The 57,671-nt window shown below is 51.0% G+C and carries 40 protein-coding genes and 1 tRNA gene (1 of these 41 running past the window's edge); 7 read left to right on the top strand and 34 right to left on the bottom strand.

Features of this window, described 5'->3' with window-relative positions:
• Positions 1–80: 80 nt before the first annotated feature.
• Positions 81–2,426, bottom strand: a complete 2,346-nt coding sequence (locus FYJ73_RS06890; protein WP_154533981.1) for a site-specific DNA-methyltransferase — start codon at positions 2,424–2,426, stop codon at positions 81–83.
• Between the two features lies 1 nt (position 2,427).
• Positions 2,428–2,637, bottom strand: coding sequence for a helix-turn-helix transcriptional regulator (locus FYJ73_RS06895; RefSeq protein ID WP_154533982.1), 210 nt, complete (start codon positions 2,635–2,637; stop codon positions 2,428–2,430).
• 544 nt (positions 2,638–3,181) lie between these two features.
• Here FYJ73_RS06895 and FYJ73_RS06900 point away from each other — a divergent pair.
• Together FYJ73_RS06900 and FYJ73_RS06905 are read left to right on the top strand one after the other, a co-directional pair.
• Positions 3,182–4,603 carry an AAA family ATPase gene (locus tag FYJ73_RS06900; RefSeq protein WP_154533983.1) on the top strand — a complete coding sequence of 474 codons (1,422 nt, stop codon included), beginning with the start codon at positions 3,182–3,184 and terminating at the stop codon, positions 4,601–4,603.
• A 64-nt stretch (positions 4,604–4,667) separates the two neighbouring features.
• Positions 4,668–5,414 (top strand): hypothetical protein, encoded by a 747-nt coding sequence (locus FYJ73_RS06905; RefSeq protein WP_154533984.1) that lies wholly within the window; start codon positions 4,668–4,670, stop codon positions 5,412–5,414.
• 107 nt (positions 5,415–5,521) lie between these two features.
• On the opposite strand, the gene FYJ73_RS06910 is transcribed toward FYJ73_RS06905, so the two are convergent.
• The 20 genes from FYJ73_RS06910 to hemW form a co-directional block, all read right to left on the bottom strand.
• A complete protein-coding gene (locus FYJ73_RS06910) occupies positions 5,522–6,064 on the bottom strand; it encodes a Mov34/MPN/PAD-1 family protein (RefSeq protein WP_206081719.1) in 543 nt (180 codons plus the stop codon).
• Positions 5,968–6,996, bottom strand: a complete 1,029-nt coding sequence (locus tag FYJ73_RS06915; RefSeq protein ID WP_235899273.1) for a ThiF family adenylyltransferase — start codon at positions 6,994–6,996, stop codon at positions 5,968–5,970. Before FYJ73_RS06915 ends, FYJ73_RS06910 begins: the two co-directional genes overlap by 97 nt.
• Positions 6,997–7,395: 399 nt before the next feature.
• A complete protein-coding gene (locus FYJ73_RS06920) occupies positions 7,396–8,682 on the bottom strand; it encodes a histidine-type phosphatase (RefSeq protein ID WP_419471136.1) in 1,287 nt (428 codons plus the stop codon).
• Between the two features lie 100 nt (positions 8,683–8,782).
• A complete protein-coding gene (locus tag FYJ73_RS06925) occupies positions 8,783–12,082 on the bottom strand; it encodes a TldD/PmbA family protein (protein ID WP_154533987.1) in 3,300 nt (1,099 codons plus the stop codon).
• Between the two features lie 1,167 nt (positions 12,083–13,249).
• Complete coding sequence (locus FYJ73_RS06930; protein WP_154533988.1) at positions 13,250–14,824, bottom strand: Rne/Rng family ribonuclease; 1,575 nt, start codon at positions 14,822–14,824, stop codon at positions 13,250–13,252.
• A 237-nt stretch (positions 14,825–15,061) separates the two neighbouring features.
• On the bottom strand, positions 15,062–15,343 hold the full coding sequence (locus FYJ73_RS06935) for an HU family DNA-binding protein (RefSeq protein WP_154533989.1): 282 nt from the start codon (positions 15,341–15,343) through the stop codon (positions 15,062–15,064).
• A gap of 353 nt (positions 15,344–15,696) precedes the next feature.
• The gene (locus FYJ73_RS06940) at positions 15,697–17,019 is read right to left on the bottom strand and encodes an MFS transporter (protein ID WP_154533990.1); all 1,323 of its coding nucleotides are present in this window, start codon (positions 17,017–17,019) and stop codon (positions 15,697–15,699) included.
• Complete coding sequence (locus tag FYJ73_RS06945; protein WP_154533991.1) at positions 17,016–18,452, bottom strand: glycosyltransferase family 2 protein; 1,437 nt, start codon at positions 18,450–18,452, stop codon at positions 17,016–17,018. The genes FYJ73_RS06940 and FYJ73_RS06945 overlap by 4 nt, the downstream gene beginning before the upstream one ends.
• 8 nt (positions 18,453–18,460) lie before the next feature.
• Complete coding sequence (locus tag FYJ73_RS06950) at positions 18,461–19,669, bottom strand: GDP-L-fucose synthase family protein (RefSeq protein ID WP_154533992.1); 1,209 nt, start codon at positions 19,667–19,669, stop codon at positions 18,461–18,463.
• A gap of 64 nt (positions 19,670–19,733) precedes the next feature.
• Positions 19,734–20,828 carry a GDP-mannose 4,6-dehydratase gene (gene gmd, locus FYJ73_RS06955; protein WP_154533993.1) on the bottom strand — a complete coding sequence of 365 codons (1,095 nt, stop codon included), beginning with the start codon at positions 20,826–20,828 and terminating at the stop codon, positions 19,734–19,736.
• 110 nt (positions 20,829–20,938) lie between these two features.
• A complete protein-coding gene (locus tag FYJ73_RS06960; RefSeq protein WP_154533994.1) occupies positions 20,939–21,574 on the bottom strand; it encodes a deoxynucleoside kinase in 636 nt (211 codons plus the stop codon).
• Positions 21,575–21,641: 67 nt separating this feature from the next.
• Positions 21,642–22,265, bottom strand: a complete 624-nt coding sequence (locus FYJ73_RS06965; RefSeq protein ID WP_154533995.1) for a deoxynucleoside kinase — start codon at positions 22,263–22,265, stop codon at positions 21,642–21,644.
• Between the two features lie 3 nt (positions 22,266–22,268).
• A complete protein-coding gene (locus tag FYJ73_RS06970; protein WP_154533996.1) occupies positions 22,269–23,357 on the bottom strand; it encodes an AAA family ATPase in 1,089 nt (362 codons plus the stop codon).
• Between the two features lie 16 nt (positions 23,358–23,373).
• Positions 23,374–23,447: transfer RNA gene (locus FYJ73_RS06975), tRNA-Val, on the bottom strand.
• Between the two features lie 143 nt (positions 23,448–23,590).
• Entirely contained in the window at positions 23,591–24,784 is a 1,194-nt protein-coding gene (locus tag FYJ73_RS06980) for an anaerobic nitric oxide reductase flavorubredoxin (RefSeq protein WP_154533997.1), read from the bottom strand.
• Between the two features lie 107 nt (positions 24,785–24,891).
• A complete protein-coding gene (rd, locus tag FYJ73_RS06985; RefSeq protein ID WP_154533998.1) occupies positions 24,892–25,056 on the bottom strand; it encodes a rubredoxin in 165 nt (54 codons plus the stop codon).
• A 992-nt stretch (positions 25,057–26,048) separates the two neighbouring features.
• Complete coding sequence (gene tamL / locus FYJ73_RS06990) at positions 26,049–28,391, bottom strand: translocation and assembly module lipoprotein TamL (protein ID WP_154533999.1); 2,343 nt, start codon at positions 28,389–28,391, stop codon at positions 26,049–26,051.
• A 27-nt stretch (positions 28,392–28,418) separates the two neighbouring features.
• Entirely contained in the window at positions 28,419–33,005 is a 4,587-nt protein-coding gene (locus tag FYJ73_RS06995; RefSeq protein ID WP_154534000.1) for a translocation/assembly module TamB domain-containing protein, read from the bottom strand.
• A 1,295-nt stretch (positions 33,006–34,300) separates the two neighbouring features.
• Positions 34,301–35,179, bottom strand: a complete 879-nt coding sequence (locus FYJ73_RS07000; RefSeq protein WP_206081720.1) for a DMT family transporter — start codon at positions 35,177–35,179, stop codon at positions 34,301–34,303.
• Between the two features lie 188 nt (positions 35,180–35,367).
• On the bottom strand, positions 35,368–36,498 hold the full coding sequence (gene hemW / locus FYJ73_RS07005; RefSeq protein ID WP_154534002.1) for a radical SAM family heme chaperone HemW: 1,131 nt from the start codon (positions 36,496–36,498) through the stop codon (positions 35,368–35,370).
• A 178-nt stretch (positions 36,499–36,676) separates the two neighbouring features.
• Between hemW and FYJ73_RS07010 the strand changes: the two genes are divergently transcribed.
• On the top strand, positions 36,677–38,836 hold the full coding sequence (locus FYJ73_RS07010) for an elongation factor G (protein ID WP_154534003.1): 2,160 nt from the start codon (positions 36,677–36,679) through the stop codon (positions 38,834–38,836).
• A 117-nt stretch (positions 38,837–38,953) separates the two neighbouring features.
• On the opposite strand, the gene lipA is transcribed toward FYJ73_RS07010, so the two are convergent.
• The 3 genes from lipA to FYJ73_RS07025 all read right to left on the bottom strand — a co-directional run bounded on the left by lipA (position 38,954) and on the right by FYJ73_RS07025 (position 45,543).
• Entirely contained in the window at positions 38,954–40,771 is a 1,818-nt protein-coding gene (lipA, locus tag FYJ73_RS07015) for a bifunctional lipoate--protein ligase/lipoyl synthase (protein ID WP_154534004.1), read from the bottom strand.
• A gap of 26 nt (positions 40,772–40,797) precedes the next feature.
• On the bottom strand, positions 40,798–42,255 hold the full coding sequence (locus tag FYJ73_RS07020; protein ID WP_154534005.1) for a DNA recombination protein RmuC: 1,458 nt from the start codon (positions 42,253–42,255) through the stop codon (positions 40,798–40,800).
• A 123-nt stretch (positions 42,256–42,378) separates the two neighbouring features.
• The gene (locus FYJ73_RS07025; protein ID WP_154534006.1) at positions 42,379–45,543 is read right to left on the bottom strand and encodes a TonB-dependent receptor; all 3,165 of its coding nucleotides are present in this window, start codon (positions 45,541–45,543) and stop codon (positions 42,379–42,381) included.
• Between the two features lie 355 nt (positions 45,544–45,898).
• Between FYJ73_RS07025 and FYJ73_RS07030 the strand changes: the two genes are divergently transcribed.
• From FYJ73_RS07030 to ispE, 3 genes are all read left to right on the top strand, one after another.
• Positions 45,899–46,222: a cupin domain-containing protein gene (locus tag FYJ73_RS07030; protein ID WP_154534007.1), complete on the top strand. Its 324-nt coding sequence runs from the start codon at positions 45,899–45,901 to the stop codon at positions 46,220–46,222.
• Positions 46,223–46,436: 214 nt separating this feature from the next.
• The gene (locus FYJ73_RS07035) at positions 46,437–47,501 is read left to right on the top strand and encodes a mannose-1-phosphate guanylyltransferase (RefSeq protein WP_154534008.1); all 1,065 of its coding nucleotides are present in this window, start codon (positions 46,437–46,439) and stop codon (positions 47,499–47,501) included.
• A 44-nt stretch (positions 47,502–47,545) separates the two neighbouring features.
• Positions 47,546–48,385, top strand: coding sequence for a 4-(cytidine 5'-diphospho)-2-C-methyl-D-erythritol kinase (gene ispE, locus FYJ73_RS07040; RefSeq protein WP_154534009.1), 840 nt, complete (start codon positions 47,546–47,548; stop codon positions 48,383–48,385).
• A gap of 245 nt (positions 48,386–48,630) precedes the next feature.
• Here the strand turns inward: ispE and FYJ73_RS07045 are convergent, their stop codons facing one another.
• Entirely contained in the window at positions 48,631–49,149 is a 519-nt protein-coding gene (locus tag FYJ73_RS07045; protein ID WP_154534010.1) for an NUDIX hydrolase, read from the bottom strand.
• Between the two features lie 99 nt (positions 49,150–49,248).
• Between FYJ73_RS07045 and FYJ73_RS07050 the strand changes: the two genes are divergently transcribed.
• Positions 49,249–49,884 carry an HD domain-containing protein gene (locus FYJ73_RS07050; RefSeq protein WP_154534011.1) on the top strand — a complete coding sequence of 212 codons (636 nt, stop codon included), beginning with the start codon at positions 49,249–49,251 and terminating at the stop codon, positions 49,882–49,884.
• On the opposite strand, the gene FYJ73_RS07055 is transcribed toward FYJ73_RS07050, so the two are convergent.
• From FYJ73_RS07055 to FYJ73_RS07090, 8 genes are all read right to left on the bottom strand, one after another.
• The gene (locus tag FYJ73_RS07055; protein ID WP_154534012.1) at positions 49,844–50,884 is read right to left on the bottom strand and encodes a glycosyltransferase family 2 protein; all 1,041 of its coding nucleotides are present in this window, start codon (positions 50,882–50,884) and stop codon (positions 49,844–49,846) included. The genes FYJ73_RS07050 and FYJ73_RS07055 overlap by 41 nt on opposite strands.
• A 12-nt stretch (positions 50,885–50,896) precedes the next feature.
• On the bottom strand, positions 50,897–52,249 hold the full coding sequence (mtaB, locus tag FYJ73_RS07060; protein WP_154534013.1) for a tRNA (N(6)-L-threonylcarbamoyladenosine(37)-C(2))-methylthiotransferase MtaB: 1,353 nt from the start codon (positions 52,247–52,249) through the stop codon (positions 50,897–50,899).
• A 676-nt stretch (positions 52,250–52,925) separates the two neighbouring features.
• On the bottom strand, positions 52,926–54,311 hold the full coding sequence (gene glmM / locus FYJ73_RS07065) for a phosphoglucosamine mutase (protein WP_154534014.1): 1,386 nt from the start codon (positions 54,309–54,311) through the stop codon (positions 52,926–52,928).
• Positions 54,312–54,343: 32 nt separating this feature from the next.
• Complete coding sequence (locus FYJ73_RS07070) at positions 54,344–54,985, bottom strand: BamK family beta-barrel-assembly machinery protein (RefSeq protein ID WP_154534015.1); 642 nt, start codon at positions 54,983–54,985, stop codon at positions 54,344–54,346.
• Positions 54,986–55,079: 94 nt separating this feature from the next.
• Complete coding sequence (locus FYJ73_RS07075; protein ID WP_154534016.1) at positions 55,080–56,120, bottom strand: DHH family phosphoesterase; 1,041 nt, start codon at positions 56,118–56,120, stop codon at positions 55,080–55,082.
• A 114-nt stretch (positions 56,121–56,234) separates the two neighbouring features.
• A complete protein-coding gene (locus tag FYJ73_RS07080) occupies positions 56,235–56,615 on the bottom strand; it encodes a hypothetical protein (protein WP_154534017.1) in 381 nt (126 codons plus the stop codon).
• Between the two features lie 27 nt (positions 56,616–56,642).
• On the bottom strand, positions 56,643–57,119 hold the full coding sequence (ribH, locus tag FYJ73_RS07085; RefSeq protein WP_154534018.1) for a 6,7-dimethyl-8-ribityllumazine synthase: 477 nt from the start codon (positions 57,117–57,119) through the stop codon (positions 56,643–56,645).
• A gap of 45 nt (positions 57,120–57,164) precedes the next feature.
• Positions 57,165–57,671: the 3' portion of a tetratricopeptide repeat protein gene (locus tag FYJ73_RS07090; protein WP_154534019.1), read on the bottom strand. 186 nt of this gene lie beyond the right edge of the window; only the last 507 of its 693 coding nucleotides appear in the window; the start codon falls outside the window, past its right edge; its stop codon occupies positions 57,165–57,167.

Here is a 57,671-nt window from a genome sequence, read left to right on the forward strand (position 1 = left end):
GTTTGATACATATTTTGATTTGCAACACTAAGATAGGTGAAAAATCTGACATGGCAAAATCCTGAGCAACTTTTTGTTGCTCAGGTACTTATAAATAAAGTTAAATCAAAGTGTTGCGGAATTAAGGTTTCAATATCTGGATGCTGTTCGATTTCTTCTTTCAGTTCATCAAAACCATACTCGTCAATAAGTATCGCCATCCTGTTCTCTGGAAATATTGCATATTCTCCTTCAACATGAGTAGGGCAGATACCATGTGCGCCAGCTTTCATCCATAGTATAGATAACAACTTGTCAAGTTGCGTACCTAATGAAACAGCCTCTTTGTCCAAAAATGTAAGTTTATAGAAAACAGCATTAGCCTTAAATCCTTCAGACATCGGGAATGTAACAGGGACTGTCTTTTTCCTTTCTGGCAATTCATCAAGTTCCCGTTTTGCCGCTTTAAATGCTTTGTTGTTTGTCGTTACAACGTAAATTGTCTCTATATCTTCATGGATTTCATCGAAGAAATCGTCAAAACTATTTATGTCAAACAATATCGCTGTAGAAGCATCCTCTTTTACAATATAAGGACATTCTACTGTAACTGAATTCTGCGGCATTTTCTTGTCGTTTATAAGAGCCACTATTTGCTTCTTGGCATTTATGCCTTGCCTACCGTCAGGAATTTCAAAAGATAATTGTTTAATTGCTCGCTTCTGGGTGATTTCCTTAGTGTTTGAAGTAATGTATTCGCCATTGATAGGTTGTCCATTAACATCTACACCTTTAATTGAGCATTTTGTTCTTGGCCAATTTACATAGCGTGCAATACCAAATTTCTCCCAATCTTCATCACCCTTATGCAGGCCTCTGGCTCTAAAAGTTGTTTCCTCGTCTGCACTCACCTCGTTGTTTGTCACCATAATGCACCGGCGATGACCTCCATCTTCTTTATTTAAGAGATTGATAGCGTGAAGAGTTGTTCCACTTCCCGCAAAAAAATCCACGACTAATGCATTAGGCTTGTCTGCGATAAAGAACCGAAGAGCATCGTGTTCTGCATAGACTGATTTAGGAAAATCAAAACGCTTGCCCTTAAAGATGTTAAGCAATAAACTAGAACCGTAATCACCAGCACTATGGGATTGTTGATTCCATATTGTTACAGGCATTACAGGCTTGTAGGATAAGCCTGTAATTATTGTCCCATCTTTGTCTTTACCTAATATTTCTATTTCACCTTCTCGTACTGACTTTTCGGTTCCTTTTGCCAAATAACTAATAGAACGGAAAGGACTACCTTTCTTCCAAGGACCAAATTTTATGTAGCCCTTATTTAGTTTTTCAGTAAAGGTAGTCTGTTGTAATGTCCAAGTTGCATCCTCTCCATTGTTCTTTGTTGGCCATACAACAAAGCAGTCATTGGGTATTTGAATATTGTTTTTATCTTCTGCTAATGAAAGAGAACATCCTACACTATTAAAACTCCCATCTGATTTGTTGAAGAAGATAGGATAATACAAATTCGGCCTTGCAAATCGAGCGCTATTGTTTCCACTCCTCAACAAACTTGCCCATCGAACTTTTTTTCCAACAACAGGAGGATGAAGCATGTCATTATATCCTGGTATGACAGATGCTTCCCCATTAAAGATATAGAAGATGTATTCATCTACACGTGAAAATTCTCGTTTGGTAGCCACTCCTTTAGGATTAATCACACTACTTACCATCTGAATATTTGACTCAGGAAATAATTCTTCCAGTAAGCATCCCAAATGTAAATATTCCTTTTCATCAATTGTGACAATAAGAACGGAACTCTTTGGATTGAGCAATTTTTTTGCAAGTAGCAAACGACTTTCCATCATAGCGAGCCATTTGCTATGACGATAACCATCATTTTCATCCACATAGTTGTTGTTGTATTTCCAATCAGTTGCGCCACTATTATATGGAGGGTCAATATATATACAATCCACCATACCAGGATAAAGATAAGCAAGAAGCTGAAGAGCATGATAGTTATCTGCCTCTATAAGAGTATGCCACAAATCACTATCAGGTGCATTTTGAACCGAGTCAACAAACTTTAAACAAGGATAAATAGGCTCGCCATTTTTGGCCACACAAATAAGCTCAGAAATATCAAAAGTCTGTTCCTCATTCGTAACAGTATGTACACAAGTAGCCTTTCCCTTGTTTATTTTCATTACCATCCAAAGAATATCCTCTGAGAGCTTCTTGTCATCATCTGACTTGCAAATCACTTTACATCCACGACTAATAGGATAGTCATAGAGTAAAGTCATTTCTGGTATATGGTTCTCAAATACAAGACCAAATTTCTTTTGTTTAGTCAAATCCTTTACCTCCTTCTCTATTCGAATACGAAGTTCAGGATCCTGAATTCGAGCAATCAAGTCATTTATCGCAGCCATATTATTTATCTTTTTCGGTATCGTTTAAAAGTTCTTTGACATTAACATCAAGCATCTTGGCAATTTTATCCAAAGTTTGCAAATCTGGCTGTGTTGTATTACTACACCATTTGCTAACAGTACATGTTGACTTCCCTAATTGATCTGCCAACCACTTACCGCTCTTCTCTTTTTCGACGAGCACTACTTTTAAGCGATTTAACTTAGCCATAGTTCTTGACTTCGTTTAATTTTGACGCAAAGTTATATAAATTTATTGGATTACGAGCAGAAACATTGTGAAAACCGTTGTTATTTTACGATTTTATATAAATCTGGCACGGAATCGGGTAAATTGGAACAAATCTATCAAATTAACTAGAGTAAGTCTATGAGTTGATTCTATACTTTTTTCTTTGTCATTGCTTGACCGCTCTGTCATATCTTGGGCGGAAATATGCATTTTTTTTTGCATTTTCCGCCCGTATTCAATGATTAAATCCCTGTGCTATTGATTATTTTCAAAAGCTAATAATAAGTCATAAGTACGTGACCTTTGAATTATTACTTAATATTCAAAGGTATATAAGATGATGAAAGCAATATAAATGCTACTTTTGAGGTCTTATTTCGGGCGGAAACATTAAAAAATCTCAAGTTTCCGCCCGAAATATTTTTGATTCCAATTATTATTTGTATCTTTGTAACAGCAAATTAGGCATGATGTGAATTTTTCTATCATTCCTGCCTAGATATAATAACTTGAGTTGAAGCAGATGGAAAAGATTATTGGAAGAGAAGCGGAATTTGGTAAACTCACTGACTATATGGAGTCGGGGAAGAGTGAATTTATTGCATTGTATGGTCGCCGCCGTGTAGGCAAGACCTTTCTAATCCGAAGTTTCTTTAAGGATCGGTTTGACTTTTATGCTACTGGGGTCATTGACGGTTCGCGCGAAACGGAAATGGAGGCCTTCCACAATGCGTTGGTGCGATATGGTCACAAAGGAAATAAGGCAACTTCGTGGATTGAGGCTTTTACTCAACTTGCAGAGTTGTTAGAACGCAAGAACAGGAATCGCAAACGTCGGTTGGTCGTGTTCATAGACGAACTGCCGTGTTTTGACACTCATCGCTCAGGATTTCTGCAAGCATTAGACTTGTTCTGGAATAGCCGTGCGTCATGGATTGACAACATATATTTTGTTGTATGCGGCTCTGCTACATCATGGATGATGCGTAATATTGTTAATAATAAAGCAGGACTCCATAAACGTGCTACTCACACCATGCATCTCCGTCCGTTCTCTCTTGGGCAAACAGAAGAATATCTCAAAAGCAGAAAATTCCGCTGGCCAAGAATTGCAGTGTTGCAAGCGTACATGGTCCTTGGTGGTGTTCCTTATTATTTGAGTTTGCTTGACCCAAAGAAGAATGTTCCAGACAACATAGATACGCTTTTCTTTTCCGCTGAGCCAGAATTGGAAAATGAATATCAAAGGCTCTTCAACTCTTTGTTTAAGAATGCTGAGTCTTACATGGAAATTGTTCGCTTGCTCAGTACACATCGTGACGGATACACTCGAACAGAAATAGCAAATGAATTGAAGATTCCAGATAATGGTCATCTTAGTGATATGTTGGACGACCTGGAACATTGTGACTTTGTACGCAGATACAACAATGGCACATTACAAAAAAATGGCATCTATCAGCTGGTAGATTTCTTTTCTCTATTCCACTATCGATTTGGCACTCGCAGAGTGACAGATGAACATTTTTGGCGCAACACACTCGGTACTCCAGAGCAAAACAATTGGTATGGACTGACTTTTGAACGTGTATGTCTGTGGCATGTAAGGCAGATTGTACATGGTTTACGTCTTGATGCTATTAGGCATGAATACTATGCATGGCGCAGTCAGAAAAGCCAACCTGCCGTTCAGATTGACTTGGTTATAGATCGTGCTGATGGTATCGTAACCATCTGTGAAATGAAATACTCCAAGGACGATTATACTCTTGATGAGAAAGAGTATAGAAACATTGTCCGTCGAATGGAAACCTTCCAGAAGGAGACAGGGCATAAAGGTGGTGTGCAAGTAAGCCTTGTTACAACGTACGGACTCCATGAGAATATGTATTCAGAAATATCACCGATACCGATTACCATGGAGGAACTGTTTATATATGAATAGTATTTATAATATATCTACAAATAATGCGTGTAGATTTTTAAAGTTTTCTTAATAACAAATTATTATGGCTATCAATGACTATTTCAAGATGCAACGTGTTATAAATGGTTTAGATCTGAGTAGACCTGTTTATAAATATATACCGTTGAAGTATGTAATTACCATGCTTAAGACCCAAAAACTATATGTGGGAAAAGTGAAAAAATGGGAAGATACGTATGAAAATTTCCTGTTAAAACAGGACTTCGTGTATGATAACAGACATTTGAGTGCAGACAATTTGATGGATCAAATATATGGTCAGTGTTGGACTTTACTAAGTGAATCTGATGCAATGTGGAGAATTTATTCAAACCTCAGTAAAATGAATGATATTGCCATTAGAATAAAAACAACTGCCCAAAGACTATTTGATGCTGTATATACTTCAGATGATTGTATGGCAACAACATCTATTGGTTCAGTAGAATATGTTTATAAAAAAGAAATTTTGCAGTGGATAAAAGAACTACATATGCATACAGCTCAGGATATCGGTAATAATATTGTTCCATCGTTATATAAAAAACGTAAGCCTTTCTCACATGAAAGTGAAGTTCGTATTATTATCATGCATGATCAAGACATGGGAGAAGGCTTATCTTATGATATAACACCAGCGACGATGTTTGACGATTTTGTCATTGACCCAAGACTAGATACTAGTACAGTCAATAAGATTGCTAAAAAACTTATTAATCTTGGTATAAATGTGAACAAAATTAAACAATCTCAACTTTATACTTTTACACCATCATTAATCAAATTGTAGTCTAAAAAGGGTTAATAACATTAAATATTCATCTTCTGTATTCAATTGTTGGATTAAGTAAAAACCGTGTTATTATTTTTATTGTTTTATCAAAATATTTTGTTTAATCACACCAGCTCTGGTTCTACTTTTATAAACTTATCGCCATCATATATGCTTATATGGAAAGATTTTGTTCCTACTATAATCATAAGCAAAAATGGCACCACAAGTGACGCTGTTTGATAATTGTCTTTAATAGAGCTATAGTCGATTGCCGATGGTGTGGGATTATCTTCAGGATGGGTATGCCACTCTCCAATATAGAAACGCGTATGCTCGGACTGATTGTAGTCTTTTTCAATAAATTGATTCGCCATCGCAGCATCTCGCTCACAGCCACAACGGGTGTGGCTTCTAACACATGGTGGCGAAATCTTACTTATTCTATAGTAGTTATGACCAACCTGTGACCCCATCAGTACTCCACAAAGCTCATTGCCTTCACACTGAGCATTGCTTATCAATTCATTGACTACTTCTTGTTTTATTTCGAAGTGATAATCGTCAACATTTACACTGGCAGTTCTTGCAAAGTATTTTTTGACACCCCCAACGATGACACAAGGTTTACGCCTTTTTCCATTGCTATATTTGTGTTTCCTACCCATCGGTAACATTTTGATTCTGACGGCTTTTCTAATAATTTGTCTATAATATGGAACATTGAAGAGAGAAACATGGACACATCATTGGCAGAATACAGCGAATAACTGCCGTTGCACCCAGCATCATGCTTCGTAAGTCTCTCTCCATCTTCATATTCTTCTCGCTTTACCATGCAATAACTCATAAAGTTGTCATTGGCTTTTTCTCTCAATCGCTTAACAGACTCTTCATCTTCTGGATTAACATATATCATGATGCCAGATATTCCGTAAGGTTCCAGCCAAAGTATAAAAGCTGGTTTTCTTATATTTCCTTCAGCCATTTGGCTAAACAGCCATTTCTCTGACATAATATCGCCAGTACAAACAAATATAGCACTGGCTTTGTTGATTTCTTCTTCCTTCAGTTCCTGTAGGTTCTTTAGTAATGCTTGTACTTTCCTATCTGGTCTGTATTGCTGTAGGTGGCGTGCAACGGCATGCGACTTGTACTGGCCAATGTACTCAAAGCCGAGTAGATGGCGTCCAATATTATCAACTGTTAGCCAATCTCTGTCTGTCAGGGCAAATGTAGCATTATTGTAACCGTTAAGAAAGTAGCATAGGTTACTGCCTATGCTGCCAAGCCCGGCTACAATAAAACGCTTCTCCATCATTATTCCTCCAGCAGTCCGTTCGGCAATACGTTGACTAGAATATACCGAAGCATATAGCCTGTCAAGTTTCTTATTTTTGTTTTCAAAAGATGTCAGTACCTTAAATGATGTCAGTGTTCCTTTCCGATAGCCGTTTCTGTTCACTTTCAAGTCGTGTATACAGATACCACCTATGGCATAATTTAATCCTATTGGAAAGAGTACATTCACATTCTTAACGTGGTTGAGGTATTTTTTGAATGTCTTTCGGTCTTCATCATCACTTATCCTATCTATCATTTCTTGGCCCGTCATGCAAAATGGAGGCACATCGGGTATTTGTAAAGACGCAATATATAGAACAGAAATGTCTTTTGTATTATGATGCAGCTTGAGACTTGCTAATGTCTTATCGTCCTCATCAAATGCAACAACATTCTTTACATACTTACTGCCATCATTTATTTTTCATATAATGACATCAACGGATTCTTTACTTTCCATTTAATAAAGGTTAAATATATTAAGTCTTCGTCTTTTTCATTCTTCATTAAATCCACGCAATCATTTTTCTGCCGTTTTAATCAAAACGAATTGGTACACAATAAGTTGCAAATACTGCAATTAAAAAGGAGGCGTAGCCTATTTCTTTTCTTATGGGTTACGCCTCCGTTGCGGGTATAATATATTTGTTGCAGCCTATTTCAGCTGTTTCAGTCGCTGAAGGAGGTAGGCGCGCACGTCTTTCCAGTGGTAATACGGTGCCTTGTCAGTGGTGACGGGCAGGGTAGCCTCGTTCTCGTTGAGGAGCACCTTGACGAGGATGTCGGCCTTGCTGAGGTCCGTGGCGGTGTTGGGTTTGTAGAAGATCAGCTGCACGTTGCAGGCCATGGGGTAGATGTCGTAGTTGTTCCATCCGCGGTCGTCGAGTTGCTCAAGGTCGTCGATGGTCTCGCCGTAGTGGTTGAGGTTGAGCAGACACACCAGCGGCATGACATCCGACTCATGGGCAAAGCGCATGGTAGCTCCCGGATGCTGGAGGAGCAGGCAGCTGTCCGCCGTAGCGATGATGTTGTTCAGCAGGTTGGCCTGTGTCAGCAGTCCATAGCTGCGGGCCTGGCGCGAAGGGCCGTAGTACATATACCACATAGCGTTTTTGCGCTGCCAAGAGTCATAGAGCTCTTTGTCGGTGAAGATCGGCCAGAGGCTGAACTTATGTCTGAGCTCCGTGCTTTGGATGTTGGCAGCGAGGTCGAAGAGCCGCTCACCGAGTTTGTTGCCGTTGATAGCGTGTGCGTAGGCAGTGTCGTTGAAGAGCAGTCCCATCAGATGGCTGTAGTCTTCGTGCTGTTTGTTGAAGTCAGCGAGTGCCTGCCGAGCCTCCGGCGTGTTGCGCAGCTTGTTGTATTTGCCGTGCTCATCGTTCATGTAGTACATGTCGTGTGCGCTGGCATCGCTGGTGATGACGAGCCGCGGGTTGAGACGTGCCAGTTCCATGAGTTCATTCTCCATGGAGAGGATGCATCGGATGACGACGGTAGAGCGGGCATCGACATGCACGTTGCCGTTGAAGACCTGCGGGAAGCGCATATACATACGGTGGGCGATGCCGCGGTGTTGTTCCGCGCCTAAGGGAGTGAGCTCGCCCAAGCGTCCCTGCGCCTCGGCGGCAAGCATTCTGACCTTGTTCAGCACGTCGTGGCCGCGTGGTGAGAGCTTGCCAAGACTGTCGGCTTTGGCAAGGATGTCCACCGCGTCGCTGTATTGAGCCGGGTTGATGAGATAGCGGGAACCGTGGCGGCCGTAGTGGCTGATATAATAAGGAGAGTAGCCTTCCGGAGCCTTGGTAAGTTTCGCTTTGGGGCCGGGATAGGCCAGATAGTTACTTGCCGCGAGATTGCGGTCGGCTTTGATTTCCTCCTTTGCCTTTTGTGCCATGGCCGGCATGGTGAGCACGAGCAGCATGGCAATGAAAATCTTTCTCATCTGCATATTATATGATTTCATTTTAGCTCTATTCTACATTTACAATTCAACACTCAACACTGAACACTGAACATTGCATCCGTTCATCATTCGACACTCATCATTCGCTAACCGGGTACGGGATCTCGAACTCTTTCTGCACCTCCATGGTAGCCTTGTTGAGCTCGATCTCGTTGAGCAGGAAACTGTGTGGATAGATGATGGTGAACGTATAAGGATTGATGACGTTGAAGAGATCCTCCTTGTTCGAAACGGCGAGGATATTCATCAGCTCATCGTCTGATGTTGTCATGTTCTGGTCTGTCTTCATCAGTTTCATGGCTCCCGTCTTCACGTCGACCTGGTAGAGTCGTGTGGCAGACTGACGGAGCGGCATCTCCACGATGTAGGCGAAGGGCAGGTTCCGTTTCTTTGCCTGTTTGATGAGCAGTTTCAACATGTCTTTCTCCGGTGTGGTCGATGTAGCCTGCACCTGCATGGTGTTGAAGCCCGTGCCGATGCTTGGCTTGTCGGGATCGTTGAAGAAACGTGCACTGCCCGTGGTGGCGGGAGCGAACAGCGTAGGTGCGGCACCGTTGAGTTTCGCCTTCAGCACGCCGTGGTCGATAAGAATCTGCTGTGGAGCCGGTGTCACGCCGTCGGCATCTGCCGTCGTGTGGCCATAGACCGGCTGATCCTCGTAGGTCTTCAGGTCGTTGCGGTTGACGATAGAGATCATGTTGCTGATGAAGGGCTCACCGATCTTCTGTCCGATGTCGTCGCCATCTTCTTCGTAGGAAGGCTCTGAGATCAGTCGGTTGTCGACGAGAGAGTTCATGGCGGCACCGTCGACATAGAGGGCCGGACCCTTGTAGTATTTCGGCATGGTGGGAGCTTGGCACAGCGTCATGCAGCTGTCGGCAAAGGCGCGCACCTGAGCCTCCAGCACGTCGTCGGCAGGAATCTCAGCTGTACTCTCGTAGGCGAAGGTGTAGTCATCGCTTTGCTCCACCTGGTCGGCATCGCGGAAGTAGGCTTCGGCAGTGATGATGACACGGTGATGGGGCTGCTTGATCTTCACGTTTTCAGATGTCAGGCGGTAAGAGACCATCTGCTCTCCGCTGATCTTCACCGAGGTGTGATAGAGCTTGGGATAGTGCTCAAAGACGGCAGAGAGGCGCTTGGCGGTCTGCTCCAACCTTGGCATGTCGATGTCGAAGCCGGAGGTGTCGTCGACGATCTGCGTGGACGGCTTCATCGGTTGCAGGTTGGGGAGCTTTGACAGATCGAGCGAAGGCGGATTCTGTTTCAGGTAGGACATCTTCTGTGCCTGCAATACCACAGCCTGCTTATAGGCGGCGTCGTTGAGTTGCCAGAAGGAGCGGCGGATGTCGTTGTAGTCGACTTGTTCGCCATTGTTGAGTCCGAGCACGTTCTCTTGTCCCGGCAGTTCGTTGGTACTCTTATAGTTGCCGAGAAGCAGATGGGTGGACAGATAGGTGTGCCACGGTGTCTGGTCGCTCAAGGAGATGCCACCCAATTCGCCGGTGATGTCGAAACCACGTGAGCGTGTAGCCATCATGTCGAGATAAAACGGCTTGGGCGATCCTTCGAGTTGCAGGCTGTCCATCGACCGTTTCATGTCGTCGCTCATGGCGGTGAAGATCACGTTGTCGACATCCTTGCCGATAGCATTGGTGAGCGGTTGGTACTCATTATTATATATAGGTGCCTGGAGGATCGGCGGTACGAAGTCGGTCTTCTGTGCACGTTGGGTCTCTATCTGACTGACAAAGACGGCGGGGGCGCAGGCTGTCACGGGCACCCAACCCGACTCAGCGCCACAGCTGCCGGTGAACACGGCGGGACGGTCGCCTGCTGCCTGAATATGGGAGAACATCGAGAGCGGTGTGCCGATGAGGCTCACACCACGCACGAGCTCGTCGGGCTTGCCGTTGACAAAGACACGGTAGACCTCCACGGGCGTGACGTTGAACGAGTTGATGCTTCCGCCTTCGCCCGTCATCGTGTAGCCGCTCGTCACCGTACGGAAGAAATAGCCGTAGGGCTTGCCCTGCCGCTTGGCCTCGCGGATGAGCATGTCGCGCAGCTGGGCATCTGTATAGGACTTGGTGGTCTCCACGATCAGGTTGGACTGTCGGCTGACGGGATCGCTTTTCAGGTCAGCGCGGCCGTGTCCGTTGCTCTCGGGGAAGCCGTCGATGGGCTTGCGGCTCATGAGGAAGGAGCGCAGCACGCCGTTTACGACATTGTCGACGCGACGGGCTTTCACGCCTTCGTCGTCGTAGCGGTAGCTGCCGTTCATGTCCACGCCGGCATAGTGGCGCAGCGTAGGATCGCAATAGACGTTGAAGGTGGTGGGCAGCACTTGCTTGCCGACCATATTCTTAAAGGTCTCGCCGCCTTTCTTGAGGCGGTGGCCTTCGAGACGGTGACCGAAGATCTCATGGAAGAAGACGCCGGCAGCCGGACCCGAGAGGATGGCCGGACCGGTATAGGGGTTGGCGACGGGAGCAGCCTTCAGGGCTTGTACACGTTTGAGCAGGTCTTGTGCTGCGGCGACGAGACGCTCCTCAGAGGGCAGCGAGTCGGGGTTGAAGGCAAAGAAGTCCTGCAACACAGGCAGCATCATGCCGTCGTCGGCCATGGCCTGGGCGATGATGATGACACGCGCCGTGCGCCGGTTCTGCACCACCTCGGTGCCGTCGGTGTTGACGAGATAGGAGCGGTTGACCTCATAGATCAGTGCCGCTGTGCCGTTCTGAAGGGTTGGATCAGCCTTGAACACGGCACTCACGGTGTTGAGCCGTTTGACCCATTGCTGGTCGTCGAGCTTGACAGCGGCGGCGTTGAGCGGCTCTTCGTAGAATTGCTCCGCCGGGGCTTTGGAGAAGCAAGGTGCCTTGTCCTCGTCGGCGGCCGACGTGGCGGCCTTGCTCTTGGCGTCCTCATAGGCCTCTACAGCACCGTCGTAAGCGGCCATCGTGGCTTGCCAGAAGTTGGTGGTGATGCCGTCGGTGGCATTGTCGTCAAAGGGCAGTGTCGCTCCTTGCTGGCGTCCGCCACTATTGTCGTTCTTGTAGTTGTCAAGTGCCATGGAACCCACGCGCACCTGCGGGATAAACGAGCGCACGTGGCTGTCGTTGTTGCCGTTGAGCACGCCAAAGGTACTGGTGATCGTGCGCGTGTCGTTGTCCTCGACACGATAGCTCATGAAATAGGGCTTCACCGTCTGCTTCTGCAGTTGGGAGAAGTTGTATTTCAGCCGGTCACGGAGCAGCGTGAGCAACTTGTCGTGTTGTTGGGCGGAGGCTGTCAGCGGATAGAAGCAGAGCAACAGCAGTGCCCTGACTAAATGTCGGCAGACGGTTGCCTTGTTGAAAAGAAGGTGTTGCTTCATGGTGATTTGGTTTTATTTATGGCAAACTTACATAAAATATTTGGAATATCCGCCGTTTGTAGCGATAAAATGCGAATATTCGTCTTTTATGCCAATGTGAGTATCCTGCAATTGTTGATAAAACTGACATTTTTCCGCCTGCGAGAATCGATTTTTTTCGACGAAGACATATCTTGCTCTGATTTTTGCGAAAATACGTATATTTTTGTAAGTCGTTAGCAGCCAGCGGATTATAAACGTGCAGCTTTTGTAATGCGGCAAAAATACCTCGCTCTCGCAAAATTCTCTAGAGAATTTGCTGTCATCTCAGTTGTTTGACTTGGTCATCTCGGTTGTTTGACCCGGTCATCTCAGTTGTTTGACCCGGTCATCTCAGTTATTTGACAACATCAAAACAGTGTTTTGACTTCATGAGACAGCAAAAAAGTACGACTCATCCCTCTTTTTTCTTATTTTCGGGGCTCCCTGCTCTCTAGATTGCAGCTCCGCGGTGATGCAGTTTTGTAAAAATTCATCCTTTAAGAAAAGATGACTTCCTGTGAAACACGTGTAACTATTCTCCGAATACAGGCCGAAAGGTCGAAAAAAAGGATCGTGCAGCAAAAGTCTACTTCTAACGAAGATCTACTTAATAACTTGTCCAGCGGTAGTGGCATCCTCCGCCGTAGGGACGGGGTTTATCCCCGTCCTAACCTTGCAAAAGATATACAAACATGTGGCACGGGGGTGGAATGATTACCGTCAAGAGGGTTAGGGCGGGGATAACCCCGCAAAAAAATATAAAAGACATGCGGCACCGTTAGCAGGGTAATACTACCAAAACGAAGAGGACGCCAATCGCCGAAATGAATTCGCTTCTATATGACTAACCCAGTTATATCAACAACTTGTTATCGCAAAAGGACGATATGGCAGCTGAATAGTTACTTTGCGTCCTGATTTCAATTATAAGTGCCATCAATAAGCATCCGCAGAATGGCATAGACACATGCTTGTTCGGCATGGGCTTGCCACATCTGTGACAAAACACAGAGATGATAACATGAAAAGCCGTTTTGACTTTGCAACGGACCTGGTATTGCAAGAATAAAGAAGAGGGGGTGTCAACGCAGCGTTGACACCCCCTCTTGTAGGGTCATGCGGCTTAGCCCGTGTTGCGGGCTGCCGTTACTTGGTTTCAATCTCTTCCTTCATGTCGAGATACTCACCCTTTGCGTCATAGAACTCATATTGCAGGAAGGCAAGTTTCTGGGAAGGAATGATGTGCACACCGAATCCGTATTTCATCTGCCACTTGCGTTTGAGGCTCATGATGCCCTGATTGATGTAGGCAGCGACATAGGGATGAACGTGGAGATAGAACTTCTTGATGCCTATCTTGTTGACCAGGCGGTCGATTTTCCCTTCGAGCTGGTCGGTGAAGAGAATGCTTGACTTGATCTTTCCGGTACCGTTGCAGGTGGGACACGTCTCTTCCACGTTGACGTCCATTGCCGGACGCACGCGCTGACGGGTGATCTGCATCAGTCCGAATTTGCTCAGTGGCAGAATGTTGTGGCGGGCGCGGTCCTTCTGCATGTTCTTGCACATGCGCTCATAGAGCAGTTGCCGGTCCTCAGCCAGGTTCATGTCGATGAAGTCGACCACGATGATTCCTCCCATATCACGCAGTCGGAGTTGGCGCGCCAACTCGTCGGCAGCTCCGAGGTTGGTGTCGAGAGCCGTGCCTTCCTGGCCTTTTTCGTTCTTTGATCTGTTGCCACTGTTGACATCCACAACGTGCATGGCTTCGGTGTGCTCAATGATGAGGTAAGCACCGTGGGCATAGTTCACGGTCTTGCCGAAGCTGGCTTTAATCTGTTTGGTGACGTTGAAATTGTCGAAGATGGGCACCTTTCCGGTATAGCGCTTGACGATACCTGCCTTTTCAGGGGCGATGAGTGCCACATAATCCTTCACTTCATGGAACACGTTGTCGTCGTTGACAAAAATATTCTCGTAGCTGGGGTTGAACAAATCGCGCAGCAAGGCAACGGCCCTGCTGGTCTCTTCATAGACGAGTTGCGGGCGCTGCTGGGTCTTTTGCACCTTGGTGATGGCATCCATCCATCGCTTGTACAGGATCTTCAGCTCGCCGTCGAGCTCGGCTACGCGCTTGCCTTCAGCTACGGTTCTGACGATGACACCGCAGTTCTTGGGTTTGATGCTGTGGATGAGTTGCTTGAGTCTTGCTCTTTCTTCACCGCTTTTGATCTTGGAGGATACAGAGACCTTGTCGCCAAAGGGCAGCAAGACGAGATAGCGGCCGGCAAAGCTCAGCTCGCCCGTCAGGCGCGGACCCTTGGTGGAGATAGGCTCCTTGACAATCTGCACGAGCACTTCCTGTCCCTGTTTGAGCGTCTGCTGCACGCTGCCGTCCTTTTGTAGGTCGGGCAGGCGCGTGGCTTTGTCAAAGGGGAAGAGGCGCCGGCGGTCGCTCTGTATCTGCTTGAGATACTTAGCGTAGGAATTAAACTGACTACCTAAGTCAAGATAATGCAAGAAAGCGTCACGCTCATACCCTACGTCGACAAAACTGGCGTTGAGGCCCGGCATGAGCTTCTTCACCTTTGCGACGTAGATGTTGCCCACAGAGAAGTTGGCCGAGCGGGGCTCGTTCTGGTATTCTACCAGTCGTTTGTCCTCGAGCAGGGCGATGGAGATCTCTTTTGGCTTGACGTCAATGATTACTTCGCTTGTCATCTCTTGGTGTTTTAGTAGGGTTAAAAAGCAAGGGGCACACCACGAAAGGCGTGCCCCCTCTCAAGAACAGTCGCCTGAGCTTACTTGCTCTTGTGGCGGTTCTTACGTAATCTCTTTTTACGCTTATGCGTAGCCATCTTGTGGCCTTTCTTCTTTTTTCCGTTTGGCATGGTAAAATGTTTTAAAAGTTGTGTATAATACAGTTTTGTTTGTCTTTCTCAGTGTAGTGTGATGGGCTTACTCGCCTTTCATCTCTTCTACGAAAGCCTTGGCGGGCTTGAAGCTCGGCAGGTCGTGGGCGGCAATGGTGATCGTGGTGTTCTTGCCAATGTCGCGGGCTGTCTTGGCAGCGCGATGCTTGATGATGAAGCTGCCGAAACCGCGGAGATATACGTTCTCTTTCTTGTCGAGCATGCAACGCTTTACGCACTCCATGAAGCTCTCCACTACTGCGGCCACTTCTTTCTTTTGCAATCCTGTCTGCTCAGTAATCTCACTGATGATATCTGCTTTTGTCATGGTGTTGATATACTTTTCTTTTATTATATGAATGTCAACGTGTTAGCCCTTTTTCTTAGGGTATGCAAAGTTACAAGTTTTTCGTGTGATACGGAAATTTATTGCAATGTTTTTTTCTTCTTGCGGCGTTTTTGTGCGCTTGAAGTGTTTCATTTTCAAACGTTTAACACTCTTTAATCACACTTGCTCCTTGTGCTTTGCCTTTTGCCGGTTGTAATTAGGAGCCTCACCCCCTTCACTAGCCTCACCCCCTTCCCCCTCTCCAAAGGAGAGGGGAGTAATTACCTTCAAGGGTATTAAGAGGGTATTGCAATTCCCTCCCCTTGGGGAGGGTTAGGGAAGGGCTCCATTCCTTAATGCTTCTTGCCATACTCCGGCTCGATCTTGCGGCGAACGAGCATGGTCATCACCACAGTGGCGAGGCAGCAGGCCATCACCATCCAGAAAAAGTCGCGGTAGCCGATGGCCTCCTCGATGTAGCCGGCAACGAGACCGGGGAGCATCATGCTCAGGGCCATGAACGCTGTGCAGATGGCGTAGTGGGCGGTGACATACTTGCCTTCGGAGAAGTGCATCATGTAGAGCATGTAGGCTGTGAAGCCGAAGCCGTAGCCAAACTGCTCTACGGCGACGCACGTGCTGATGACTACAAGGTCGTGGGGCAGGCAGATGCTCAGATAGACAAATGTGGCGCAGGGCAGTGTCATGCTGGCGGCCATGGGCCATAAGGCTTTCTTCAGTCCCCAGCGCGAGGCTGCGATACCGCCGATGATGCCGCCTACGGTGAGCGCGATGACGCCGATGGTGCCATAGACGATGCCTACGGTGTCGGTGTCGAGGGCTAAACCGCCCGTCGCCGTCGTGCCGAGCAGAAAGGGATTGACCATCTTCAGCAGGAAGGCCTCGGGCAGACGGTAGAGCAACATGAACACGATGGCAAGCCATACACCGGGCTTGTGGAAGTAGGTGTAGAAAGTATGACCGAACTCACTCAGCACTTCTCCGAAGGTCTGTGGCTTGCCATCTGCCGTGCGCTGCGCGTCTCTCCCCGGCTTGGGAAGCGCAAAGGTGTGGTAGAGGGAGATGGCGGTGAACAGTGCGGCGGTGATGCCCATGGTCACTTGCCATGACAGGGGGATGTTGCCGCTACTCTTTTCCAGGCTTCCGGCGATGTACACGAGGACTCCTTGACCGAAGATCGACGAGAGCCGATAGAACGTGGAGCGGATGCCAACAAAGAAACTCTGCTTGTCCTCGCTCAGCGCGAGCATGTAGAAACCGTCGGCCGCTATGTCGTGCGTGGCAGAGGCGAAAGCGGTGATGATGAAGAGCAACAGCGTGATGGTGAACAGGTTGATGGGCGTGTGCCCTGAGGCGATGACAGCTGCAGAGGGGTGGGGGATGGTCAGCGTCAGCAGAACGAATGCGGCACTCATCAGTAGCTGCATGGCAAGAATCCACCACCGCTTGGTCTTGATGATGTCGACAAACGGGCTCCACAGGGGCTTGATGGTCCACGGCAGATAGAGCAGACTGGTGAAGAGTGCCATCTCGCCGTTGGGCACGCCCATCTTGGTGAACATCGTCACGCTGATGTTGTTCACGATGAAATAGGGTATGCCTTCAGCGAAGTAGAGCGTGGGCACCCACCACCAAGGTGATTGTGGGTGCTTCATTCGTCTTTCTCCTGCTTGTTCTGTGCGATGCGTGCCAAGAGCTCCCAGGTACGTATGCGATCCTTATAGGTGTTGTTGCGGTTTTCCTTCTCGATGCTCAGGTCGCCGTCGGAGTTGTCGTCCCAGCGGCGGCAGTCGTAGACGACATCATAGATGCGTCCGATGCGGTAGCGACGGCTGATGGCAAGGCCGAGTGCATAGTCCTCGCCATAGAGCACGTTGGGAAGATTGATGGCACGGGCCACGGGCGTGAAGAAGGCGCGGGGTGCTCCGAGTCCGTTGATACGCAGGGCGTTGTTGCGTCCGTTCTCCAATGTCCACTCGCGATGATCGATGGTTCCGGGTGGCAGCGTGTTGAGATGGATGTCGGTCAGACGGTAGGCACCGATGACCATAGCGCACTGTTGCGGGCGGAAAGCGTCGACGAGCTTTTGCAGACTGTCCGGTCCGGAATAAACATCATCGGAGTCGAGCTGTACGATGAAACGTCCGCAGAGCGGATGGTGCAGTGCCATGTTCCATGCTCCACCCACGCCAATGTCGTTGCGGTCGGGTACGATATGCACGAGACGGTCGTCGTCGATGGCGTCGATAGCCTCTGTAGTACCGTCGGTGGAGTGACATTCGGGTCCGTTCTCCACGACGAACACATTATATTTAAAGGTGGTCTGCTGGCTGAGCGCACTCTTCAGCGCGTCGCGGATTGTGCGGATGCGGTTGCGTACGGGAATCATGATGCTTGCCTCTACTGGGAAGTCGCCCTCGTCGAGGTTGACATCGTGGAACTGTGGAGCCAAGTAGGCACCCACGGCCTTGAGGTGTTCGGTGCAGGCCTGCTCCATCTCTATCTGTGAGGCTCGGTTCTTCGGGTCGACGTAGTCGAAGAGCTTCTCGCCTGTCTTGCGCGTGTCGAGTTCCACTTCAGAGTAGAGCGGTTCGTTGATATGCTCGATACGGTATTTCTCCGAGAGCTTCAGACGCAGGTCGTAAAAGCCGGCGGCCCGGTAGTCAGCGGTCATGCGGGCGGCAGCGTCCTTCAGTGCGTCGGTGCGGAAGAGCACGACGGAGCCGAAGTTGAAGTCGTCGCGCAGACTGCCCTGCTGGTAGTCGATGACGGGTGCGTCCTTGCGTTTGCCGTCGGCGCTGACCTGATAGTGATCGGCGTAGACCATGCCGGCACCGGTGATGTCGGCAATCTGCACCATACGCTCCAGAGCGAGATAGCCCATGCGTATGTAGCTGTTCTTCAGAAAGACGAGCGTATAGGGGGTACGGGCCTCGTCGGCAATGCGGTGAACTGTCTTGGTGTCGCGGACATCGCCGTCGATGACGGTCACCTCGCCTACGAGGTCGAGGCTGCCGAGAGCCTCCACGTTGCGTTTGGTTTCCTCTTCGATACCTTTGGGCACGAAGCAATTGATGAGGGTATTCATGTTTTACGTTATTTCAGAGTGCTTTGGTACCAGTCATAGAGTTTCTTCACACCGTCCTCGATCTCTACCTTATGGTGCCAGCCGAGGGAGTGGAGTTTGCTCACGTCGATGAGCTTGCGCGGTGTGCCGTTGGGTTTTGTTGTATCCCAGACGATCTCGCCTTCGAAGCCGACGGTGTTCTTCACGAGGCAGGCCAGCGCTTTGATGGTGAGCTCCTTGCCCGTACCCACGTTGATGTGGCAGTTGCGGATCTCGCCAAGAGAAGGGATGGCGCCGCCACGGCCTTCCGAGTTGTTGCGGTTCACCTCACCGTCAGTCTTCACGCCGTAGAACACAGAAGAGTACTTCTCAATGCCGATGATGTCACTGAAGTCTACGTTGAGCAGCACATGTACTGATGCGTCGGCCATGTCCTCACTCCAGAGGAACTCACGCAGCGGAGAGCCGTCGCCCCAAAGCGTCACCTTGTTGTTGTCAATGCCATAGAAGTCGAGAGCTTTCAGAATCCGCTCTTTCGGCTCGTTGCCGTCGACATTCTCTTTGCCTATGAGGTCGGCGAGCTTTGCAGGCGGGTTGATGGGCCGTTTGTTCATGTCCGTGCGGATTGCATCCCAGTTGTCGTCGTGGATGAGCTTGGCCAAATAGATCTTGCGCATCATGGCCGGCATGACGTGGGAGTTCTCCAAGTGGAAGTTGTCGTTGGGGCCATAGAGGTTTGTCGGCATCACGGCGATATAGTTTGTGCCATATTGCAGGTTGTAGCTCTCACACATCTTCAGTCCTGCAATCTTCGCAATGGCATACTCCTCATTGGTGTATTCCAAGGGTGAGGTGAGCAGTGCGTCTTCTTTCATCGGCTGTGGCGCATTCTTAGGATAGATACACGTAGAGCCGAGGAAGAGCAGTTTCTTCACATGATGCTTATAGGCCTGCTCGATGACATTGCACTGCATCTTCATGTTCTGCATGATGAAGTCAGCGCGATAGAGCGAGTTGGCCATGATGCCGCCCACGAAGGCAGCGGCAAGCACCACCGCGTCGGGCTGCTCCTGGTCAAAGAAGTTCTTTACGGCGAGCTGGTCGGTGAGATCCAGCTCTTTGTGTGTGCGGCCAACAAGATTGTTGTATCCGCGTTGTTTCAAGTTGTTCCAGATGGCCGAGCCCACCAAGCCGTGGTGGCCGGCAACAAATATTTTATCCGATTTCTTTAAAGTCATATCACATTGCTCTCTTTGCGTTCTTAGAGCCTTAGCTTGTAAGATTGAAATAAGTTTTCCTCTTCTATTTCACTATACCTTTTTCGAGATATTCTTCGAGGTTGACGCGGACGCGGGCAGCAGCATCGTCGGCAGCTACCTTCTTCATGTCGCTGTCCACCATGAGCTTGACAAGGTCTTCGAAGGATGTGCGGGTAGGATTCCAGTTCAGTTCTGCCTTGGCCTTAGTGGGATCGCCCCAAAGGTTGACCACATCGGTGGGACGGTAGAAGTCCGGTGACACTTCGATGAGCACCTTGCCGGTAGCCTGGTCAATACCCTTCTCGTCAGCACCCTCGCCTTCCCAGCGCAGTTCGATGCCCACGTGATGGAAAGCCAGCGTGGCAAACTCACGTACGGTGTGCTGCTTACCTGTGGCGATGACGAAGTCCTCCGGTGTCTTGTGCTGCAGGATCAGCCACATGCACTCGACATAGTCCTTGGCGTAGCCCCAGTCACGACGGCTGGAGAGGTTGCCGAGATAGAGCTTGTCCTGCTTGCCCTGCTTGATGCGGGCGGCAGCCAGCGTGATCTTACGTGTCACGAAGGTCTCACCGCGACGCTCGCTCTCATGGTTGAAGAGGATGCCGTTGCAGGCGAACATGTTATAAGCATCGCGGTACTCTTTCACGATCCAGAAGCCATACTGCTTGGCCACGGCATAGGGAGAATAGGGATGGAAAGGCGTGTTCTCGTTCTGCGGCACCTCTTCCACCTTGCCATAGAGCTCGGAAGTGGAAGCCTGATAGATGCGGCAGCTGTCCGTGAGACCTAACTGACGCACAGCCTCCAAGATGCGGAGCACACCGACGGCATCCACGTCGGCGGTATACTCCGGAGAGTCGAAGCTTACCTGCACATGGCTCTGTGCGGCGAGGTTATAGATCTCAGTAGGGCGTACCTTGCCGATGACGCCTAGCACACTCATCGAGTCGCTCAAGTCGGCATAGTGAAGATGGAAATGCGGCGCACCCTCAAGGTGGGCGATGCGTGGACGGAAGTCCACGGAAGAGCGGCGGATGACACCATGCACGTCATAACCTTTGTCCAACAGAAACTCGGCAAGATAGGAACCGTCTTGTCCCGTAATGCCTGTGATCAATGCTACTTTTCTTTCCATTTGTTCTGAAGTATGATGCTATATTGAATGTTTGTTGTTATATATATAATAAGGTGTGTCCAACATGCCTATGCATGTTAGAACAGTCACATCTTAGTTTTCCCACAGTTTTATTTGTCGGTGAGCCTGTCGTCTCGAAACAGTCCGAAGAGTTCGGCGTCGATCATGTCGGTGACCTTCCGGAAGTCGGCAGGCGTATCCTCAAAGCTGAGTTTGTCGCCGTCGATGATGATCAGCGGTCCCTGATACGAGGCCACCCAATCCTCATAACGCTTCTGCAGTCCGGCAAGATAGTCGATGCGTATGCTCTTCTCAAACGAGCGGCCACGCTTCTCAATGTGCTTGACGAGCGTGGGGATACTCGAACGGATGTAGATCATCAGTTGTGGAAGCTTGACCAGTGACATCATCAAGTCGAAGAGATCGCTGTAGTTTTGGAAGTCGCGGTCACTCATGTATCCCTGGTCGTGGAGGTTCGGCGCAAAAATGCGTGCATCCTCAAAGATCGTTCTGTCCTGGATGATGGTGTCGTGGCTGTTGGCAATCTCCACGACCTCTTTGAAACGTTTGTTGAGGAAGTAGATCTGAAGGTTGAAAGACCAGCGCTTCATGTCGCCGTAGAAGTCATCGAGATAAGGGTTGTTGTCTACAGGCTCAAAGCGTGGTGTCCAGTGATATTTTTTGGCAAGCATCTTGGTCAGCGTGGTCTTTCCACTTCCGATGTTGCCGGCGATAGCGATATGCATGTTTGAATGATGAGTGTTGTATGTTGAGTGAAGAATGGAGTAAGCCTACAAGGGTCGTGCATCAAGATTACAGCAGAGTGGGGTGGGGTGAGAGCTGTTCGTCAATGCGGCCGATGATATATTCAAAATCTTCGCGACGGTTGACAAAGTCGAGGTTGTCGACATCGATGGTGATGGCGCGCCCGTGATATTGCTCTGTCATGAAGCGATTGTAGCGGTCGTTGAGTTGTTTGAGATAGCTGAGCTGCATGTCCTGCTCGTAGGCACGTCCTCGTTTCTGAATGTTGCCCACGAGATGTGGAACGGAAGCACGTAGGTAGACCATCAGGTCAGGTTCACGCGCCACCATCATCATAGAGTTGAAGAGTCCCATGTATGTTTCGAAGTCACGGTCGCTCATATTTCCCAAGTCGTGGTTGTTGGCGGCGAAGATATACACACCCTCGTAGATGGATCGGTCTTGTACGATGGTGCGCTTGCTGCGGTTGATGGTGAGCAAGTCGCGGAAGCGTTCTTTGAGGAAGAACACTTCCAGGTTGAGTGCCCACCGCCGCATGTCCTTGTAATAGTCTTCGAGGTATGGGTTGTGTGTCACGCTTTCCATTCGTGCGCGCCAGCCGTAGTGCCGTGCGAGCAACTGAGTGAGCGTGGTTTTCCCGCTGCCGATGTTTCCTGCAATGACGATATGCATGAGTTAATGTCTGAGCGCAAGGTTATAGTTATAGTAATTGGCATCGCCGGTGATGTCTTTCACCACTTTGAGGAAGGGAGGGAAGTTGACGCTTTCGGTGTCGGTGATGCCTTTTGTCTCAAGGATGACAAGTCCCTGGAGCTGTCGTTGATAGGTGTCGAGCTCGAAGTATTGTCCTTTCCAGATAAAGCTCTTGCGCTTCTTGTATATCGTGTGGCGATAAGGATCGGCTTGCGAGAGCAGCGACTCGTAGAGAGCGTTGCTTACCTGCCGTTCGGTCTCGACCTGCTGGTTGGGTCCGACAGTTTTCTTCATGGTGTGCACGTTGACGCGCTTGCCGCCGGGCCAGATGCGTCGACGCAGTCTGACCTCGCTGTCCGGGTCAGCCACGAGATACGTCTGCACGATGTCGCTGTCGATGGTCTGTGGCATGTCACCGACAACCTCCACGATGTATTTCCGCTCCTCGGTGATAGGTTGCGGCAATCCGAGCACGGCGGAGATCTCCTTGAGCACGCGGTTGATCTTTGTGTCGAAGTCGACGTGGTTGTTGATAACGCGCAGATGGGGATGACCGCTCCATGCGTTGATGACGCGCTTGTCGACGATGCGAGCCTTTTCCAGTCCTTCCGACCGTTCCTTGTTATTAGCTACTGTGTAGAACTCTTCGGCACCGTCAGCAGCGGAGACGAGGTGAAGCACGGCATCGTAGCGTCCGAGCAGTTCCGGCGTGGAAGTACCTACGCGCCCGGTGATGTCGTTCCACATGTCGGTGTTCATATACGCCGAGATGTCCATGGCACCCCGGTCACAGACGATCACCGCCGGTTCCTTCACCGTCTGGGCAATCTGTATGAACTTGTCTTCCAGCCCGAGTTGCTCCTGCAGCGTAGCGATCTCGCCTTGATAAAAGAATTCGTGATTGGTAGTCAGGTAGTCCATTCCTGCTTGGGCAAACATGGTGGGTACTTCTGGAATGGTGAAGACCTTAAAGCCCAAACTTGAGAAATGGTCGATGACCTTTACAAGAGCTGTCGTTTTGCCTGCACAAGGGCCACCTGTGAGGACAATCTTTTTGAGTTGATAATCCATTTGGAGTTGTATTTCGTGTCGACACTTGGATTCGAACCAAGGACCCCCACCATGTCAAGGTGATACTCTAACCAACTGAGCTATGCCGACAAACGAATATATTTATAATGCAAAACGTCTGCTCTTGTTTTGCGGGTGCAAAGTTACAAAGTTTTTTTGAAACAGACGAAGGATTTGCATCTTTTTTTTCAAATTAATTGTCGCGACCGGTTTTGTCCGGCCGCGACAGTCATTTATGCTTCTACTTTCTTGCAGAACTGCTCTCCGTAGTCGCGGCACTCGTCGATGGCCTTGTTGTCGGGCACCCACAAGCATTTGATGCCGTCGTCGACAACGTCGAATCCTGCTTCCTGCAGATGTTTTGTGATGAGCTTCGGTGCGTCGCCGCTCCAGCCGTAAGAGCCGAAGGCAGCAGCTTTCTTGCCCTTGAACTTCAGTCCGCGTGCCATCTCGAGGATGCCTGCGATGGCAAAGGAGTAGCCGTAGTTGATGGTTGGTGAGCCCACGAGCACCGCTTTAGAGCGGAACATCTGCGTGAGCACGTCGTTCTTGTCCTCTTTGGCTACGTTGTAGAGTTTCACCTCCACCGACGGATCGGCGCGGCGGATGCCTTCGGCGATGGCCTCACCCATGAGTCGTGTGCTCTGCCACATGGTATCGTAGACGATGGTGATCTGATTTTCCTGATATGGTGTCGACCACTTCTGATAGTTCTCGATGATCTGTTGGATGTACTTTGTCCAGATGACGCCATGCGAAGGAGCGATCATCTTGATGGGCAGGTTCATGCCGAGCACCTCCTTCACCTTGCGTGCCACCATCGGGCTGTAGAGGTTGAGGATGTTGGTGTAGTATTTCTCTGCCTCATACATCACGTCGTTGACGTTGGCTGCTGTGTCGAAGAGCGACTCGGTAGCATAATGCTGTCCGAAGGCATCGTTGGAGAACAGAATGTCGTCGCCGGACATATAGGTGAACATCGTGTCGGGCCAGTGGAGCATCGGCGCCTCGATGAAGGTCAGCGTGTGCTTGCCGATGTTGAGCGTGTCGCCCGTCTTGACGTTGACATAGTTCCAGTCCTGATGATAGTGACCACGCAGGATGGCCTCTCCTTTCTTTGTGCAGTAGATGGGCGTGCCGGGGATCTCACGGAGCAGCTCAGGCAGCGCACCGCTATGGTCTATCTCGTTGTGGTTCATCACGATGTAGTCGATGTCCTTCAGGTCGATGACCTCTTTGAGCCGCTTGACAAACTCGCGGTCGTAAGGGCGCCACACCGTATCGATGAGCACATTCTTTTCGTCTTTAATCAAATAGGCATTGTAGCTGGAGCCATGAAAAGTGGACAGCTCGTCGCCATGGAAATGGACCAAGTCCCAGTCCACCTTGCCTACCCATGTGACGTTGTCGGTAATCTTCTTTCCCATATCTGTTGTTATTCCTCTTTCATTCTGTCCTGATTCAAAATGGATGGTGACGGCACCTTGATATTAAGGAGCCGTCATCATCTGCCTGTCTGTCTTGGTATTTACTGTTATTCCTCCACGGGGCTGAAATCTTCCTTGCCTACGCCGCAGGTGGGGCATACCCAGTCCTCGGGCAGATCCTCGAAAGCCGTTCCGGGTTGTATACCATTATCAGGGTCTCCTTTAGCGGGGTCATAGACGTAGCCGCATACATTGCATTCGTACTTTTTCATGTTGTGTTATGTTTTAAATGAATACTTGGCAGCAATGCCAGACAAAGCTGCCATGAAAGTTTTCTTTTCTATGCGCAAAGATACGAAAGATAAATCAGAATCCCATCATAATCGCGAATTATTTCTTAGAGGGTCAATGTTGTTAACATTTTAAGTGTAACCCTGCCACCATTGGTTAACAACTGTTGTTATCGCACACACCAATCACAGAAAAGGTTAAAAGACTCCCCTATAATTTGGAGGTTTGGTAAATTCCACGTATCTTTGCAATGGTTTTAAAATAGACAGATTCGAAAAGGTTTTTAGGTTTTAAGAAAAGGTTTTAGTTATTATTTAGGTAGATTACAAGGTTGTTTAATTCAACAATTCAACAGGTTGTTAGTCAGGGAAAGAAAGATTGATTTTATTTTCAGAGTAACAATCATGCTGGAGTTTGTCTTACGCCGTGAGGCGTGAGCCTACTACCAAGCACGATTTTTTTTGTTTTATATCTCACCTCTTCTTAAGCTTACATTCCTCTCCATAGTTTTTCCAAAACACCATCACGCTTACAGCAAGTCCGGTCATGTTCTTGTTCCATGCCTCTTACCCGATAGAGCAGATGATCGTTTCGTGCTGGCAATATCGTGTCAGCTTGAGGGCATTTACAGAATAGGGGCTGGTACAACAAAGGCGCTTAAATTTCGGGGGAATGACTATTCCCGGCCAATTAAATTTCGGGGGGATGACGATTTTGACCCTTTAGAATTTTGGGGGAGCCACAAAATTTAGTATATTCTCACTTGAGAATCAACTGATGTACAAAAGATTATGGAAGGTCATTCGGCTATAGGTCACATGCCTCCTTGGATGCTTTCTGCAAGAAATTCTCGAGCCGAGTCAAAGATCCCATCCTCGTGTACACAAAGGATCTGGGCAAGGATGGCGACACGATCCTGCTTCCCGTCTATATGGTACCCTTCTTATAACGATTGGCTGTCTTTTATCAATATTTAGAACGGATATCCGATGGCGAAGTGGAGGCTTTGGCTGTCACGGAACGAGCCGACGTTGTAGAAGCCGCTCTTGTAGGGTACATGCAGTCCTACGCCCCAGTCCACGCGGATGACCAAGAAGTCCATGTCGTAGCGCAGACCGACGCCCGTGCCGAGCGCTATCTCCTTGAGGAGGTTCTTCGGTTCGAAATGTCCGCCGCTGCGGTCGTCCTTGTGCAGCGACCACACGTTGCCTGCATCAAGAAACATCGCACCATAGAGGTTGCCGAACAGCCGCGGACGGTATTCCAGGTTGCCCAACAGCTTCAAGTCGCCCGTCTGGTCGAGATAGTTATTCGTTGCCGACTCAGCGTTGTGGTAGCTTCCCGGTCCTATGCTGCGCACGGTGAAGGCACGGATGCTGTTGGCACCGCCAACATAAAACTGCTCGCTGTAGGGCGCCTCGCCCGAGTTGCCGTAAGCCCACAGCATACCCAAGTCGCCGTGCGCCACGAGACTGCTGTGCTCCGTCAGTTGCCACGTCTTGACCAGTTCAGTTTCCAATTTGAAGAACTGGGCATAGGGATTCTTAAACAGCTCTTTGTTTTTCTGGCTCCATTTGTTTCCTGCCGCCATCTCGCCCAATGACAGGATGTTGCCGCTTTCGCTGACCGTTGTCTGCCACCACAGCGGATTGCGGAATGTCTTCGGACTCGTGTAGGTATAGACATACTGCATCTTCGGGATGAACTGGTCGCGCATGGTGTAGGCCAGATAAGGATTGGCAGTGAGCACGGAGTCGAAGGCCGCCGTGCGCCGCTTCATATATTCATACGAGAACGACAGTGGGGTGAACTGATGTTTGCTCGTCGGTGAGGTCTGTAGGTCGTAGGTCCACTCTCCCGACACGATGCGTCGCTTGAAGAATCCGGCACGGTTGAGGATGTCGGTAGAGAACTTCAGCGTTGTGGACGGCGTGGAGAAAAAGCCGATGCGGCGAAAATGGTTGATGAGTTTCTTGCGGAAAAACGATGCGTAGGGGACGACTAGACGCGGCAGTTGCAGTGAGGCATCGATGCCATACTCATAGCTGTTGAACTTCGACGAGCTGCCTTCGCCGTGGTGTGCCGTCTGCCATTCATAGTTGCCCTTGACTTTCAGGTCAAGGAGCTCTCCGCCTCGGAATGCGTTGCGGCGTGTGACACCGAGCACAGCGCCCGGTCCGAAGCGGTTGTTGGTTTTGCCAGTGACGTTGCCTTCGAAGTAGATGTCGTAAGGCTTGTCAAAGACCAGGTTCATGTGCATGTCGAGCGTGTCGGCAAGTCCGGTGGTGTCGCGTGGCGAGAAGTTGACGTCGACGGTGCTGAACAGTCCTGTTGACGAGAGATTGCTGATGCCAGCCTGGTATTCAGCGTAGCTGTAGGGGTGTCCGGGGAAGAGCCGGTTACTGCTGAGGATCACGGGCACGCGCAGGGGCGAGTGTTTGCCGTTGTAGTGCATGGTGATGTCGCGCCGTGTCTCGCTGTTGGTGAGGCTGTCGCCATAGCTTTTGTGCAAGTCGATGTTGATCTTTCCGATGGTCCATTTGCGCTCCGCCACACTTGGCGTCTGCTCGGCGAGTTGCAGCCGCAGCAGCACTTTTCCCGGTCGCGAGATGCTATCGATGAGCCACGAGGCATAGGAGGGCTGATAATAGAAGAAGCCGTTGTTGCGCAGCAGTGTGCTCACGCGGCGGCGCTCAGCGTCGAGGGTGTTGACGTCAAAGGCGTCGCCCCGGCGAATCTTGGCGTCGCCCATGGCCGAGACCATGAGGCTGTCGGCCTGGGGTGGAAAGCCCAGATAACTCAGCGAGTCCACCGTCCACAGTGGTCCCATGTCTACGGTGTATTTGATCTTGGCCTTCTTGGGGTTGTGCTGTTGGAGGATGTCATAGCTTACCTTGCCGTGGAAGTAGCCGTGGGCACGCAGTACCTCCTGAGCCACCGAGGCGCGCAGGGCGGGATTGACCCAGCTCAGCAGCACAGGACGCGAACCGAAGGAGGAGAGCATCCATTTCGAAAAGGCGTCATCACTGCCCACAAAGGCATTCCAGACCCACAGACCTACCTGAAAGGGAGATCTGACCGAACTGCTGCCAAAGAGCGCACCGTTGGGGGCTGTGGCGAGGGCAGCGTCGATTTCCGCTTGCGTGCTGGTGAAATGCGTGTCGTGCACGGACGCGATATAGTCGGTTTTGGCCAGTCCCGTGAAGAGCTGGTCACCGTCGGGGATGCTTTTAGTCGTTGAGCAGGCGGTGATAAGCAGCGTGATCAGAGCCAGTACCAGCGTTTTTGCGGATCGAAGGATATGCGTGTATGTCATAGAGTGAAATGGCTATAATATATGGTGTCAGTTGTCGAGCGAGTCTTTTTTCTCTTTGCCAAACAGGTCGCTGAGGCTGCTGAACTTTCTCTTCCACAGGAAGCCGCCGCCAAACTTGCTCACGTTGCCCTCCAGCCAGTCATAGCTGTCGCGGATGTAGAACAGGTTGAGGTATTTGTTCGACGTGGGGCTGAGACGGTATTCAAAGGTCACATTGTCGAAGAATGTCTGATCCTGCTGTGCCGACAACTCCGCGCCGGTCGACAGCTTGCCGCCGATGGAGACGCTCAGCCGGTTGTTCCAGAAGCGCTTGGCAAACTTAAACGAGTAGTCGGTATGGAGGGCACCCTGTGAGTTGAACGAGTTTTCCACGCCCACGCTGACATCGAGGGAGCGCAGGGCTTTGCCTGAGATCTGGTTGATCTGGCTGTTGAGGAAGGCACTCAGTGCCGAGTTCATGGTGAAGTTGCTCATGTTGCCGTCGGCGAGATACATGCCGGTGGTGAGCATTGTCACGGCGAGCTTGCCGCGCTCTTCTTTCGACATGGATTGGAGCTGGTTGTGGATGGTCATGTCTTCCGGTGCGTCGATGGTGAACTCCAGTCCCATATCCTGAAGGGTCTTCGTGACCACGACGCCACAGTTGAAGGTGACGGTACGTCCGTTGCCGGAATCGCTGCCCACGGCCGCTTTGGTCTGCTCGGTAGCTGTGATGTTGAGTGTCGGGTTCATCGGGTCACCGGTGAAGGCGATGTAGCTGCCGTCCTGGATGGTGAAGGTCTTCAGTGGGATGACGGGGAGTGAGTATTTCATCTCTCCCGAGCCGATGGTGTAGCGTCCGCGGAGGATGACGCCATCGGCGATGTTGTATTGCATGCGCATGTCGCCGCCGCCGATGACGTCGACATAGTTGGAGTGGTCGGCATTGAGATAGGCGTCGACGTGCGCCCCGTCGTCGATGTGTATGTTCATGTCCACGTTCAGACCCGTGAGCGGCGGGCGGCTGACCTCGTCTCTGATGGTGTCGCTGAAGTTGGTGAACTGCGCGAGTCCGTCGAGTTGGTTATCGGTGGAGAGCGGTGTGTCCTTCAGATTGTATTTCAGGTCGGTGGTGCCGAGCACGTCGGTGCGTCCGCGAACTTTGAGATTGTCGAGCAGTCCCGTCATCGTGCCATAGAAGTTGACGTAGGCCTTGCCGTAGACTTCGGAGCGGCTGGTCTCCTTGGCGTCTACGAGCAGCAGGTTGGTGCCGCGCATCTGTACGTTGAGGCGCATGGCGTCGAGGTCACTGAAGTCAAAGGAGCCCTTGACGTTGAGCGGCTGGTCGTTGTGGGCGAAGACCTCGAAATTCTCAAAGAGCAGCTTGCTGTCCTTGAACGTCACGGGGTCTGAGGCGAAGGCAAGTTCCACGCCGTAGGGCTCAGAGAACATGCTGGCCGAGTCGAGGAAGAGTTCGCCGTTGACGACAGGCTTGGTGAGCGAGCCTTTGATGGTCAGGTTGCCGTCGGCGGTACCTTTGAATCCTACTATCTTCTGCGGTATGAATCCGTTGAGCATTGCCAGTGGCAGCCGGTCGGTATTGACCTTTGCGTCGAGGTATCCGTGCCCGGCTGCGTTATAGGTACCCGTCAGCGTACCCACCTCGTCGCCGTCGTGGGTGAGGATGCCGTCGACATAGTGGGTGCCGTCGGGCTTGGGCATGTAGGTAAACTCCGATCCTACGTCGCCCATCTCACAGCCTTCGTAGACCATGTCCTTGACGTCGACCGCCGAGGACACCGAGAGCTGTTCCGGGGTCTGGATGAGGTGGAAGTCACCGTTGAGGATTCCCGACATATCAGGCATGTAGGGGATGATGGACAGCGCCTCGCCGAGGTTGAGCTGATGCGTGGAGACGGTGATGTCCTGCAGGGCTTCCGTGTTGCTGTCGTCAGTGTAGACCTGCAGTCCCATGCCGTCGGCAGCCTTCATCTTCACGTTGGCACTGACACGCCGGTTGCCGTTGAGAAAGACATAGTTGCTGTCGTTGACGGTAAACTCTTTGTAGGCCAATATTGGATTGTCGCCCGCAATGTGGATGTTGATGCCGTGGTTCTGCATGGCGGCTTCGAGACTGAGGCGCAGTCCGAGCTTGTCCTTGGCGTCGTAGAGTCGTGTGGTGAGTGTCGTGCCGCTGCCCTTCAGGGTGCCGTCGAGGAGTGCGTTGAACACATACTTGGGATTTTTCTTGCCATTGTGCAGTTGCAGAGTGTAGGCTACGTTGTCGAGTCCCGACTTGATGGTGAGCCTCATGGTGTCCACCTCCATGCTGTCGTAGACCACAGAGTCGGCTTGCATCGTGCCGTTGAGGCCGAGCAGCGGCGAGGAACTCATGTCCATCTGCAGGTTGTGGAGGTCGTAGCCAAAATGCTTCAATACGCGGTAGACGATGTTCTCGCTGCCCGCCGAGAGCTGGATGCGCAGATCGGGGAGCAGCCGGCGCAGACGTGCCTCGTCGATATACTTGTTGGAGATCTGCCGCTGCAGTTCTGTCACGAGGGCATTGCCGTGCTTGATGAGTCGTTCATAGCTGCCTCTGCCATCCATGTTGAGGTGGAAGTCGCCGCAGTCCACGATGGCGTGGGTGGTGTCGCGTGTGGTGAGTATGTCGAGTATGACTTCCTGTGGGCGATAGTGGCGGTTGCCCTCGCTGAGTGTGATGTCGCTGAACATGCCCTCAATGTCGTGGTGCTGTTTCAGATCCGAGCGCACGTCGACATGTCCGCAGAGCCCAAGGGTGATCGGCTTGTCAGCGAGATGCAGGGCGTAGAGGTCGGCGTTGGCGAGATCGCAGGCGATGGTACCGATAAACGCGTGGCGGTTGAGCTGCGCGTTGATGCCTATGAGTCCCTTAAACAGCGGGTTGACGCTGTTGACATGAGCTTCTACACGTCCGCGGCGTATGTTGGCGGTGGCCTTGATGCCGCTGAGGTTATAGCCAGAGTAAGCAAACTGCTGGCTGTGGATTTCTGCCTTTATGTGGGTACGCGGCGAGAAGAGGTCGGTGCCCGAGCCGTCGGCAGCCAGCGTGCCGGTGAAGGGATGCAGACCCTGGCGGGGGAGGAAGTGGTTGAGGGGGAAGCGGCGTGCGCGCAGATGGGCTTTATAGGCCAGTGCGCCACGGGTGTCTACGGCCGCCTGACCGCTGAGCGTACCGCCACCTTGCGTGGCGATGAATGTCGAGGCATAGCGCGGTCCGTTGACCTTGACGCGTCCGCGGAAGCCAATGCCATTGGGCAGGTCAACCGTCTTGGGCAGCGTGTTGCCCAAGAGCCGCTTCACGGGTCGCAGATTATAGGCGTGGGCTTTTACGTTGAGATCAGCCGTGAGTCGTTTCGGATCGGTCAGACGGCTCAGGAAACCGTCGGCGGAGAGACGCAGCAGGGTGGGGACAGCGAGACTGAGCCTGTCGAGATGTAGCCGTTGGAGGTTGCCGCCGAGGCTGCCGTTGACGATCAGTGGCTGTCGGGGCAGGTTGTTGAGCAGCTGACGTGGCATGTATGGTCCGGCGAGGAGCCTGATGTCGCTCATGCCCACGTGGCCGTGGACGGTGGCGCGGAGACTTCCCGGCAGGCTGTCGGCAAAGGCGTTCATGTCCATGGCAAAGGCCAGACGCAGCTGTGAGCCCGGTGTCTCAAGGCTCAGCCCAGGCAGTTCGAGCCGTGTGCTGTCCATGCGGAAGGGCCCTCGCAGCTTGTCAACGGTCAGACCGCTCTTTTCGTGGAAGGCAGCCTGACGGATGATGAGGTTGAGCTTTGAGTCGCAATAATAAAAGGAGTCGGCCTTGAGGTTAAGTTCAGAGAGCGCGAGATGGTTGAAGTCCAGTCCCTTTGTCTTCTTGACAAAGTTCTGGTCCATGGCCAGTGCGCCTGCCTGCCAGTCGAGGTGTCCGACGGAATAGAGACTCTTGAACAGGTCGAGATAGGCTTGGCGTGCTTCGAGATTGCCCATGAGGGCGTGGATGGCGAGCGTGTCGCCTGGCATGTGCAGGGCAAAGGCAGTGTTGCGGGCTTTGAGCCGGCTGATGGCGATCTTCCAGTAGTTGGTGCTGGGAGTGGTGTCGGGCGGTACGGTGTCGCTGAGCGCGATGTCGATATTGGCGTTGTCGAGCAGACAGTGGTTGACGTTGACATGCTCTTTGCCGAGGTCGATGCCATGGGCTTTGAGCGTCAGCGTACCCACCTTGCCCTTGATGCGGCATTTGGGAATGAAGTGGGTGGTGTTGACCTGCATGTCGCGGAAGGAGAGCTCGTCGACCATGACCTGCTTTCTCAGCAGAGGCCAGAGCTGCACGTCGGCGACGGTGCGATGGATATGTGCCACGGTGTCCGTCACGCCGCGCAGCGAGTCGTTGGGCTCAAGCACCTTCACCTCGTCGAGGGCGAGATCCAACGGCCATGCCAAGCGCACGTGTCCCACGCTGATCTGCATCTTCATCTTGTCCGACGCATAGCGTGTGACCTGCCCCACCGCCCAGTTCTGAAAGGGCGGAAAGTAGAAGAGCAAGCAGAGTATGATGATCAGTGCTACGGGGATGCCTACGGCGAAGCCCGCCCACTTAAGGTATTTCTTCATGCTATATATTCCAAATGTCTTCTATACTTTGCAAAGTAACGAAAAAATAGTGAGACAAGCAAATCTATCAGCTAATTTCTATCTATGGTTTTTTTCTGCTGTGTAAGCATCTTGTTTTCACTATTTGGACTTAAGCAGAAGCATCCCTGATTTTGATGTGAAATTCAGATTGAGATAGAGAAAAATGAAACTAATTGACAAAACGACTGCTTCGCGGAGTTGCAATCTAGACGAAAGGTGGGGAGAAACAAACGTGAAAAGTACGGTGGAAGTTAGAAAAAAGTACAGTGCTGATGAGAAAACAGTGAGATGACCTCCTCATCTCGGTTGTTTGTGCAGGTCATCTAACTGAGATGATGAGGTCATCTCAGTTAGATGACAGCATAAAAACAGTGAGATGATGCCTCTATTCTTTGGAAAGTGTCTCTAAAAAGTTGGTGAAAGAAGGCCTTTTTATTGGGAGAAGTTTGTATGTGCCTGATTGACAACAAATTACAGAAAACGGCTTATTTTTGCCGTTTTTTGGGCTGATGTGCTCTCTGTTTCTAAAAATCGCCGCTACAAGGGCGGAAAAATGTCAGTTTATTCAACAATAATATATAACCGGATCTTCAGAGACTTCATTTGCTGTCTTTATCGCTTTAAAACTCTCTGCAACTTGTCGTTAACGAAAATACCCCAAGGAGCACTTGCGTGATCCTTGGGGTATCTTATGTTCACTCATAGCTTCGCATCATTTTAGTGGTGTGAAGCCCGAGAGGCTTTCTCCTTTTTTGCTGTGGAGATCCTTGTTTATGCGCAGCCATAGGATCCACCCTTCATCAGGGCCTCTCCATAAGCGTTCATGCACTCCAAGTAATTCTCCCAAACTTTCTTCAAAGTCATCTTAATGTTATCCATAAACTTTTTCATCTTTTTTTCCTTTCTACTTTAAAAGGTTACACAATCTGTTAACTAACTCTCATGTCGGGAGCCTCACGGTTCCCGTTTTTCAATGTTGTTATCCTGTATCTTAATACCTGACTGATACCTACGTTATCCTGTATCTTGATACCTTGTTTATCTTAAACCTTTATATTGTTTTCATCTTTTGACACTGCAAAGTTACGACCATTTCCCCATACTGGCAACTTAAAAGTGTAAAAAATCACTTTTTGTAGGCGCATTTTGACGTGGGTCAAAAGTTGTCAGTCGATTGCTTGATACAAGTCAAATGTTGTCAGCACGCTCTTTGCTGTATTGACGAGATTTGTTCTGTTTGTAACATAAATGCAATAAAAGTTTATCTGTTTTTCCTATTTCTCTATTTTCTCTTCTCTTGAGAGCACCAGGAGAATGACTGCGGAGAGGATGAGGACAATGCCGACGGCAAGGCGCAGCGTGAAGCTTTCACCAAAGATGAACACGCCGATGCACACGGCGGTGACGGGCTCTACGGCTCCCATGATGGCGGTCGGTGTGCTGCCAATATGTTCGATGGCAATGTTGATGAAGTAGAGACTCAGTACGGTGGGCAGCAAGGCAAGCTGTAAGGCCGATGCCCATTCCAGCGGGGTACGCAGAGGCTCAAGAGGCTCTCCTGCAAAGAAGGTGTAGACGAGTAGGGCGATGAGTCCGAAGAAGACGATCCAGAAGGTGAACTTCACGGGCGAGAGCTTGGTGTGGGTTTGGTTGACGCCGATGATGTAGAAGGCGTAGAGCAGTGAGGAGAGGATGACGAGAGATACGCCGACGGTGCTGAGCGTCACGCCGCCTTTGCCGTGATAGAGTAGGGCAATGCCGCTGACCGCCATGAGGATGCACAGTGTGGTGCTCCACGTCAGGTGCTCGTGGTAGAAGACAACCATCAGCACAGCCACCATGATCGGATAGCTGAAGAGAATCGTGCTTGCCACACCGGCATCCATGTAGCGAAAGCTCAGGTAGAGCGAGGCGGAAGACATCGACATCAGCGTGCCGAGGATAGCCAGGCGGATGGCTGTGCCCCAACTGATGGTCAGCGATTCACGCTTGGCTGCCATCCAGATGAGGAACATCAGGGTGGCGAAAGCATAGCGGTAGACAAGTACCGACGACGGATTCATGCCGTCGGCATAGAGTTGCAGGGTGCCCAGGGGGTTGGTACCGTAGAAGATGGCGGCTAAGAGAGCTGCCGCAAAGCCTTTTAGTTTCATTGTTGAATGATGAAAGATGAATAGAGAGGGCAACACAGTGGGGGGACAAGGCACTGCGAGAGGGCCGCTGCACAACAGCGGCATATCGAACCGAGCGAACTCGACGAAACAAGGGATGAACGCCCTATGACCCCTTGAAGCATTTTGCTCTCCCTCTCCTTGGGAGAGGGGTCGGGGGGTTGAGGCCTCTATACGTGCATCAGGTCGCTCATGATCGTGTTGCTCAGCAGGATGCCTTGGCGGGTGAGGTGGAGATGATGACCGGTGATGGCCAGCATATTCTTGTCGAGGTAAGGCTGGGCTTGGGCGAGGAGATAGGAGCTATAGGGAGGCGAGAGCCTGTCGATGTCGAGGCCTTCCCGTGTGCGCAAGGCCGTGGTGATGAGGTCGTCGTAGTGGGTGCTCTCGTCGATGGGCTCCTCGGTGTAGGGCAATTGGCCAGACTCGATGCGCGTGATGTACTGTTTGAGATCGGCAACCGCCCAGTGACGAGAATGGCCGTCGTAGCTATGGGCCGCCGCGCCGAGTCCTATGTATGGGATGTCGTGCCAGTAACTGCTGTTGTGGCGGCTACGAAAAGACGAGGGACGATGGAGGACTTTGTCGTCGACTGACAGTTTGGCAAAGTTGCTAATCTCGTAGTGCTCGTAACCAGCCTTGGAGAGTCGGTCGATAAGCGTGTCGTACATGCTGATGCTCAGTTCTTCGTCGATCTCACTGACCTTGCCTTGCTCCAACATACGGTAGAGCGGTGTGCCCTCCTCGTACATCAGTCCATAGGCAGAGATATGCTCAGGCTGTAGTCGCAGGGCATGTTCGATGTCGTGTTGCCAGTCGTCCATGGTCTCATTCGGGAAGCCAAACATCAGGTCGAGGCTGATGTTGCGGATGCCGTCGGCGCGCAGGATGTCGAACGCGCGGTTTACCTCCTCTGCGGTATGGCGGCGGTGGAGCAGTCGCAGACGGTTTTCGTCGAAGGTCTGGGCACCCATGCTCACGCGGTTGACAGGCAGATCGCGGAACATCGAGGGGGAGATGTCATCGGGATTGCACTCCATCGTCACCTCCGCGTCAGTGGCAACGGGGTACACCTTATATATATAGGTGAACAGCCGCAGCAGGTCGTCGTGGCTCAGCTGACTGGGTGTGCCGCCACCGAGATAGATCGTCTCAATGGGCGGATGGGTCTTTTGCAAGCTCATCTCCCGGCATAGCGCATCGACATAGCGCGACCTCAGCTCCAGCAGTGTCGTGGAGTAGAAGCCGCAGTAGATGCAACGCGAGGCACAAAAAGGAATGTGAACGTATAGTCCCGCCATGATACACTCTTGGTTATTTACGACTGCAAAATTACTAATAAGTTTTAAAAAACAGCCCTTAAATGGTATTTTGATTTGCAACCTATTGTTTTTTTTCCTATCTTTAACCACGAATTAGCGGGCACAACCCGTTTACCTTGACCGAGACATTTATCTAACAACTTTAAACCCTTTTGATATGAGAGTATATCAGACAGACGAAATCAAGAACATTGCCCTGCTGGGCAGTGCGGGAAGCGGCAAGACCACCCTTGCCGAGAGTATGCTTTATGAAGCCGGCGTCATCAAGCGGCGTGGTACAGTGGAAGGGAAGAACACTGTGAGCGATTACTTCCCTGTAGAGCTTGAGTATGGTTACTCCGTCTTCCCCACCGTGTTTCATGTGGAATGGAACAATAAGAAACTCAATATCATCGACTGCCCGGGTAGTGACGACTTCATCGGCGGAGCCATCACTTCGCTCAATGTCACTGACCAGGCCGTGATCCTCATCAACGGACAGTTTGGTCCAGAGGTGGGCACACAAAACAACTTCCGTTATACCGAAAAGCTGAAGAAGCCCGTCATCTTCCTGATTAACCAGCTCGACTCAGACAAGTGCGACTATGACAACATCATCGAGCAGATGAAGGACATCTACGGCGGCAAGTGCGTGGAGATCCAGTATCCATTGGAGACGGGTCCAAACTTCCACAGCCTGATCGATGTACTCATCATGAAGAAACTCTCTTGGGGTCCCGATGGCGGTGAGCCCAAGCGTGAGGAGATTCCTGCTGAGGAAATGGATAAGGCCATGGAACTGCACAAAGCTCTCGTCGAGGCCGCGGCCGAGAACGACGACCAGCTCATGGAGAAGTTTTTCGATACGGAGTCGCTTACCGAGGACGAGATGCGTGAGGGTATTCGTAAGGGACTCGTCACGCGCAGCATCTTCCCCGTGTTCTGTGTCGATGCACATAAAGATATGGGCGTACAACGACTGATGGAGTTCTTGGGCAATGTGGTGCCGTTTGTCAGCGAGATGCCTAAGGTGCGCAACACGCGCGGCGAAGAGGTGACGCCCGACAGCAATGGTCCGGAGAGCCTCTACTTCTTCAAGAGCGGCATAGAGCCGCATATCGGCGAGGTGTCTTACTTCAAGGTGATGAGTGGAAGTGTCAAGCCGGGCGATGATCTCTTCAATGCCGACCGTGGATCCAAGGAGCGTATGGGACAGATCTATGTCTGTGCCGGTGCCAACCGCATCCCCGTGGATCAGCTCAACGCCGGTGACATCGGCTGTACCGTGAAGCTGAAAGATGTGAAGACGGGCAACACGCTTGATGGTAAGGGAACAGAGGAACGTTTTGACTTTATCAAGTATCCTAACCCGAAGTACAGCCGTGCTGTCAAAGCCAACAACCCGCAAGATACCGAGAAGATGATGGCTGCATTGCTGAAGATGCGCCAGGAAGACCCGACATGGGTGGTGGAGCAGAGCAAAGAACTCCGGCAGACCATCGTGCATGGACAGGGTGAGTTCCACCTGCGCACGCTGAAATGGCGCTTGGAGAACAATGAGAAGATACCCGTGACCTTCGAAGAGCCGAAGATTCCGTATCGTGAGACGATCACCAAGAAGGCTAAGGCTGAATACCGCCATAAGAAACAGAGCGGTGGCGCCGGACAGTTCGGTGAGGTGCATCTCATCGTGGAGCCTTATGCTGAGGGTATGCCTGATCCTGTGAGCTATAACTTTGGCGGCCAGGAGTTCAAGATGAATATTAAGCAGAAGGAAGAGCGCGACCTGCCATGGGGCGGAAAGCTGGTATTTATCAACTCCGTTGTCGGTGGTGCCATCGACTTGCGTTTCATGCCTGCTATCCTCAAAGGTGTGATGGATTGCATGGAACACGGACCATTGACCGGCAGCTATGCGCGCGACGTGCGTGTGGTGGTCTACGATGGTAAGATGCATCCGGTCGACTCCAATGAGCTCAGCTTCACATTGGCTGCGCGTCATGCGTTCTCTATGGCTTTCAAGGAGGCCGGTCCAAAGATTTTGGAGCCGATCTATGATCTCGAGGTTTATGTGCCGAGCGACTACATGGGTGATGTGATGAGTGACCTGCAAGGGCGCCGTGCCATCATCATGGGCATGGACGCAGAGGCAGGCTATCAGAAGCTCAGCGCTAAGATTCCTTTGAAGGAATTGTCCAACTATAGCGTAGCACTCAGTTCTCTGACTGGTGGCCGCGCCAGCTTCACTACGAAGTTCGCCAGCTACGAGCTCGTGCCTAATGACATCCAGCAGAAACTTATCGCCGCTCATGAAGCAGAAGCTGCTGCTGAGGAATAGTCTACTTTTTCCATTTGAAGTTAATATACAAGAGAGAGGGTCCCAAGCCGTTGATGGCCTGGGGCCTTTTTAATGTGCGAAGAGTTTAGTCAGACATTCTTCCGATGGTCTTTATCTCTACCCGATGCTGGCCTTGTAGGACGAGCGGACGAGGGGACCACAGACGGCAGAACGGAAGCCCATCTGCAAGGCCTGCTCGTGATACCACTGGAATTTCGCGGGTGTGATATAGTCTTCGACGGCCAGGTGCTGGGCTGTGGGCTGGAGATATTGCCCGATTGTCACGCGCTCAACACCGCAGTCACGTAAGTCTCGCAAGGTTTGGAGCACTTCTTCCTCCGTTTCTCCAAGTCCGAGCATAAGTCCGCTCTTTGTGACGAATCCGTTGTCGTGGATATGCTTAAGCACATGGAGGCTGCCATCGTAGGTGGCTACGCTGCGTACAGAGGGCGTCAGCCGTCTCACCGTCTCAATGTTATGTGCCACCACGTCGGGATGGCTTTGCAGTACGATGTCCAACAGATCGTCACGACCTTGGAAGTCAGGTAGGAGCACTTCAATCTTTACTTGGCTCTTCCGCCGTACGGCTTCCACTGTCCGGCGCCAGTGTTCTGCACCCATGTCGGGCAAGTCGTCGCGGTCTACCGAGGTGAGCACAACATATCTCAGGTTCATCTCTCTTACAGACTCAGCCACGCGCAGCGGTTCGTCGGGGTCGAGTGGGAGAGGACGCCCGCTCAGCGTGTTGCAGAAACGGCAGTGACGTGTACAGATGTCACCGCCAATCATCAGTGTGGCAGTGCCCAGTCGCCAACATTCGGCACGGTTGGGACAAAGTCCGCTCTCGCAGATCGTGTGCAGACGGTTGCTATGGATAATCTCAGAGGTGTTCTCGCTCTGCTTGTCAGAACTGAGGTCTATCTTCAACCACTCAGGTTTCATTACGTGAGGCTTGCGACCGAATAGCACACGCAGGAGGCCTTCGATGGTCAGTCCGCGGATGATATTGCCTAAATCAAGTCCCTGCAATGCCTTCTCCACAGCTTCACGTGTGAAAGCGACGTCGCGCAGACGTGGCAAGAGCTCCTCGTCGAGGTCGCCGGTGAGAAAGTAGTCACCGAAGAGGTCAATGTCGTGGATGCGGTTATCCTTAATTTCAAGACAGGCTTCGATAGTTCCTACGCTCGGGAGGCGGTGCTTCTTTGTGAGTTTGAAGAGCGGCTGTTTGCCATAGATGAAGTCGTCGGCGGCAAAGGTCTTTTGCAGTTCTCTGATTTCCGGCATCATCTCCTCAGTGATCGTGATGGCCTTGTCGCCGCACATCGCCTGACGGAAGGATGCTTTCAGCTCCGGCAGCGACATCGTCGTGTATTGGCTGATGTTGCCCACATGCTGTCGTACACTTTGCACGCCCTTGCTTTGCAGCTTTGCTTTGTCGGGTGTGATGACACGTTCCAACATGCTGAGGTCTGAGTTGACGAGCAGGGTGTTGTGCATGATACTGCGGTCGCCGGTACGATAGAAGGCAGCGCCAGAGACCTTCTTACCGTCAAGCAGGATGTCGTTGCGCCCCGAGATTGTTACGGGAACACCGATGCGATGCAGTGCGTCGGCGGCGAGGTGCATGCAGTTGGCAAACATCTTTTGTACGTTCGGCTCACGGCTGATGAAGGAGAACATGATGTTACCTTCATCGGAGTAGACACAGCCGCCACCGCTCTTGCGGCGTGAGATGAACACGTCGTGCTCGCGGCAGTAGTCTACGTTGACTTCGTTTTGCAGCAGTTGGTTGCGGCCAAGGATCACGGTGGGCTTGGTCTGCCAAATAAAGAAGTAGTCGTCGTCACGGAAGTGACGGGCCACATACGCCTCGACGGCAAAGTCGTAGGTGATGGGGGGCAGCTCCTGCTGCTCGGGTAGAACTACGTAAGTCATGTGTTTTTCAGTTTAGTATCAGAGGGTCAGTCTTCTTTGTCTTCAAGGCTTTCTGTGCTATTCTTTGGCAAGCGTACCTTGCGCTTGGGATTTTCCTGTGCGCCATATTTCAGGAGTTTGTTGGCTGCTGTGGCAATGCCCATACCGGTGGGTGCTGTCGTTGTCTTCACGTCGTCGAAGGCTTTGCGCGTGCGGTCGAGCAACTGGTCGGCTGTTTGGAAGCGCTCATAGAAGAGTTGTACGCGGTTGATGATTTCGTCGGCGGCTTTGAGCATGGCATCCTGGTTCTCGGCCTGGCGCACTTGCCGCCACGTCATCTCCAGCACACGCAGCATCATATAGAGGTTTTGCGAGCCAGAGATGATCACACCTTGGTCATAGGCGTCTTTCCACAGTGCCGGGTCGTGGGTGAGTGCTAGTTGCAGGGCACTCTCGCTGTAGACGTACATCACCACGAAGTCGAGCTGTACCTTGCCGTTGGCAGCATATTTAGCGTATTTCTTCCGTGTGAGCTCTTTGACATGACTGCGCACCGAGGTGAGATGACGCTGCAAAGCCTCGTCCCGTTCTGCGTCTGTCGTGGCATTGTGATAGTCCTCAAAAGCCTTGAGCGACATTTTTGCGTCGATGATCACATCGCGTTTGTCGGGGAAGTGGAGGATAACGTCGGGAATCATCTTGTGTCCGTCCTCTTCATGAACTGTACGTCCCTGCTCGTCTTTGAGTGTTACTTGCTCTTCGAACTGTACGCCCTCTTCGAGTCCCATCTGTTCCAGTAGCGTACGCAACCGCAGCTCACCGAAGTTGCCTTGTGTCTTGTTTTCGCCGGTGAGTGCTTCTGCCAGTTTGTCTGCGCGTTGTCCCACCTCATGAGCCTGTTTTAAGTTCTCTTGAATGCTGGCATCGAGTCGCGACATCAGCACGGTCTGGTCATGGTCGCTCTTCTCCACAGCCTCTTTCATCAGCTTCAGATTCTCATGGAGCGGGTTGAGCAGTGCCGACATCTGTTGCTGGTTGACACTGTTGAGGTCAGCGGCCCGACGTTTGAGGATCTCTTCCGATGCCGTGTTGATCTGCTCTTTAAGGAGAGAGGACTGCTGTTGCAGCTGGTCGGCCTGTTGCTGCCGCATGGTTTGCAGTTGTTCCGCCTGCTGTTGCTTCAAGGATTGCAGCTGTTCGCTCTGCTGCTGTCGTAATGACTGCAACTGCTCAGCCTGTTGCTGTCTAAGTGTTTGCAGCTGTTCCGTCTGCTGCTCCCGCAATGTTTGTTGCTGCTCAGCTTGTTGCTGTCTCTGATCCTGCAACTGCCGCTGGTAGTTGGCTTGCAATTCTTCCTTCTGCTTGTTTATGTCTTCTTCCAGTTTCGCGATTTGTTGTGTTAGCATCGCTGCGCGTGTCTCCGCTGCCGCATTCTTGCTGTGCGCGAAGAGATATCCGATGACAATACCAGCCAACAAACCAATGATGATGCCAAGAATATTCATTTCTCTCGTGTTATGATTATCGTTGCAAAGATAGTAAAAACATTCGAAAGGGACAAATAAAAAAGGAGTATGGGAACCCCATACTCCTTAATATATATATGTGTTAAACTTATGTCTACATCATTAGAACTCGAGGCGGAAGCCAATCTGTGCGTGCCAACGGCTGCCAGTATCGCTTGCCACGGGCTTGCTGTTGGTGTTGAACTGGTAGACACCGGCACCGTCCTTAATAGTTGTCAGCGTCAACGGGCTGAGGTTATAAGCATTGCCGTAGTGAGCGCCCCAGTGTTTGTTGAGCATGTTGGCGAAGTTCATCACGTCGAAAGTAATCTGGAACTTGCCGATACCCTTGATGTTGTAGATGTTCTGAGCAACGTGGAGGTCAACCTCGTTTTCCCAAGGAGAGAGGTTGGAGTTACGCTTAGCATACTCACCACGATGGTTCTTGGCATAGTCGTCTTCCTCAATCCACTTTTCGAAAGCCTCACGGCTCTGCTCGGCAGTCATGTTCTTTGTGCTGGTGAAGTTCATCTTGGCCAGCTCATCCTTTGTCGGGATGTAGAGCAGGTTGTTGCCTTTGAAGCCATCATTGTTGAAGTCGGCCTTCTCGTTCATCGTCAAAGAGTAGCGTCCACCGCTGAAACCATTGTAGTTGATGGCCACCTCGGTGTTCATCCAACCGTTCCAGTATTTAGGAGAGTTGTAAGAAACCTGAATGCGTACCTGGTGAGGAATGTCGAACTTCGACCAGCTCATCTCGTTCTTGTCGTTGGTGTTGCGGCTGTAGTTGTACTTCCAGTTAGAGTAAGCTACAGAAGACGTACCGTCGTTGACACTGTAAGAGTGACCGAAGATATAGCTTGCCATTACATCCAGACCGAAGTCGAAGGACTTCTCTGCCTTGACAGACACATTATAAGAATAACCCTTATTGGTATTTCTCAGGTTGATGATGCTGTAGTAAGGAAGCTTATTTTCAATCTTGCTATAAGAAGTGACGGCAGAAGCCTCTACACCAGGAACAGCATAGACCTTTTCGCCATTATCCTTATAAGCGAGGTTCTCGAAGAACACATTGTTGAGGTTCTTAGAGTACAAGCCCTCGAGGGTCATCTTCACGTCACCTGGGAGCATCTGCTCCAAGGCGAGGTTGGCACGGAGCACTTGCGGGAAGCGGAAGTTCTTGGCCACGGTAACGATGTCAGGAGACAGACCTGCCTTAGAGGTCTTAGCTGCTGCCATGGGATCCTTGGCATACTTGCCGAGAGAAGGAGCAGTGTTGTTATTAGTGTTGATGGTTGTGCCCTTGGCCTCAATGCCGTTGTTGACGAAAGCGTTGGAGAGCCATACATAAGGAGCGCGGCCAGAGAAGATACCCACACCGCCACGGAGCAGTGTGCGATGGCTGGCATCGGTATACCAGTTGAAGCCTACACGAGGAGAAACGAGGAGCTTGGCACTTGGCATCTTGCCCACCTCTACACCGAGGTTATGCTCAGAAGCGAAGGTGTTGAAGGCATCGTTGGAAGTGGGAGAGTTCAATGTGGCATTGAGATCGAAGCGCACGCCATAGGTAACATTGAACAGCGGAGTGATATCCCACTTGTCCTGTGCATACAGACCAAAGAGTCCGAACTTCATGGTAGGAGCCCACTTGGTGTCACCGCCGGTCAGTTCAGGATCAGTGTACTTATATGTGAACTTGTAAGGAGTATCAGCGAGGAAGGTCTCGAGATCATTGTAGTACCACGAACCGTTTGCACCCTGGATGAAGAGGTTCTTCATCTTATAGAACTCATTATGTGTACCGAAGGTGATAGTGTGGTTGCCTTTGTACCAAGAGAGGTTGTCCTCTGCTGTCCAAATATCCTGATTGAGGTAGTTGGCAGCACTGCTGAATTCAGTACCGATGTTGACAGTGTTCATGGAAGTACCGTCACCACCGGCAACGCTACCGATCTGCACACATGGACCCATGTAGGGCACATCGCGGTTGTCACGGATGAAGCTTGCAGAGACACGGGCTTCGTTATAGAGTACGGGACTGATATGAGAGTTCAACTCAGCTACGAACGAGTTGGTCTTGTTGTTCATGCGATAGCTGGAGTTGCTGAAAGTATAAGTTTTGCTGTTCAGTCCGTCCTTGTCATCGTAAGAGTCGTTGTGCTGATAGCGGAAAGCCAAGTGGTTGTTCACGTCGATGTTCCAGTCCAAACGGGCCAAGAGACCGAACGACTTAGTGCCGAGCTCACCTTTGCCATAAGATTCCTGAATACCGGTCAAGTCGTAGTATTTATCAGCGATTTGTTTCAGCGTAGCCTCAGTGACATATTTGTTGATATATCCTGGATAGATAGTAGCAGGAGCCTCTGTCTTCTTATATTCTGCACTGGCGAAGAAGAAGAGCTTATCCTTCACGATCGGGCCACCGAAGGTAGCACCGTAGGTCTTGGTAGAACGCTGTGAGAGTTTGTCCTCAGCATAGTCTTGCAGGCGGTTGTACTTGCTGTACATGTCCTGATTGGTGTAGTACATGTAAGCACTGCCGTGGAATTGGTTGGTACCGCTCTTGGTGATGGCATTAATGGCACCGCCTGTGAAACCGCTCTGACGGACATCAAACGGAGCGACGCTTACCTGCAGCTCCTGAATAGCGTCCATGGAGATAGGGTTGGCACCTGTCTGACCACCGTTGGTACCGCTGCCGGCAAGTCCGAAGACATCGTTGCTCACCGTACCGTCAATCTGGAAAGAGTTGTAACGGTTGTTGATACCAGAGATGGAAACACCGCCAAGACGTGAATTGGACACCAATGGAGACAACTTAGCCACATCGTAGATATCGCGGCTGATGGTTGGAGTGTTCTCAATGCGCTGCTGGTTGAAGTTGGCAGCAGCGCCACCACTGTTACGTCCGCTCTTGCCGAGTACGGTGACCTCACCGATTTGCTGCGCATCCTCCTTTAGGTCGATGTTCAGCGTACGAGGCTGTCCCAAGGACAGCTGGATGTTGTCGATGACCTCATCCTTGTAGCCGATGTAGTTGACGGTGACCTTGTAGGGTCCGCCGACACGCATACCCTGGATGGTAAAGCGCCCGCTTTCATTGGTGACAGCGTTGTAGCGTGTACCTGAAGGTTCGTGGATGGCGGTGATCGTAGCACCGATGACGTTTTCACCACCAGCCGCCACCTTACCGTTTAGGCCAGAAGTGGTGACCTGTGCCATCATGGTTGATGAAATCATCAACAGAAGCATGATGAGCATAAAATGCAATCTTCTTTGCATACCTTTAATAATGAATAATTAATACCTTAGGGTTAACCCCCTGCTTAACGAATTCACTGCAAAATTAAGCAAAAATTTCCATAATACTGTTGCAAAGCCACTACAATTTTCTATTTTTCTCGTAAAAATATCAATATAAGGTATAATTTAGGTTATAGGTAAGGAATAACGAGCTCTACAGCCGCCGTTACACAACGCCATATCAGGGTTGAAGATGATATGGAACATGTGCAATGCGACCGTTACACAGTAGTTTTTTTGCACGAAAAAGTCTTTTTCTTAGGGAAAAGTTTTATAGTTATGCTTTTTTTGTTAACTTTGTGACTAAATAAAGAATCAAAAACAGAAAAGCATTATGATTATTGATTTCGACAAGATACCCGAAGTACATATCGATGGCTTCAAAGGTGGGAAAGGAAGACTCGACACACGCAACTACGATGATGGCAAGGCAAAGATCATGTACTCCACGCTTCGTCCGGGTGCATCTTCAGGATTGCATGTCCATGAAGGCAACTGCGAGATTGTCTTCGTCATCAGTGGCATCGCTACTTTCTACTATGATGATCATGTAGAGGAGTGCCGTGCCGGGCAGTGTCATTATTGCCCCGAGGGACATAGTCACTACATGGAGAATCTGACTGACCACGACCTGGTTTACTTTGCCGTGGTGAAATAGCTTTTTTGCCGTTGCCGTATTTGTTGCAAACGTCCTTCAGCTGACAGCCGTAGCAACGGCCGTGGGCATTGCGAACAGCATAGACGATACGGTAAACGGCATAGGCGACGCACAGAGCGACGACGCAAAGAACAATGATGTGTTGTGTCATGGTTCAATTCTTCTTTTAGTGATACCTTATTATATATAACGCATAGATAACCTATTTCAATATATGGCCCAACAAAATAATCATCTTGTCATCATGGCAGGCGGCATCGGCAGCCGTTTCTGGCCGATGAGTACCGAAGAACGCCCCAAGCAGTTCATCGATGTGTTAGGTGTGGGGCGTACGTTGATACAGATGACATTAGACCGTTTCCGCGGCGTCTGCCCGATAGAGAACGTTTGGATTGTCACCAACGAACGCTACGCCGACTTGGTTCACGAGCAGTTGCCCGATGTGCCCGTTGATCATATCCTGCAAGAACCGTGCCGCAGAAATACGGCGCCCTGCATCGCCTACGTCAGTTGGCGCATCAAGATGACCGACCCGAAGGCCAAAGTCGTCGTCTCGCCATCTGATCATATCGTCACCAACGTCGATGAGTTCCGTCGTGTCATCACTTCTTGTCTGAAGTTTGCCGGCGAGACAGATGCTGTCGTGACTTTGGGCATGAAGCCAACGCGCCCTGAGACCGGCTACGGCTATATCCAGGCTGACCTCACCTCCAATTCACCGCGCAACCGCGAGATTTATCGTGTCGACCAGTTCAAGGAAAAGCCTGACTTGGAAACTGCCAAGCACTATATCAGCGAGCATAACTTTTTCTGGAATGCCGGTATCTTTGTATGGAGTGTGGAGACGATTGTCAACGCTCTGCGCGTGTATGCGCCCCGCATCAACAACATCTTTGAGCGCATACAGAATGTCATGGGCACGCCGCAAGAGCAGGAGACTATTAATAAGGTGTATCCCGATTGCGACAATATCTCCATCGATTACGCCGTGATGGAGAATGCAGAGGAGATCTTTGTCTTCCCGGCAGACTTTGGTTGGAGCGACCTTGGCACGTGGGGCTCACTGCTGTTGCAGAGCCAGCGCGACATGTACGGCAACGGACTTATCGGCAAGAACATCCACACCTTTGAGTGCCGCAACTGTGTCGTGCACACTACTCAGGAGAAGAAGGTGATCCTGCAAGGTCTTGATGGATATATCGTTGCCGAGCATGACGACACGTTGCTGGTCTGCAAACTGTCGGAAGAGCAGCGTATCAAGCAGTTCCAAAACAATTAACTGTCCGTGGCTTTCGCCAAAGATAACTTTAAATACATCATACTATGCTGACCTTTCCTTGTGCCAAGATCAATCTTGGATTGAATATTGTCGCCGAGCGGCCTGATGGCTATCACGACATACAGACCGTGTTTTATCCCATCCCGCTCACCGACGCTTTGGAGATCAAACACATGGATCCCGCTTTTCCCTCAGATCATCCTTGCGATCTGAAGGTGACGGGCAATGCCGTGGACTGTGACGAGCGCAGCAACCTCGTAGTGAAGGCCTACGACCTTCTTGCCGCCGACTTTGAGTTGCCGCCTATTCATGCCCATCTTTTCAAGTGTATCCCCTCGCAAGCAGGACTGGGCGGGGGCAGCTCTGATGGAGCCTTCATGATTCGTCTGCTCGACGAGCGTTTCCGGCTGAACATCGGCATTGCCGAGATGGAGCGCTATGCTGCCAAGTTGGGTTCCGACTGTGCGTTTTTTATTACTGCCGAACCGTCGTATGCTACCGGACGCGGCGAGATCCTTGAGCCAGCCGATGGCCCTAAGGGCAATCTCCACGGCTATTCGATCGTGGTGGTGAAGCCCGACGTGGCAGTGTCGACACGTGAGGCCTATGCACAGATCGTTTGTCACATGCCCCGCAAGTCTTGCCGCGAGATCGTGCGTCAGCCGATTTCCACATGGCGTGACGAACTGACCAACGACTTCGAGGGTCCTGTCTTCAAGGCCCATCCCGAGTTAGCGTGTATCAAGCAGAGCCTCTACGACATGGGAGCTCTCTATGCTCAGATGAGTGGCAGCGGCAGTGCCCTTTTCGGTATCTTCCGTGAGATACCGCAAGGAGTGGAGGAACAGTTCAAAGGTTGCTTCGTAGCGTCAGCAGTGCTGTAGGCTGAATGACCTTAAGCACGGAATAAAATACGTTTCTACTGCTTAAAAGAAACGCATTATGCGTTTGGGCTTTTAACGCTTCATCTTCGATGGGATAAAGAATAAAACCGAATGTTGAGAATATTATTTGGTATCAATATCGAATCAACCATTTATTATTCTCAATATTCGGTTTATCTTTTTATTACGCATAGGGAGCGTTAGCCTGTCAAGGCGACGTATGTTTCCATAAGACGAGGAGTCTGCTATTCTCTTTTCAGTGGCATGATCACTTCTCGATACTCGTTCTCGAAGTTGGGAGTGAAGATACCCTTTCCCATGTTGGCCTTAATCTCTTCGGGACTCCAGAAGCGGCCCCCGGCGAGCTCATCTTTGCTTGGGCATACCTTGCCGTCGTAGACCGTTGTGAAGACCCACACCAGTTCCTTCTCGCGCTGGCTCTCAAAGACATAGTGCTTGACAAAGTGTGGCGAGTAGTCGGTGATGCCGAGTTCCTCACTTACCTCACGGTGCAACGCCTGCTCCACGGTCTCGCCGTAGTCGACATGACCACCGCATGCCGTGTCCCATTTGTCGGGCTGAATGTCTTTCCAGTGAGGTCGCTGCTGCAGGTAGAGGTCGCCACGGCTGTTGAAGACATGCAGGTGCACCACCGGATGGAGCACCTTGCAGCCGTCGTGTGCTTTTCCGCGTGTGATTTTCCCGATCACGTGTCCGTCCTCATCAACGACGGGAAACAGTTCTCCTTTGTTATCCATATTCATTTCGCGTCTGTTTAGCTATTATTGTCCGTAATATTTTGTCATCTCAAATCTTTTTGCTATCTTTACAGATGAAAGAGCAAGATAAACGAATCATATCCTATGGAAGTAAATCTCGACTTGATGTCATTTGTCGAAACGAGCATTCTGCCTCGCTATACAGCCTTTGGTCGCTCCCATGGTCTGAGCCATGTGCAGCGTGTCATTGCCAACTCTTTGGAGCTGGCACGGCGCACGGGTGCTGATATCAATATGGTGTACGCCATTGCCGCCTATCATGACCTTGGCATGAGCGGTCCGCGTGCCATCCATCATATCACCGGCGGCAAGATCCTTGCGGCCGATGCCCGTCTGAAGAAGTGGTTCTCGCCCGAGCAAATCACCATCATGAGGGAAGCAGTGGAGGATCATCGTGCCTCTGCCTCACACGAGCCTCGGAGCATCTACGGAAAGATTGTCGCCGAGGCCGACCGTGACCTCGATCCTGAGGTGGTGTTTCGCCGTGCCGTGGAGTTTGGTTTAGAGCGTGATCCCGATAAGGACCGTGAGTGGCAGTGGCAGCGCTTCGATCGTCACATGGAAGAGAAGTACAGTGCCCGTGGCTATATCCGCCTGTGGATACCCAACTCGCCCAATGAGGAAAAGCTCAAGCGTGTGCGTGACATCATCGCCGACAAACCCCGTCTGCGCGAGGTTTTCAATCGTCTGTTTGATGAGGAGAGCTCGTCAAAGCGCTGAACGTCTTCTTACCCTTGACATAGTATTGCCATACGATGCTGATCGGCAAGCGTTCGGGCACCGTCGTGAGCTTTCTGCTCATCCTGATAGCCTCACGGTCAGCGTCGAAATCGTGGCGCCATTTATAGAAAGCGCGACGCGCCCGCAGGATAGCGATGAAGTCGCGCCAATTGCGGTTGACGATCAGTGTTTCCAAGGCAGCGATGTGATCCAGGATCCATCTCATGTGCATTACGGTTTGCAGCTCCTCGTCGGGGAGGTTTTTGTAGAGCATCGTCAGGTTGTTGCGGAAGTTGAGGAAAGTCTTCATCGGGTTGCCCTGCGGCAGAGTGCCGCCGCCGACATGGTATACTTCGCTTTCGGGAATGCACACCACGCGCCGTCCACGCTGCCGCAGTCGCCAGCAGAGATCGATTTCCTCGTTGTGCGCAAAGAAGCGTGCGTCGAGTGCTCCTGCCTCCCAATAGTCTTTGGCACGTATCATCAGGCAGGCTCCCGTAGCCCAGAGCACATCCATCTTATAGTCATACTGACCGTTGTCGCGCTCCACGGTGTCGAAGACACGGCCACGGCAGAGCGGATAGCCAAAGCGGTCGAGGAAGCCGCCGGAGGCTCCGGCATACTCAAAACTGTCCTTGTCTGCCTCGCTGAGCAGTTTTGGCTGACAGGCTGCCACGTCGTCGTGGCTGTCCATATACTCTTGCAGAGGCGTGAGCCAGTGGTGTGTCACCTCCACGTCGGAGTTGAGCAGTACATAGTAGTCTGCCTCTATCTGCCGCAGCGCACGGTTGTAGCCGTCGGCAAAGCCGTAGTTGCGGTCGAGCACCAAGGTCTTCACTTCCGGGAACTTCTGTGCGAGCATCTCCATCGAGTTGTCGGTGGAGGCATTGTCGGCCACCCACACCTCAGCGTCGTTGCGTGAGTATTTCAGCACGGTGGGCAGGAAGCGTTCCATCATCTTCCGTCCGTTCCAGTTCAATATGACGATAGCAGTCTTCATTGTTTTTCGGTTTTATTTTGCTATGATGGCTTTCGCGAGTAGCGTATCTTCTTTTCCACTCTTTCTGAAATCGCCGAGTGTCACGTTGAGGATCTCATTGTCGTACTCCTCGCGAGCCTCACTGGCGGGCAGAGTGACACGGATGTAGTTGTCGGTGAAGCCGTGCATGGCGTGTCCGGCGGGAGCTTTTTCGAAGAGCACGGGCCGTGTCTGTCCGATATAGTGTGCATAGAAGTCGTGCGTCTTTTTGTCGGAGAGTTCCAAGAGCCGTCTTGACCGTTCTTTCTTGTCCTTGTCGCTGACCACGTAGGGGATGGCGAGGGCCGATGTCCCGGGTCGTTCGGAATAGGGGAAGACGTGGAGCTGTGTCACAGGCAGATTGTCGAGAAAGTGGTAGCAGTCCTCGAAGTACTCCGGCCGCTCGCCGCGACAGCCCACCATCACGTCGACGCCGATGAACGCGTCGGGCATGAGCTCTTTGATAAGGTTGATCTTATGTGCGAAGACATCGCGTGTGTAGCGGCGGTGCATGAGTTTAAGCACCTCGTCGTTACCGCTCTGCAAGGGTATGTGGAAATGCGGCATGAAGGCGCGCGAATGTGCACAGTACTCGATGAGCTTGTCGTCGATGAGGTCGGGCTCCAGCGAGCTGATGCGGTAGCGCTGGATTCCTTCCACGTCGTCGAGTGCTTTGACCAGGTCGAGAAACGTCTCGCCGGTGGTCTTGCCAAACTCTCCGATGTTCACACCGGTGAGCACGATCTCCTTCCCGCCTTCGCTTGCAGCCTGTCGGGCTTGTTCCACGAGCGAGGCAATGGTGGGGTTGCGCGAGAAGCCGCGTGCGTAAGGAATGGTGCAGTAAGTGCAGAAATAGTCGCATCCGTCCTGTACTTTCAGGAAGTAGCGGGTGCGGTTGCCGCGTGAGCACGACGGTTGGAAGGTCTTGATGTCCTTGGTCTTCTCGTGGTGGAAGGCGTGTAGATGCCCCTCGCGCGGCTGAGTCCAGGCGTCGGAGAGGTACTGTATGAGGTTGGCTTTCTCATTGGAGCCGAGCACGAGGTCCACGCCGTCGATAGCACTCACCGTCTCGGGCTCGAGCTGAGCATAGCATCCTGTGACCACGACAAAAGCATCGGGGTTCTCGCGCACCATGCGGTGGATGGCCTGACGGCATTTGTGGTCGGCCACCTCGGTCACCGAGCAGGTGTTGATCAGACAGATGTCGGCGTGCTCGCCCTCGTGAGCGGTCGTGACGCCCATTTCGCTGAGCAACTTGCCAAAGGTGGAGGTTTCAGAGAAGTTGAGCTTGCAGCCCAGCGTGTAGTAAGCTGCTTTCTTGCCTTGGAAGGCACTGGTATTGATCATGCTTCTTTTCTTTTTTATGCAAAGGTACTGCTTTCCCGTGAAAATCCGACCGTAGGAGCAGGGAAAAGTGAAGTTTCTCTTTTTTATAGACATTTCAAGGCTTCCTGGCTCGGCTGCAGCGCACAAAATGACCTGCGCTTTCGCAAGTCCGTTTCAAATAGATGATAGCATCTGCTACTGTTTAGGAAACTGACAAAAAACGGGCAAAATACAGGCAATTTTCTCCACGGAGGTGTACCTTGCTCTCAATTTCGCAAATTTTGGGCATGTTTTCGTAAATACTTGACAGATAAAGAGTTAAAAGAAAAACAGCTTTCTGTAACCACGAAAAAAATTACAAAAAGCCGTCAAAGTATCGGTTTCTATCGAAATTCTCTAGAGAATTTCGTGTCATCTCAGTTGTTTGTGTGCGTCATCTCAGTTGTTTTATCGGGTAAAACAACTGAGATGACGCACACAAACAACTGTTTTCTCCTGCACAAAGTCCTTTTCTGACGATCGACAACCTAAATTTCATTTCTCGCATGCTCTAGAACACGAACTCTTCTGAACATGTTTTTGTCGTAATAATTGATACTTTGAAGCATACAAGTTCTTGCATGAGAATTGTTGCTTCCGCATATCACTCCCCCTCTCCTTGGGAGAGGAGGAGGGGGAAAAAGGCTGTTGAAGTGCTCTATTTCGTCACAAACGCCATCAGTTCCTTGCCGAGCGCATCAGCTTCTTCGGCAGTGTGAGCCTCACTGTAGACACGGATGATCGGCTCGGTGTTGCTCTTGCGCAGGTGCACCCACTTGTCGGGGAAGTCGAGCTTCACGCCGTCGATGTCGGTCACCTGTACATCGGGCTGAGAAGCGAAGTGCTCCTTCACCTTATTTAATATAGCGTCGATGTCGGTATCGGGCTTCAAGTCCACACGGTTCTTAGCCATGAAATAGTTCGGGAAAGTGGCGCGCAACTGACTGGCCTTCATGCCTTTCTGTGCCATACTGCTGAGGAAAAGTCCGATGCCCACGAGGGCGTCACGGCCATAGTGGCTTTCGGGATAGATGACTCCACCGTTGCCCTCGCCACCGATGACGGCACCGACTTCCTTCATCTTGGTGGTGACATTGACCTCACCGACGGCTGCGGCGTAGTATTTGCAGCCATGGCGCTCTGTGACATCACGCAGGGCACGTGTAGAACTCAGGTTGCTCACCGTAGGACCTTTGACATGGTCAAGGATATAATCAGCCACCGTCACCAGTGTATATTCCTCGCCATACATCTTTCCATCCTCCTGGATGAATGCCAGACGGTCTACATCCGGATCAACGACGATGCCGAGGTCATACCCGCCATTGGCCACCTCGCTCATGATGCCGCCGAGGTTGCGCTCCAAGGGCTCAGGGTTGTGGGCGAAATCGCCGTTAGCCTCGCCGTTGAGGAACTTATATTCCACGCCGAGGGCGTCGAGCAGATGGGGCAGGATGATGCCGCCAACCGAGTTGATCGAGTCAACGCACACCTTGAAGTGAGCCTTCTTGATAGCATCCACATCCACGAGGTCGAGAGCCAGCACGCTGTCGATATGTCGCTGGTTAAAGCTGTCGTCGTGTGTATAGTGTCCGAGATGATCAACATCAGCGTATTCGAAGTCCTCTTTCTCGGCAATGTCCAGCACAGCATTGCCGTCGGCTTTGGTGAGGAACTCACCCTCGTTGTTGAGCAACTTCAGTGCGTTCCAGTGACGGGGATTGTGGCTGGCCGTGATGATGATGCCGCCGTCGGCGCCACTCATGCGTACGGCGAGCTCAGTGGTCGGTGTGGTTGCCAGGTCGATGTCGAGGACATCATAGCCCATGCCCATCAGCGTGCCGCAGACAACGTTGCGAACCATTGGACCGGAGATGCGGGCGTCACGCCCAACGACAATCTTGTTGGCGGAAGACTTAGCACTGCGACGGATGAACGTAGCGTAAGCGGAAGTGAACTTCACAATGTCCAGGGGATTCAGAGTATCTCCTGTGCGGCCGCCAATAGTGCCGCGAATGCCGGAAATAGATTTAATCAGAGTCATATATTGATAAACATCTATGATTGTTGTATCGGTTATCGCCCACGTTGGTAGGTGATGTCGTAGAGGCAGGGATAGACGCTGGCCACAGCATAGGTCTGTCCCATGTCATGAGGCACGATAAGCCTCACCTTAGCAATCTCATCGTCTGCATTGATATAGCGGCCTAAGTTGATAAACGTCAGCGGCACGAGCCATCCCTGCGGAACGGTTGTCGAACCATTGCCGTAGACGCGGTACATCAGACTGCTCTTATCAAACGAGCCGCGGAATGTGCCCGAGTAATTGGTCACACTCATCTTGTCCGGCATCTGGGAAGCTCCCGGGAAAATGACATTGCTCAACTGTACGCTGTCGGTTAGCAGGTTGCGCTCGGTGAAGCGGCACAGGACAGTTTCACTCTCGCCATAAGCCAAAGGCTTACCGGAGCCACGGCGCACGATCTGCATATAAACGCCCGAGGACTCAAAGAGCACCCATTCGTTTTTCTTCACATCGGTTGTCGTGTCCTTCAGAAACTCTTCTTCCGAGATCACGTTCACTGCCGAATCAGCGATATACTTGCTGATAGCTGCTTTCTCCCGCTTCTTTTGATCAGCGTAAGTCTCCTCATCGTTGCAGGAAGCGATCATCATCAAGCCTATCAGCATCAGGCACAAAAAGCCCAGTTTCCTCATTGTCTGTCTATTGTTGTTGATTAATATTGCAAAGGTAGCAAAAAAAGGCTGGATAGTACTGATATAGAGGAATAAAAAACATTAAATGCCTTTATCAGCCCTTCAGTTGCTCACTATAATATGCAAAGGCCTCGCGTGTGATCTTTTCTGCTTCCTCGATCGAGCAGTCGAGATGCCCGCCGCTGGCGTTGAAGTGTCCGCCGCCGTTGAAGAAGCGGCGCGCCATGTCCTCGACGGAAAAGTCGTCGACGGAGCGCAGACTGATCCATATCTTGTTGTCGATGCGGTCGTCTTCACGCAGCGAGATGCTGACCTTCATGCCCTTGATGCGCAGTGGCTCGTTGACAAGTCCTTCGGCGTCGCCCCGCTTATAGTGGTAGTCGAGCATGTTTTGGCGAGTGAGCGTATAGTAGGATGCGTGAAGATCCTCAAAGACGTTGAGTTTCTGCGACATCAGATAGCCGCGCAGGCGGATGGCCCATGTGCTGTAGTTGTTGAACACGTTGCGATAGATCTTGTCCTTGTCAATGCCTTTGGTGAGCAACTGACAGATGATATAGAAAATCTCCGGGCGTGAGGACGCAAAGGTGAAGCCGCCTGTGTCGGTCATCATGCCGCAATAGTCGCAAACGGCAAAGGTCTTGCTGAGCTTATCGAAGACGCCCAACTGCCAGGCGACACGGAAGACAACTTCCGACGCCGAGCAGAACTCTTCTGAACTGACCTTCACATCGGCCTGCATCTGTGGACCGAGATGATGGTCGAAGAGCACACGCGGTGCCTGACAGGCGGTGAGAATCTCTGCCATGGCGTCGACACGGTTGTTGTCGTTGAAGTCGATGCAAAAGAGCAGGTCAGCCTCGTTGAGTGCCTGCGCGACTTTCTCGGGATGCTTGTCGTAGCGGATGATGGCGTGAGTGCCGGGCAGCCACTGCAAGAAATCGGGATAGGCATTGGGCATGATGACGGTAGGCTCCTTGCCGAAAGCCTCACGCAGGCAGGTAGCCCAGGCAAGGCATGAGCCCATCGCGTCGCCGTCGGGACGTGAGTGGCCTGTTATCACGATATGATGGGAAGACTGTATTTTTTCTCTCAGCCAAAGAAGATCGTTCTCGGAAAGTACGTTGAGATTCATTTCTGTATTCATGGATGCAAAGGTAGTAAATAATTGGTAAATGTGAGATAGTTAGAAGAAAAAATCAGGGCAGGATCTCTCCTGTCCTGATTGTAAGAAGAAAGATAAAGGATGTTACTCTTGATGCAGCTCCTCAAAGGCTTTGTCGAAAGCTTTTGGGTGGCGCGCTGTGAAGCAGATGTTGACCAGACAGTTGGCGACAAGCTCATCGTCGGTGAGGTCAACGCCTTTCTCTCTGACGAGGTTTTTGCCGAGACAGACCTCCCACGTGGTGTTGAAGTCGCGGTCTTCTGCTCCCATATACTTCAGATCGCCCGGTCCGTCGATGATCTTGAAGCGTATCGGCTTCTTGGATGGCACGGGACGCATGTCCAGCAACAGGTCGTAGGCCAGGCGGAGCTGGTCACGATAGCCCGATGTGCCGGGATACATATTGTTAATGGTGGCCATGATCTCGTCGAAACGATAGGCCTGCAAGAGATCGTAGAGAATCATAACACTGCTGATAATGATATTTATTCATTAGAACTTTGCCATCTTGATGGCGTCGATGGCGCACTCATCACCTTTGTTGCCGAGTTTGCCACCACATCGGTCCACTGCCTGCTGATGATCATCGGTGGTCAGCAGTCCAAAGATCACCGGAATGTTCTGTGTGGCATTGAGTCGGGAGATGCCAAAGGTGACGCCCTGGCAGATATAGTCGAAGTGCGGCGTGTCGCCACGGATGACACTGCCCAGGATGATGATGGCATCGAAACCATCGTTCTTGCACAGTTGCTGTGCGCCATAGACGAGCTCGAAGCTGCCGGGCACAGTCTTGACATGGATGTTCTCGGGCAGCGCACCGTGCTTCTCAAGGGTAGACACGCAACCGTCGAGCAGTGCGCCTGTGATGTCCTTGTTCCACTCGGCGACAACGATACCGAAGCACATGTTGCTGGCATCGGGTACGCTGGCCGTATCGTAATCGGATAAATGATGTAATGCTGTAGCCATAATATGATTAGCTAAATCCTCCTAACGTTTCGAAAGAGCCATTGCTTAGTTGCTGGCTCTCTCAATATATTTGTCGATCTCGTTGCTCTGAACAAGCTGTGAGTTGACATATTTCTTCTTGATGTCCTGATAGACTTTCAGTGCGTCGGCCTTCTTGCCCTGAGACTCGAGCAGTTCACCGGCCTGCAGGCGGAAGATAGGAGACAGGCTGTTGTTGGCGCCGTCCTCGGCTTTGTCGTCGGCCTTGTCAGCAGCCTCCTGGAGTTTGCTCACAGCCTTGTCGATCTGTCCGACATGAGCGTAGGCATTGCCCAATGCCTCGATGGCGGCAGGGCTGACCATAGCATCGCCCTTGGGGGAGTAGTCCTCAAGATATTTCACGGCATCGCTCCACTTGCCCAGATAGGCATAGCTCAGTCCGGCATAGAGCTTGGCAAGGTTGCCGGCATCAGTAGAACTGTAGTCATCGGCAATCTTCACAAAACCGGTATATCCGGCACCGTCGCCGTTGAGGGCTTTGTCGAACTGTTCTGCATTGAAATACTCCTGTCC

The sequence above is a fragment of the Hallella mizrahii genome (assembly GCF_009695775.1).
GTDB classification, from domain to species: Bacteria; Bacteroidota; Bacteroidia; order Bacteroidales; family Bacteroidaceae; genus Prevotella; species Prevotella mizrahii.

Bases quoted from the DNA above. Each gene is read 5' to 3' on its own strand.
- FYJ73_RS06890 (WP_154533981.1), bottom strand. From the start codon at position 2,426: ATGGCTGCGATAAATGACTTGATTGCTCGAATTCAGGATCCTGAACTT.
- FYJ73_RS06895 (WP_154533982.1), bottom strand. From the start codon at position 2,637: ATGGCTAAGTTAAATCGCTTAAAAGTAGTGCTCGTCGAAAAAGAGAAG.
- FYJ73_RS06900 (WP_154533983.1), top strand. From the start codon at position 3,182: ATGGAAAAGATTATTGGAAGAGAAGCGGAATTTGGTAAACTCACTGAC.
- FYJ73_RS06905 (WP_154533984.1), top strand. From the start codon at position 4,668: ATGGCTATCAATGACTATTTCAAGATGCAACGTGTTATAAATGGTTTA.
- FYJ73_RS06910 (WP_206081719.1), bottom strand. From the start codon at position 6,064: ATGGGTAGGAAACACAAATATAGCAATGGAAAAAGGCGTAAACCTTGT.
- FYJ73_RS06915 (WP_235899273.1), bottom strand. From the start codon at position 6,996: ATGATAGATAGGATAAGTGATGATGAAGACCGAAAGACATTCAAAAAA.
- FYJ73_RS06920 (WP_419471136.1), bottom strand. From the start codon at position 8,682: ATGAGAAAGATTTTCATTGCCATGCTGCTCGTGCTCACCATGCCGGCC.
- FYJ73_RS06925 (WP_154533987.1), bottom strand. From the start codon at position 12,082: ATGAAGCAACACCTTCTTTTCAACAAGGCAACCGTCTGCCGACATTTA.
- FYJ73_RS06930 (WP_154533988.1), bottom strand. From the start codon at position 14,824: ATGACAAGCGAAGTAATCATTGACGTCAAGCCAAAAGAGATCTCCATC.
- FYJ73_RS06935 (WP_154533989.1), bottom strand. From the start codon at position 15,343: ATGACAAAAGCAGATATCATCAGTGAGATTACTGAGCAGACAGGATTG.
- FYJ73_RS06940 (WP_154533990.1), bottom strand. From the start codon at position 17,019: ATGAAGCACCCACAATCACCTTGGTGGTGGGTGCCCACGCTCTACTTC.
- FYJ73_RS06945 (WP_154533991.1), bottom strand. From the start codon at position 18,452: ATGAATACCCTCATCAATTGCTTCGTGCCCAAAGGTATCGAAGAGGAA.
- FYJ73_RS06950 (WP_154533992.1), bottom strand. From the start codon at position 19,669: ATGACTTTAAAGAAATCGGATAAAATATTTGTTGCCGGCCACCACGGC.
- gmd (WP_154533993.1), bottom strand. From the start codon at position 20,828: ATGGAAAGAAAAGTAGCATTGATCACAGGCATTACGGGACAAGACGGT.
- FYJ73_RS06960 (WP_154533994.1), bottom strand. From the start codon at position 21,574: ATGCATATCGCTATCGCCGGCAACATCGGAAGTGGAAAGACCACGCTG.
- FYJ73_RS06965 (WP_154533995.1), bottom strand. From the start codon at position 22,265: ATGCATATCGTCATTGCAGGAAACATCGGCAGCGGGAAAACCACGCTC.
- FYJ73_RS06970 (WP_154533996.1), bottom strand. From the start codon at position 23,357: ATGGATTATCAACTCAAAAAGATTGTCCTCACAGGTGGCCCTTGTGCA.
- FYJ73_RS06980 (WP_154533997.1), bottom strand. From the start codon at position 24,784: ATGGGAAAGAAGATTACCGACAACGTCACATGGGTAGGCAAGGTGGAC.
- rd (WP_154533998.1), bottom strand. From the start codon at position 25,056: ATGAAAAAGTACGAATGCAATGTATGCGGCTACGTCTATGACCCCGCT.
- tamL (WP_154533999.1), bottom strand. From the start codon at position 28,391: ATGACATACACGCATATCCTTCGATCCGCAAAAACGCTGGTACTGGCT.
- FYJ73_RS06995 (WP_154534000.1), bottom strand. From the start codon at position 33,005: ATGAAGAAATACCTTAAGTGGGCGGGCTTCGCCGTAGGCATCCCCGTA.
- FYJ73_RS07000 (WP_206081720.1), bottom strand. From the start codon at position 35,179: ATGAAACTAAAAGGCTTTGCGGCAGCTCTCTTAGCCGCCATCTTCTAC.
- hemW (WP_154534002.1), bottom strand. From the start codon at position 36,498: ATGGCGGGACTATACGTTCACATTCCTTTTTGTGCCTCGCGTTGCATC.
- FYJ73_RS07010 (WP_154534003.1), top strand. From the start codon at position 36,677: ATGAGAGTATATCAGACAGACGAAATCAAGAACATTGCCCTGCTGGGC.
- lipA (WP_154534004.1), bottom strand. From the start codon at position 40,771: ATGACTTACGTAGTTCTACCCGAGCAGCAGGAGCTGCCCCCCATCACC.
- FYJ73_RS07020 (WP_154534005.1), bottom strand. From the start codon at position 42,255: ATGAATATTCTTGGCATCATCATTGGTTTGTTGGCTGGTATTGTCATC.
- FYJ73_RS07025 (WP_154534006.1), bottom strand. From the start codon at position 45,543: ATGCAAAGAAGATTGCATTTTATGCTCATCATGCTTCTGTTGATGATT.
- FYJ73_RS07030 (WP_154534007.1), top strand. From the start codon at position 45,899: ATGATTATTGATTTCGACAAGATACCCGAAGTACATATCGATGGCTTC.
- FYJ73_RS07035 (WP_154534008.1), top strand. From the start codon at position 46,437: ATGGCCCAACAAAATAATCATCTTGTCATCATGGCAGGCGGCATCGGC.
- ispE (WP_154534009.1), top strand. From the start codon at position 47,546: ATGCTGACCTTTCCTTGTGCCAAGATCAATCTTGGATTGAATATTGTC.
- FYJ73_RS07045 (WP_154534010.1), bottom strand. From the start codon at position 49,149: ATGAATATGGATAACAAAGGAGAACTGTTTCCCGTCGTTGATGAGGAC.
- FYJ73_RS07050 (WP_154534011.1), top strand. From the start codon at position 49,249: ATGGAAGTAAATCTCGACTTGATGTCATTTGTCGAAACGAGCATTCTG.
- FYJ73_RS07055 (WP_154534012.1), bottom strand. From the start codon at position 50,884: ATGAAGACTGCTATCGTCATATTGAACTGGAACGGACGGAAGATGATG.
- mtaB (WP_154534013.1), bottom strand. From the start codon at position 52,249: ATGATCAATACCAGTGCCTTCCAAGGCAAGAAAGCAGCTTACTACACG.
- glmM (WP_154534014.1), bottom strand. From the start codon at position 54,311: ATGACTCTGATTAAATCTATTTCCGGCATTCGCGGCACTATTGGCGGC.
- FYJ73_RS07070 (WP_154534015.1), bottom strand. From the start codon at position 54,985: ATGAGGAAACTGGGCTTTTTGTGCCTGATGCTGATAGGCTTGATGATG.
- FYJ73_RS07075 (WP_154534016.1), bottom strand. From the start codon at position 56,120: ATGAATCTCAACGTACTTTCCGAGAACGATCTTCTTTGGCTGAGAGAA.
- FYJ73_RS07080 (WP_154534017.1), bottom strand. From the start codon at position 56,615: ATGATTCTCTACGATCTCTTGCAGGCCTATCGTTTCGACGAGATCATG.
- ribH (WP_154534018.1), bottom strand. From the start codon at position 57,119: ATGGCTACAGCATTACATCATTTATCCGATTACGATACGGCCAGCGTA.